Origin of the sequence: Pseudarthrobacter sp. CCNWLW217 (assembly GCF_037203985.1) — a bacterium.
Lineage (GTDB): Bacteria > Actinomycetota > Actinomycetes > Actinomycetales > Micrococcaceae > Arthrobacter.
The window spans coordinates 1-57,671 of record NZ_JBBCBT010000020.1 but is presented as its reverse complement, the minus strand read 5'-3'; the positions used below and the strand labels follow the sequence as shown (position 1 = coordinate 57,671).

49 protein-coding genes and 1 pseudogene are annotated in these 57,671 nt (G+C 63.5%); 32 read left to right on the top strand and 18 right to left on the bottom strand.

From position 1 onward, the window contains the following. The first annotated feature begins 103 nt into the window (after positions 1–103). Both V9L18_RS19290 and V9L18_RS19285 read left to right on the top strand, forming a co-directional pair. Positions 104–460 (top strand): hypothetical protein, encoded by a 357-nt coding sequence (locus V9L18_RS19290; RefSeq protein WP_337348768.1) that lies wholly within the window; start codon positions 104–106, stop codon positions 458–460. A gap of 370 nt (positions 461–830) precedes the next feature. Then, positions 831–1,700, top strand: coding sequence for a hypothetical protein (locus tag V9L18_RS19285; RefSeq protein ID WP_337348767.1), 870 nt, complete (start codon positions 831–833; stop codon positions 1,698–1,700). 369 nt (positions 1,701–2,069) lie between these two features. On the opposite strand, the gene V9L18_RS19280 is transcribed toward V9L18_RS19285, so the two are convergent. From V9L18_RS19280 to dtd, 3 genes are all read right to left on the bottom strand, one after another. Beyond that, positions 2,070–4,112, bottom strand: coding sequence for an ABC transporter ATP-binding protein (locus tag V9L18_RS19280; RefSeq protein ID WP_337348766.1), 2,043 nt, complete (start codon positions 4,110–4,112; stop codon positions 2,070–2,072). Next, positions 4,109–5,842, bottom strand: a complete 1,734-nt coding sequence (locus V9L18_RS19275; protein WP_337348765.1) for an ABC transporter ATP-binding protein — start codon at positions 5,840–5,842, stop codon at positions 4,109–4,111. The genes V9L18_RS19280 and V9L18_RS19275 overlap by 4 nt, the downstream gene beginning before the upstream one ends. Before the next feature lie 168 nt (positions 5,843–6,010). Further along, on the bottom strand, positions 6,011–6,463 hold the full coding sequence (dtd, locus tag V9L18_RS19270) for a D-aminoacyl-tRNA deacylase (RefSeq protein ID WP_337348764.1): 453 nt from the start codon (positions 6,461–6,463) through the stop codon (positions 6,011–6,013). Positions 6,464–6,763: 300 nt separating this feature from the next. Here dtd and V9L18_RS19265 point away from each other — a divergent pair, with 300 nt between their 5' ends. From V9L18_RS19265 to katG, 14 genes are all read left to right on the top strand, one after another. Next, positions 6,764–8,815 (top strand): hydantoinase/oxoprolinase family protein, encoded by a 2,052-nt coding sequence (locus tag V9L18_RS19265; protein ID WP_337348763.1) that lies wholly within the window; start codon positions 6,764–6,766, stop codon positions 8,813–8,815. A 10-nt stretch (positions 8,816–8,825) separates the two neighbouring features. Next, positions 8,826–10,499 carry a hydantoinase B/oxoprolinase family protein gene (locus V9L18_RS19260; protein WP_337348762.1) on the top strand — a complete coding sequence of 558 codons (1,674 nt, stop codon included), beginning with the start codon at positions 8,826–8,828 and terminating at the stop codon, positions 10,497–10,499. A gap of 24 nt (positions 10,500–10,523) precedes the next feature. Beyond that, positions 10,524–11,546, top strand: coding sequence for a sugar ABC transporter substrate-binding protein (locus V9L18_RS19255; RefSeq protein WP_337348761.1), 1,023 nt, complete (start codon positions 10,524–10,526; stop codon positions 11,544–11,546). Positions 11,547–11,642: 96 nt separating this feature from the next. Beyond that, a complete protein-coding gene (locus V9L18_RS19250; RefSeq protein WP_337348760.1) occupies positions 11,643–13,169 on the top strand; it encodes a sugar ABC transporter ATP-binding protein in 1,527 nt (508 codons plus the stop codon). A gap of 10 nt (positions 13,170–13,179) precedes the next feature. Then, the gene (locus V9L18_RS19245; RefSeq protein ID WP_337348759.1) at positions 13,180–14,163 is read left to right on the top strand and encodes an ABC transporter permease; all 984 of its coding nucleotides are present in this window, start codon (positions 13,180–13,182) and stop codon (positions 14,161–14,163) included. An 83-nt stretch (positions 14,164–14,246) separates the two neighbouring features. Beyond that, positions 14,247–15,566: a methylhydantoinase gene (locus V9L18_RS19240; RefSeq protein WP_337348758.1), complete on the top strand. Its 1,320-nt coding sequence runs from the start codon at positions 14,247–14,249 to the stop codon at positions 15,564–15,566. Next, positions 15,563–16,645, top strand: a complete 1,083-nt coding sequence (locus V9L18_RS19235; RefSeq protein ID WP_337348757.1) for a DUF917 domain-containing protein — start codon at positions 15,563–15,565, stop codon at positions 16,643–16,645. Before V9L18_RS19240 ends, V9L18_RS19235 begins: the two co-directional genes overlap by 4 nt. Beyond that, entirely contained in the window at positions 16,638–18,185 is a 1,548-nt protein-coding gene (locus V9L18_RS19230) for a helix-turn-helix domain-containing protein (RefSeq protein ID WP_337348756.1), read from the top strand. Before V9L18_RS19235 ends, V9L18_RS19230 begins: the two co-directional genes overlap by 8 nt. Continuing rightward, positions 18,169–18,624, top strand: a complete 456-nt coding sequence (locus V9L18_RS19225; RefSeq protein WP_337348755.1) for a GAF domain-containing protein — start codon at positions 18,169–18,171, stop codon at positions 18,622–18,624. Before V9L18_RS19230 ends, V9L18_RS19225 begins: the two co-directional genes overlap by 17 nt. Positions 18,625–18,657: 33 nt before the next feature. Further along, on the top strand, positions 18,658–19,944 hold the full coding sequence (locus tag V9L18_RS19220; protein WP_337348754.1) for a metal-dependent hydrolase family protein: 1,287 nt from the start codon (positions 18,658–18,660) through the stop codon (positions 19,942–19,944). Positions 19,945–20,089: 145 nt separating this feature from the next. Continuing rightward, positions 20,090–20,446, top strand: coding sequence for a DMT family transporter (locus tag V9L18_RS19215; protein WP_337348753.1), 357 nt, complete (start codon positions 20,090–20,092; stop codon positions 20,444–20,446). Beyond that, positions 20,443–20,763 carry a DMT family transporter gene (locus V9L18_RS19210; protein ID WP_337348752.1) on the top strand — a complete coding sequence of 107 codons (321 nt, stop codon included), beginning with the start codon at positions 20,443–20,445 and terminating at the stop codon, positions 20,761–20,763. Before V9L18_RS19215 ends, V9L18_RS19210 begins: the two co-directional genes overlap by 4 nt. Positions 20,764–20,957: 194 nt before the next feature. Then, positions 20,958–22,388 carry an MFS transporter gene (locus V9L18_RS19205; RefSeq protein ID WP_337348751.1) on the top strand — a complete coding sequence of 477 codons (1,431 nt, stop codon included), beginning with the start codon at positions 20,958–20,960 and terminating at the stop codon, positions 22,386–22,388. Between the two features lie 191 nt (positions 22,389–22,579). Then, positions 22,580–24,874, top strand: a complete 2,295-nt coding sequence (gene katG, locus V9L18_RS19200; protein ID WP_337348750.1) for a catalase/peroxidase HPI — start codon at positions 22,580–22,582, stop codon at positions 24,872–24,874. A 118-nt stretch (positions 24,875–24,992) separates the two neighbouring features. On the opposite strand, the gene V9L18_RS19195 is transcribed toward katG, so the two are convergent. Continuing rightward, positions 24,993–25,889 (bottom strand): LysR family transcriptional regulator, encoded by an 897-nt coding sequence (locus tag V9L18_RS19195; RefSeq protein WP_337348749.1) that lies wholly within the window; start codon positions 25,887–25,889, stop codon positions 24,993–24,995. 126 nt (positions 25,890–26,015) lie between these two features. Here V9L18_RS19195 and V9L18_RS19190 point away from each other — a divergent pair, with 126 nt between their 5' ends. Next, positions 26,016–26,717, top strand: a complete 702-nt coding sequence (locus V9L18_RS19190) for a type 1 glutamine amidotransferase domain-containing protein (protein WP_337348748.1) — start codon at positions 26,016–26,018, stop codon at positions 26,715–26,717. A 107-nt stretch (positions 26,718–26,824) separates the two neighbouring features. Here V9L18_RS19190 and V9L18_RS19185 read toward each other — a convergent pair whose 3' ends face one another. Continuing rightward, positions 26,825–28,003, bottom strand: coding sequence for an ROK family transcriptional regulator (locus V9L18_RS19185; RefSeq protein WP_337348747.1), 1,179 nt, complete (start codon positions 28,001–28,003; stop codon positions 26,825–26,827). Positions 28,004–28,163: 160 nt separating this feature from the next. Here V9L18_RS19185 and V9L18_RS19180 point away from each other — a divergent pair, with 160 nt between their 5' ends. The 6 genes and pseudogenes from V9L18_RS19180 to ppgK form a co-directional block, all read left to right on the top strand. Next, on the top strand, positions 28,164–29,450 hold the full coding sequence (locus tag V9L18_RS19180) for an ABC transporter substrate-binding protein (RefSeq protein WP_337348746.1): 1,287 nt from the start codon (positions 28,164–28,166) through the stop codon (positions 29,448–29,450). A 71-nt stretch (positions 29,451–29,521) separates the two neighbouring features. Next, complete coding sequence (locus V9L18_RS19175; protein ID WP_337348745.1) at positions 29,522–30,496, top strand: carbohydrate ABC transporter permease; 975 nt, start codon at positions 29,522–29,524, stop codon at positions 30,494–30,496. Beyond that, on the top strand, positions 30,493–31,404 hold the full coding sequence (locus tag V9L18_RS19170; protein ID WP_337348744.1) for a carbohydrate ABC transporter permease: 912 nt from the start codon (positions 30,493–30,495) through the stop codon (positions 31,402–31,404). Before V9L18_RS19175 ends, V9L18_RS19170 begins: the two co-directional genes overlap by 4 nt. After that, positions 31,401–33,143, top strand: coding sequence for a glycoside hydrolase family 13 protein (locus V9L18_RS19165; RefSeq protein WP_443197976.1), 1,743 nt, complete (start codon positions 31,401–31,403; stop codon positions 33,141–33,143). The genes V9L18_RS19170 and V9L18_RS19165 overlap by 4 nt, the downstream gene beginning before the upstream one ends. A 42-nt stretch (positions 33,144–33,185) precedes the next feature. Then, positions 33,186–35,096 (top strand): family 49 glycosyl hydrolase, encoded by a 1,911-nt coding sequence (locus tag V9L18_RS19160; RefSeq protein ID WP_337348743.1) that lies wholly within the window; start codon positions 33,186–33,188, stop codon positions 35,094–35,096. Positions 35,097–35,189: 93 nt separating this feature from the next. After that, positions 35,190–35,960, top strand: a pseudogene (gene ppgK, locus V9L18_RS19155) (polyphosphate--glucose phosphotransferase); the annotation flags it as partial. 57 nt (positions 35,961–36,017) lie between these two features. Here the strand turns inward: ppgK and V9L18_RS19150 are convergent. The 8 genes from V9L18_RS19150 to V9L18_RS19115 all read right to left on the bottom strand — a co-directional run bounded on the left by V9L18_RS19150 (position 36,018) and on the right by V9L18_RS19115 (position 43,216). Beyond that, positions 36,018–37,007, bottom strand: coding sequence for a cyclase family protein (locus tag V9L18_RS19150; protein WP_337348742.1), 990 nt, complete (start codon positions 37,005–37,007; stop codon positions 36,018–36,020). After that, entirely contained in the window at positions 37,004–37,258 is a 255-nt protein-coding gene (locus tag V9L18_RS19145) for a hypothetical protein (RefSeq protein ID WP_337348741.1), read from the bottom strand. Before V9L18_RS19145 ends, V9L18_RS19150 begins: the two co-directional genes overlap by 4 nt. Positions 37,259–37,270: 12 nt before the next feature. Then, positions 37,271–38,608, bottom strand: coding sequence for a TRAP transporter large permease subunit (locus tag V9L18_RS19140; RefSeq protein WP_337348740.1), 1,338 nt, complete (start codon positions 38,606–38,608; stop codon positions 37,271–37,273). Between the two features lie 81 nt (positions 38,609–38,689). Next, on the bottom strand, positions 38,690–39,469 hold the full coding sequence (locus V9L18_RS19135; RefSeq protein ID WP_337348739.1) for a DUF1932 domain-containing protein: 780 nt from the start codon (positions 39,467–39,469) through the stop codon (positions 38,690–38,692). Between the two features lie 22 nt (positions 39,470–39,491). Then, positions 39,492–40,121 carry a methyltransferase gene (locus tag V9L18_RS19130; RefSeq protein WP_337348738.1) on the bottom strand — a complete coding sequence of 210 codons (630 nt, stop codon included), beginning with the start codon at positions 40,119–40,121 and terminating at the stop codon, positions 39,492–39,494. 28 nt (positions 40,122–40,149) lie between these two features. Continuing rightward, positions 40,150–41,154, bottom strand: coding sequence for a tripartite tricarboxylate transporter substrate binding protein (locus tag V9L18_RS19125; protein WP_337348737.1), 1,005 nt, complete (start codon positions 41,152–41,154; stop codon positions 40,150–40,152). Positions 41,155–41,207: 53 nt separating this feature from the next. After that, positions 41,208–42,710, bottom strand: coding sequence for a tripartite tricarboxylate transporter permease (locus tag V9L18_RS19120; protein ID WP_337348736.1), 1,503 nt, complete (start codon positions 42,708–42,710; stop codon positions 41,208–41,210). A gap of 2 nt (positions 42,711–42,712) precedes the next feature. After that, a complete protein-coding gene (locus V9L18_RS19115; RefSeq protein ID WP_337348735.1) occupies positions 42,713–43,216 on the bottom strand; it encodes a tripartite tricarboxylate transporter TctB family protein in 504 nt (167 codons plus the stop codon). Positions 43,217–43,334: 118 nt separating this feature from the next. Between V9L18_RS19115 and V9L18_RS19110 the strand changes: the two genes are divergently transcribed. Then, entirely contained in the window at positions 43,335–44,138 is an 804-nt protein-coding gene (locus V9L18_RS19110; RefSeq protein ID WP_443197975.1) for an IclR family transcriptional regulator, read from the top strand. 32 nt (positions 44,139–44,170) lie between these two features. Here V9L18_RS19110 and V9L18_RS19105 read toward each other — a convergent pair whose 3' ends face one another. The 3 genes from V9L18_RS19105 to V9L18_RS19095 all read right to left on the bottom strand — a co-directional run bounded on the left by V9L18_RS19105 (position 44,171) and on the right by V9L18_RS19095 (position 46,837). After that, positions 44,171–44,782 (bottom strand): TetR/AcrR family transcriptional regulator, encoded by a 612-nt coding sequence (locus tag V9L18_RS19105; protein WP_337348734.1) that lies wholly within the window; start codon positions 44,780–44,782, stop codon positions 44,171–44,173. 121 nt (positions 44,783–44,903) lie between these two features. Beyond that, positions 44,904–45,770, bottom strand: a complete 867-nt coding sequence (locus V9L18_RS19100; RefSeq protein ID WP_337348733.1) for an alpha/beta fold hydrolase — start codon at positions 45,768–45,770, stop codon at positions 44,904–44,906. Between the two features lie 71 nt (positions 45,771–45,841). Next, positions 45,842–46,837, bottom strand: coding sequence for an NADP-dependent oxidoreductase (locus V9L18_RS19095; protein WP_337348732.1), 996 nt, complete (start codon positions 46,835–46,837; stop codon positions 45,842–45,844). Positions 46,838–47,020: 183 nt separating this feature from the next. Here V9L18_RS19095 and V9L18_RS19090 point away from each other — a divergent pair, with 183 nt between their 5' ends. The 6 genes from V9L18_RS19090 (at position 47,021) to V9L18_RS19065 (ending at position 53,154) form a co-directional block, all read left to right on the top strand. Continuing rightward, positions 47,021–48,457 carry a glycoside hydrolase gene (locus tag V9L18_RS19090; protein WP_337348731.1) on the top strand — a complete coding sequence of 479 codons (1,437 nt, stop codon included), beginning with the start codon at positions 47,021–47,023 and terminating at the stop codon, positions 48,455–48,457. A 39-nt stretch (positions 48,458–48,496) separates the two neighbouring features. Continuing rightward, positions 48,497–49,828, top strand: a complete 1,332-nt coding sequence (locus tag V9L18_RS19085; protein ID WP_337348730.1) for an ABC transporter substrate-binding protein — start codon at positions 48,497–48,499, stop codon at positions 49,826–49,828. Between the two features lie 43 nt (positions 49,829–49,871). Next, positions 49,872–50,753, top strand: coding sequence for a carbohydrate ABC transporter permease (locus V9L18_RS19080; protein ID WP_337348729.1), 882 nt, complete (start codon positions 49,872–49,874; stop codon positions 50,751–50,753). Then, on the top strand, positions 50,750–51,655 hold the full coding sequence (locus V9L18_RS19075) for a carbohydrate ABC transporter permease (protein WP_337348728.1): 906 nt from the start codon (positions 50,750–50,752) through the stop codon (positions 51,653–51,655). Before V9L18_RS19080 ends, V9L18_RS19075 begins: the two co-directional genes overlap by 4 nt. Positions 51,656–51,684: 29 nt before the next feature. Then, a complete protein-coding gene (locus V9L18_RS19070; RefSeq protein WP_337348727.1) occupies positions 51,685–52,761 on the top strand; it encodes a LacI family DNA-binding transcriptional regulator in 1,077 nt (358 codons plus the stop codon). An 84-nt stretch (positions 52,762–52,845) separates the two neighbouring features. After that, positions 52,846–53,154 (top strand): hypothetical protein, encoded by a 309-nt coding sequence (locus tag V9L18_RS19065; RefSeq protein WP_337348726.1) that lies wholly within the window; start codon positions 52,846–52,848, stop codon positions 53,152–53,154. Positions 53,155–53,241: 87 nt separating this feature from the next. On the opposite strand, the gene V9L18_RS19060 is transcribed toward V9L18_RS19065, so the two are convergent. After that, positions 53,242–53,625 (bottom strand): MarR family winged helix-turn-helix transcriptional regulator, encoded by a 384-nt coding sequence (locus V9L18_RS19060; protein ID WP_337348725.1) that lies wholly within the window; start codon positions 53,623–53,625, stop codon positions 53,242–53,244. 85 nt (positions 53,626–53,710) lie between these two features. Between V9L18_RS19060 and V9L18_RS19055 the strand changes: the two genes are divergently transcribed. Both V9L18_RS19055 and V9L18_RS19050 read left to right on the top strand, forming a co-directional pair. Then, a complete protein-coding gene (locus tag V9L18_RS19055; protein WP_337348724.1) occupies positions 53,711–55,234 on the top strand; it encodes an MFS transporter in 1,524 nt (507 codons plus the stop codon). A 9-nt stretch (positions 55,235–55,243) separates the two neighbouring features. Further along, complete coding sequence (locus V9L18_RS19050; RefSeq protein WP_337348723.1) at positions 55,244–55,597, top strand: VOC family protein; 354 nt, start codon at positions 55,244–55,246, stop codon at positions 55,595–55,597. Between the two features lie 158 nt (positions 55,598–55,755). On the opposite strand, the gene V9L18_RS19045 is transcribed toward V9L18_RS19050, so the two are convergent. Continuing rightward, entirely contained in the window at positions 55,756–57,510 is a 1,755-nt protein-coding gene (locus V9L18_RS19045; protein ID WP_337348722.1) for a thiamine pyrophosphate-dependent enzyme, read from the bottom strand. Positions 57,511–57,671 lie beyond the last annotated feature (161 nt).

Genomic DNA, 57,671 nt, shown 5'->3' with positions numbered 1-57,671 from the left:
GCGCTGGTGACTAAGCAGCTCTGATGATCTGCTATGAGCGCGTCGGTAGGCGACGACAGCCAATGCCACTGGTGGCACGAGTGGCAATCGGGATAATCATCAGATGACTGATTCGCTGGACCTGCATTCTTCAATCCTTGGTGAGGTCCGGAGGATTTTTGCTGATTCGGAGCTCGCCCAGACCTTGAGGCCGGGTGAGATCTCGGTAGTAGATGGAAACGTTGTGGTTCTCTATGACGGCTTTTCCCATGATTCGAGGGGGCCGTTCGGGGCACAATTTCAGCTGCCGAAGGCCGAGGGCGATGAAATCTGGGATTCCTACTCGGATAAATACGGTGGCGTCCATGATTGGGCAGCGTATGGAGTTGTATTTCGAATTCTGGAAATCTACGAAACGTCCTTTGAGAAGATCCGTCCTGAAGGGCTCGAAGGGACTTGGTGGATCGAAGAGGTCGTATAGCCCGTCGTTCACACGACGACGGCAACGATGATGCCCCTAAACCTCCGCCACCGGCGCCGCGAACTGCGCTTCAGACTGCCGACGTCACAGCTACGCAGACGGGAGGAAAAAAATGTGGGTCAATCCAGAAACATCGAGAGGCGACTTGGTCAACATGTACGCAGTGGAAAGATCACACCACAGCAAGCAGCCGCAGCCACCCGCATTCCAGTCACGGGAGGAAAGACACAGCGCGAAATCGCAGAGCAGCAAGTCATCGATCGTCATGGTGGCATCCAGAATCTCGACAACTTAGTCAATCCGATCGGGCCCAACCGATATGGCTTATGCCTAACCAGCCCTACATTCGATAGTCGAGTACTTTAGGGGAGTGAATTCATTGGAATACGAGTTGGAGCATTCTGACGTAGGTGTAGATCTAGTCGTAAAGGGGCCGTGGACATCCGCGTGCCAAGATGTCATCGCTACCGGCACTGCTGACGGTTTGGTCCTTAACGCGGCCTTTGGGTTCAGCGAACCGAACTTAGGATTCATAGATGCTTGGCCAATAACCCGGTTGAAGGTCCTAGCCAGGAATATCTCGGACCTTTCCCCTGTGTATCGATTGAGCGGAACTCTGAGGGAACTTGACGTACTTACTGCACCCCCGGCTTCTCTTGATCTTTCACGATTACCAAAGATTACGAGTCTCGGCGCAGACTGGGGACAGGTTTCAGACACACTCTCGACGTTGGAGGAGCTCAAAACAGTATTCCTTCGTCACTTCAGTTCTACTGACCTGAAGACGTTCGCGGCCAACTCCGTGATTGAAAGCATTCGACTCAAGGACCGGCCCAAGCTCATCTCCTTGGACGGACAACAGGATCTGACACACCTCACTGAAGTTGGGGTATATCTTGCGACTGCACTCCGCGACATCTCAGCACTAGGATTGGTAACAGCGCCACTGCAGAAGCTCGAGTTGGTTGCCTGCAAAGGAATTAGAGACGTCAGACCCCTTAAGGGGCTCACCACACTCAAATTTCTGAATCTTGGTGATTGCGGCGAGATCGATTCGATACGCCCTCTGTCCGGACTGCAGGAGCTTGAAGAGTTCCACGGCTACGGGTCAACGAAAATCGGGGACGGAGACTTGTCTCCATTGCTACAACTTCCCCGTCTTCGGACCGTCTCCCTCCAGTCTCGGAAAAACTACACCCCGAGCCTTCAGACCGTAATGGAGTCCCTACACCTTCGTTGAAGACAAGGTGCAGAGTCACTTTGCCCCGGCGGGCCACGCTCCTAAAATCGCTGATCGTTATCAGGGCTTGGGCCAAGTCTTGAGTATCTCCAAAGCAATGCCTCAATTGGCACCCGGGTGTCAGCGAAGTTGTAAATTTGTCTACTAGCTATTCGTCTCTCGCAGAGGCGCGCTCCAAGAAGCCAAAGCCGCCGCCTTCTTAGGTGCTATCGCCGATTGCTGCACCGGCGCGGCTGAGTATTCGTGAAATTCGTTAAGCCTAAACGCCGGCAAGGACCTAGAGCGTGTGTAAGGCCAGGTGCCAGAGGGATGGCCTGTGGACAACCTTGCGTTCTTCTGACAGGACGTCACACGCGGCCCGGTGAAAGGTTAAACCTCCGCCACCGGAGCCGCGAACTGCGCCTCGTACAGCCTCGCGTAAGCCCCGCCCGCAGCCAGCAGCGAAGCATGCGTCCCCTGCTCCACGATCTGGCCGGCCTCCATCACCAGGATGAGGTCGGCGTCGCGGATGGTGGACAGGCGGTGCGCGATCACAAAGGAAGTCCGATCGCTCCTCAAAGCCCGCATAGCCTTCTGCACCAGCACCTCGGTCCGGGTATCCACCGAAGAAGTGGCCTCGTCCAGGATCAAAACAGAGGGCCGTGCCAGGAACGCCCGCGCAATCGTCAGCAACTGCTTCTCCCCCGCGGATACGTTGGACCCCTCGTCCTCCAAAACAGTGTCGTAACCATCAGGAAGTGACCGCACGAACCTGTCCACGTACGTCGCCCGCGCGGCCTCCAGGATCTCCGCCTCGGTAGCAGAAGGCCGCCCGTACGCGATGTTGTCCCGAATAGTCCCGCCGAACAGCCACGTATCCTGCAGCACCATCCCCAGCCGCGAGCGCAGCTCCCGGCGCGGCACCGAGGTGACGTCCACGCCGTCGAGCGTTATCCGCCCCGCATCCAGCTCATAGAACCGCATCATCAGGTTCACCAGCGTGGTCTTCCCCGCCCCGGTTGGCCCCACAATCGCCACCGTCTGCCCCGGCTCCGCCACCAAAGAAAGCGAGGAAATCAAAGGCTTATCCGGCGAGTACGAGAAGGACACATCCGAGAACACCAGCCGCCCCCGCCCCGCACCGTCCACAGAAACCCCGGAAGCAGGATCAGCAGACTGCTCGTCCTCGTCCAGCAACGAGAACACCCGCTCGGCGCTCGCCACCCCGGACTGCAGCAGGTTGGCCATGGACCCCAGTTGCGCCAGCGGCATGGTGAACTGCCGCGAGTACTGGATGAACGCCTGCACATCTCCCAGCTGCATCGCCCCGGACGCCACCTGCAGGCCACCCACCACCGCGATCCCCACATACACCAGGTTCCCGATGAACGTCATCGCCGGCATGATCAGCCCGGAAATGAACTGCGCGCCGAAACTCGCGTCGTACAGCTCCACGTTCTTCTGCCGGAACCGTTCCTCCACCTCGCGCTGCCGGCCGAACACCTTCACCAGCGCATGCCCAGTGTACGTCTCCTCGATCTGCCCGTTCAGCTCCCCCGTGTGCTTCCACTGCGCCACAAACAGCTTCTGCGAGCGCTTGGCGATCAGCGCCGTGATCCCCAGCGTCAGCGGCACGGTCACCAGCGCGATCAGCGCCAGCGCGGGCGACAGGATGAACATCATCACCAGCACCCCCACCACGGTCAGCACGGACGTGACCGCTTGGCTGATGGACTGCTGCAGGCTTTGGGAGATGTTGTCGACGTCGTTGGTCACCCGGCTCAGCAGCTCACCTCGCTGGATCGAATCAAAATACCGCAGCGGCAGCCGGTGGATCTTCGCCTCGATCTCCTCGCGCAGCCCGAACACCGTCCGCTGCACTACCCCGTTCAGCACATACGCCTGCACCCACATAAACGCCGACGCCAGCACGTACAGCACCAGCGCCCACAGCAGCACGCTGGACAGCGCCGCGAAGTCGATCCCCTGCCCCGGCGTCAGCGACATGGGCGTGAGCATGTCCGCCCGCTGGTTCTCCCCCGCGGCCCGCAGCTGCGCGATCAGCTCCGCCTTGCTCACCCCGGCCGGCAACTCCCGCGACACCACCCCGGCGAAGATCAGGTTGGTGCCCTCGCCCAGCAGCCGCGGCCCGATCACCGAGAGCGCCACACTCGCGATCCCCATCACCAGCACCAGCAGCAGCCACGCCCGCTCCGGCCGCAGCGTGCCCAGCAGCCGCTTGGCCGACGGCCCGAAGTTCATCGCCTTCTCCGCGGGCACGTTCATGCCCGCGAACGGACCGCCCTGCCCCGGTCCGCGGGCGGGGCGCGGGATGCGTCCGACGCCGGCAGCCCCGGTTGGTGCGGCGGCTGCGGTTCCGCCGGTGGCGCCTGAGGGGGAAGCGCCCGACGGCGGCCGGTGCGGCGAGCTCATACCGTCTCCTCCGCTGCCAGCTGGGAGGAAACGATCTCGCGGTACGTCTCCGAGGTCTCCAGCAGCTCACTGTGCGTTCCGCGCCCCACGATCCTGCCGCCGTCGAGCACTAAAATCTGGTCCGCGTCCACGATGCTGGAGACCCGCTGGGCGATAATCACCAGCGTGGCGCCGGCGGTGCTGCGCTTGAGCGCCTGCCGCAGCCGGGCGTCGGTGCCCGTGTCCAGCGAGGAGAACGAGTCGTCGAAAATGTACAGCTCGGGCCGTTTCACCAGAGCCCGGGCGATGGCCAGCCGCTGCCGCTGCCCGCCGGAGACGTTGGTGCCGCCCTGGGAGATGGGCGCGTCCAGCCCGCCCTCCATCTCCTCCACGAAGTCCCGGGCCTGGGCAATCTCCAGCGCGGTCCAGAGCTCGTCCTCGGTGGCATCCGGCTTGCCGTACTGCAGGTTGCTGCGGACGGTGCCGGTGAACAGGTAGGGCCGCTGCGGCACCAGGCCGATATGCCCCCAGAGCAGGTCCGGGTGCAGCTCGCGCACGTCCACGCCGTCGATCCGCACCGCGCCGGTGGTGGCGTCGAACAGCCGCGGCATAAGGTTCACCAGGGTGGTCTTGCCCGCGCCCGTGCTGCCGATGATCGCCGTCGTCTGCCCTGCTTTGGCGGTGAAGCTGATGCCGGAGAGGACGGGCTGGTCGGCACCCGGGTAGGCGAATCCGGCGTCGACCATTTCCAGCTCGCCGCGGCGCACCGCACTGCTGAGGGGCTTCTTCGGCGGCCGGACACTCGACTCCGTGCCCAACACTTCGCCGATCCGGTCCGCCGAGACCGCCGCGCGCGGGATCATCACCGCCATGAACGTGGCCATCATGACGGACATCAGGATCTGCATCAGGTAGCTCAGGAACGCGATCAGGGTGCCCACCTGCATGGAGCCGTCCTCGATCCGGAACGAGCCGAACCAGATCACCGCCACGGACGAGACATTCAGCACCAGCATGACCACGGGGAACGCGAGTGCCATCAACCGGCCGGCCCGCAGCGCGGTGTCCGTGACGTCGTCGTTCGCCTGCGCGAAGCGGGCGGTTTCGATGTCCTCGCGGACGAACGCGCGCACCACCCGGATGCCGGTGAGCTGCTCGCGGAGCACCCGGTTCACGGTGTCGATCCGCTTCTGCATCTTCCGGAACAGCGGCACCATCCGGACAATGATCAGCCCCACGCCGATCATCAGGGCGGGCACGGCGACGGCGATCAGCCAGGACAGCTGCACGTCCTGACGCACCGCCATAATCACCCCGCCGATGGCGAGCATGGGCGCGGCCACCATCATGGTTGCACCCATCAGCACCAGCTGCTGCACCTGCTGGACGTCGTTGGTGGAGCGGGTGATCAGGCTCGGCGCGCCGAACTTGGTGACTTCCTGCTCGGAGAACTCCCCCACGCGTTTGAAGATGGCGGCGCGCAGGTCCCTGCCTGTGCCCATGGCGGCCTTCGCGCCGAAATAAACGGCAATCACGGCGCAGATGATCTGCAGCAGCGTGATTCCCAGCATGAGGGCGCCCAGGCTGAGGATGACGCCGGTGTCCCCCTTGGCCACGCCTTCGTCGATGATGTCCGCGTTCAGGGTGGGCAGGTACAGGGACGCAATGGACTGCGCCAGCTGGAAAACCACGACGGCGACCAGTAGCTGCCGGTGCGGCCGCAGGTATTCAACAAGCAGTTTCCAGAGCATGGCGGCTCCAAAGGTTCTGTCCTGGCGGAGTCAGATGAGAGGTGGTGCGAACGTCAGTTTACGTCTGGTTGCTGGGGATGATCCGTGCCTGTGGAGGAGAAGTTGGGCCGGTTCTCGGAGAGCGTATTCACCGACCTCAGGGCCGCGGTGCCCAGAACTTCCGGATGCTCAGCCGCGGCGGGGAGCTGAAAAATCGGCGGTGTCGAGGCTGATCGTGAACGGTCCGTCATTGACCAGGGACACTTGCATCATGGCCCCGAACAGCCCGGTGGAAACCTCTGCCCCAAGGCCGCGCAGGGAAGCGACCAGGTGCTCAATCAAGGGCTCGCCGGTGTCCGCCGGCGCCGCGTCCGACCAGGAGGGGCGCCTTCCCCGCCGTGTGTCGGCGTACAGCGTGAACTGGCTGACCACCAGCAGGGGCCCGTTCTGGTCGGCACACGACCTCTCACCCTCAAGGATCCGCAAGGTCCATATCTTGGCGGCGAGGGCCGCCGCATCGTCCAAGGTGTCCGTGTGGGTGGCGCCGGCCAGGACAACGAGTCCCGGGCGGTCAATGGACCCCACCGTTTCGCCGTCGACGGTGACCTCGGCTCGGGTGACCCGCTGAAGGATGGCTCGCACGCATCCACCCTAACGGAGTCCGTCAGCGGGTTACGCGCGGGTCAGTCCTGCCGCCCCCGCAGCGGCAGGACAAGGCTAAGAGCGCCGCTATGAACGCGTCAAGCACCCAAACAAGAAATCCACTCCCCAATTTCTCAGGTGCCAGGATCCCCTGCTGAATGGGCTTTCCAAGGGCCTCTTTAGGCAGGGAGCCCTATCTCCTAGCCCCAGATTGTGCATGATGCACCGCGTTCCGGAAGGCCCCCTGTCTAACGTGATTTTCCACACACCAAGTTCCACCAGAACCATAAGGAGATACACATGCCGAACTACAGGGTGTCGATGGATATCGGCGGAACGTTCACGGACATCGTGGCGTATGACCAGAGCGCAGGGACCTACGAGGCGACGAAAGCATCCACCACGCCGGGCAACCTGAGCGCCGGCGTCATCGCCGGCCTCGAATCGATTGTTACCGACCTTTCCGATATCGAATTCCTGGTGCATGGCACCACCCAAGGCCTTAACGCTTTCCTTGAGCGTCGCGGCGTTCCAGTACTGTTGCTGGCCACTGCAGGCGTGGAGGACTCCTACCACATCGCCCGCGGCCCCCGCCTGGAGCTTTACAACGCCCAGTACCGCAAGCCGGCTCCCCTGATCGAGCGGAAGGACGTCATCGGCGTCGGCGGACGCCTCGACGGTCAGGGCCACGAGATCCGGCCGCTTGACGAAGTGGCCGTCCGCCAAGCAGCCCGCCGGGCACAGGATGAGGGATACGGCGCCGTTGCCGTTGCATTCCTCTTCAGCTACAAGAACCCGGCCCATGAACTTCGTGCCCGTGAAATCCTGCTTGAAGAACTGGGCGAGGATTTCACCGTTTCGCTTTCACATGAAGCAGCCAAGGAGTGGCGCGAATACGAGCGCACCTCCTCCGCGGTGGTTGAGGCCTACACGGGCCCCGTGGTCCGCAATTATCTTTTGGACCTGGAAGAGAAGCTCGCGGACCGCGGCGTGGAGGCCCCGCTGCACATCATGCAGTCCTCCGGCGGCGTGCTCACCGCAGAGTCCGCCCGCAAGCGTCCCCTTCAGACGCTGCTGTCCGGGCCGGTCGGCGGCGCAATGGGCGACGTCGAACTGGCTGGCGTGTCCGGCAACCGCAACCTCATCGGTGTTGACATGGGCGGGACCTCCTTTGACGTCTCCCTCGTTGTCGACGGAAAACCCGACGTGTCCACCGAAGCCCACCTTGAGGGCCTGCCGATGCTCATGAGCGTCGTCAACATCCATACTGTGGGAGCCGGCGGCGGCTCTGTTGCATGGCTCGAAGCCGGGGGTCTCCGGGTCGGACCCCGGTCCGCCGGTGCCACCCCCGGGCCGGCCTGCTACGGCCGCGGCGGCACCGAGCCCACCGTCACCGACGCCAACCTGGTGCTCGGCCGCGTGGACCCCGACTGGTTCGCAGGCGGACAGGTTGCCCTGGACCGGGAAGCGGCCATCACGGCCCTGAAGACAGTGGGAGACGAGCTCGGCCTGGACCCGATCGCCATGGCCGAAGGCATCTGCGACGTAGCCAACTCCCAGATGGCCCAGGCCATCAGGACCATCACCATCTCCCGGGGCATCGAACCTCGCGACTTTGCCCTCGTCGCGTTCGGCGGCGCTGGGCCCATGCACGCGGTCTTCCTCGCCAAGGAACTCGGGATCCCGGAAACCGTGGTTCCCCGTTTCCCCGGCGCGTTTTCGGCGTGGGGCATGCTGCAGACGAACATCCGCAAGGACTTCTCCGAACCGTACTTCTTCCTCGACGAAGACATCGACGTGGCTGACATGGCCGGTGTCCTGCGAAGGATGGAAGTGGAGGGCCTGACGTCCCTGGTTTCCGAAGGCGTCCCTGAGGAAAGCCGCCAAACAACCGCTTCCGTGGACGTGCGCTACCAGTCCCAGGAATTCTCACTGAACGTCCCCCTCACGTCCGCCGACGAACCCGAGTCAGAGGGCTTCGTCGCCGACCTGGCGGTCCGCTTCTCCGCGATGTACCACGAGCGCTACGGGCACTCCAACCTGGGCGCCCCCATCGAGATCGTCGCACTGCGGACCCAGGCGGTAGGCGACCTGGGCCGGCTGGAGGCACCGCTCTTCGCAACCGCGCAGAGCCCCGAGTTCAAGCACGAAATGCGCCGGGTGGTCTTTGACCACGTGGAACACGAGACCACCGTGGTGCGCCGCGACGACCTGGCCGCCGGGCACACCTTTGAAGGTCCCGCCATCATCGTGGAGCAGACCGCCACCACCGTGGTGCCGCCCGGGTTCAACGTCACGGTCGACGAGTTCGGCTCCCTGGTCATCCGCACTGAAGACGCAGAAGGAAATTGAGGTACCACTAATGACAATCACTGCAGTCAAAACCCTGGATCCCGTAACCGTGGAAATCATCCGCAACGCGCTCACCAGCGCCGCGGACGATATGAACGCCACCCTGATCCGCTCCGCCTACTCACCCATCCTCTACGAGGGCGGTGACTGTGTGGTGGCGCTGCTGGACACCGAACACCGCGTACTCGGACAGTCCGCCGGGCTCCCACTGTTCCTCGGCAACCTGGAAACGTGCTCCATTGCTGTGGAGGAGCTGTACGGACGCGAGGTCTGGCAGGAAGGGGACGTGTGGATCCTTAACGACTCCTACCTCGGCGGAACGCACCTGAACGATGTCACCATCTTCGCGCCGATTTTTGACGACGGCTCGGTGGTTGGCTTCGCCGCCACCCGCGCGCACTGGATGGACATGGGGTCCAAGGATGTGGGCGGCTCGATGGATGCCACGGACATCTTCCAGGAAGGCTTCCGTATGGGGCCGGTCAAGCTCATGGAAGCCGGCATTGAAACCTCCGTGGTGGACCTGATCCGCACCAACGTCCGCTTCCCCTACCAGACCATCGGCGACATGCACGCGATGATCGCCGCACTCCGGATGGGAACCACCCGGATGAAGGAGCTGGTGGGCCGGTACGGCATGGAGCAGCTCGATGCCGCACGCGATGAGATCTTCCGCCAGACGGAGGAGATTGAGCGCGAGACCGTCCGCAACATCCCCGACGGCGTGTACGAAGCCGAAGGCGTCCTGGACAACGACGGCATCAACCTGGACACCCCCATCCCGATCAGGCTGAAGATCACCGTCGCCGGCGACACTGTCGACTTCGACGTCACCGGCTCCGCCGACCAGACCATGGGCCCGGTCAACTGCGGCGCAGCCCAAGCCGTCTCGGCCCTGCGCGTGGGGTACAAGCTCCTCGTCAGCCCGGACTCCAACTCCAACGGCGGATCCTTCCGCCCCATGACCACCCAGGTGCGTTCCGGCTCGGTGCTGGGCGCCGTGGCACCGGCACCATGCCAGTGGTACTTCTCGCATCTCGGGCTGCTGATCGATTTGGTCTCCAAGGCAATGGCACCCGCCATGCCTGAACGGGTGGCCAGCGCCAGCCATGGTGACTCAATGATCATTACTGCCGCCGGCTTCGACCCCCGCTTCGGCCGGAACTTCGTCAGCATGGAAGCCACCCTTGGCGGCTGGGGCGCCTGGCAGGGTACCGACGGCGAATCCGCCATGATCAACAACGTCAACGGGTCCCTCAAGGACCTGCCCATCGAAATGATGGAAACCCGTTACCCCCTGCGGATCAACGAGTACTCCATCCGCCCGAACTCCGGTGGCCCCGGGCAGTGGCGGGGCGGCAACGGAGTTGTCCGTGAATACGAGTTCCTCGCCGACTGCGTCGTGGGGCTGTGGTTCGAAAGGTCCAAGACGCCCGCCTGGGGCCTCTTCGGTGGTTCTGACGCCCAGGGCCCGGAAGTGGTGATCAATCCCGGCCGACACGACGAGGTCCGGACGCTGAAGGCCAACGCACGGAAAATCAAGGCCGGCGACGTCGTCCGCCTGGCCGTCGGGGGCGGCGGCGGTTTCGGAGATGTCTCCAAGCGCTCCCGCGAAGACATTGAGTACGACATCGTCAACGGTTTCATCACCGAGGACTTCGCCAAGACCCACTACGGCTACTAAACGCCACGACAGAAAGGATTAACTGTGAAAATCACCAAGCGTCCAGCCGCAGCGATGGCCCTCATGAGCCTCGCCCTGCTGACCTCAGCATGCACCCCGCCCGCCCAAAGCAGCACCACAGAAGCAGTGGCTGCCGGTGCAGACCAGAAACTCAACGTTGGATTCTTCGGTTTTGCCAAATCCAACGGCTTTGCCCAGGGCACGTACCTCGGCGTGGAGCAGGCGGCCAAAGCCAACAACGCCAGCGCCACCTTTGTGGACTCCAATTTCAGTGCCCAGACCCAGGTCCAGCAGATCCAGGACGCCGTCACTTCCAAGCAGTTCGAGGTGATCGTGGTCCAGGCCAATGACAACCAGGCCCTCATCGCACCTTTGACGCAGGCCGTACAGGCGGGCATCACGGTGGTTGTCGAATTCTCGGTCATCGGGCCAAAGTTCGACACCATCGAGGCGCAGGTCCCTGGTGCCATCAGCATCGTGGACCTCCCCACCCGCAACGGCAAGGTGCTCGGCGAGATGGGCAAGCAAGCCTGCGCCACGGTGCCGGGCGACACGTGCAAGGTGGCCTACCTCGAAGGCTTCAAGGCCATGCCCCTGGATAACGCCCGGACCGATGCCGTGAAGACGGAACTGGCCACCGATCCGAAAATCAAGCTCGTGGCCAGCGTCGAAGGCGGGTACACCCAGGACACCGGCCGCCAGGCATTCCAAAACGTCTCACAGGCGAACCCTGATGTTGACGTGGTGATTGGCGCATCCCAGGCCATCACCGGCGCCGCCGCAGCCGCCGGGAACAGTGACATCAAGTTCATCGGCAACGGTGCATCCGTTTCCAATGTGGAAGCGGTCCGGTCCGGTAAATGGTTCTCCATCTACGTCAGCGACGTCGTAGCCAACGGCGCCAAGGCCACCGAACTGGGGCTCGCCAAGGCGCGGGGCAAGCAAGTGGAAACTGCCATCGACGAAGCCAGCCTGGCCCCCAACAACAGCAAGGGCACCAAAGAGGCACTCGATGCCCTGAACTACGTCTCAAAGTACTCGGACTAGTCCAGCCACCTCCCGGGGGCAACCCCGGGGCCGGAGCCTGACCGCTTCGGCCCCGGGGATCCGGCCCTCAACTCCCTTCCATTTCCAGAGGTCAACATGGCGATACAACAGTTGGAAAAACGCGAGCATGCCAGCCGGAGGACCGCACCGGAGATCACCGTCTCCGGAATCGGCAAACGCTACGGTGCAACCACGGTGCTGAATGACGTCACACTGTCGGTAACCCCCGGGGAAATCCACGGCATCATGGGGGAAAACGGCGCAGGAAAGAGCACCCTGCTCAAAATCCTGGGCGGTGCCATCATGGCGGACTCCGGCACCATGGAATTGGACGGAAACCCGGTCAGGATCACAACCCCACGGGACGCCATCTCCCATGGGATTTCCCTCATCTCCCAGGAATTGGCACTGATCCCCAACCTATCGGTGCTGGAGAACGTCTTCCTAGGCCGCTGGGCCCACAGTGGAAGCCTCCTCCTCCCCAACAAGGACGGTGACCATTTCGCCCGGCTGTTGGAAGAGACCGGTTTTGACCTGGACCCCCGGGCAACCGTGGGGAATCTCCCTATCGGCCAGCAGCAGCAGGTGGAAATCCTGAAAGCCCTCGGCCGCGGGGCGAAGGTGCTGTGCATGGACGAACCCACCGCGGTCCTCAACGAGGCCGAGAAGGAAAAACTCCTGCAGGTTATCAAAAGGCTGGCCTCCGCCGGGACCACCGTCCTCATCGTCTCCCATTACCTGGAGGAAGTCCTGGACTTGGTGGACCGGGTGACCATTCTGCGCGACGGACAGCACATCGTCACCGAAGACGCTGCCGGCCATACGCCGGAGTCGCTCGTGCGGCTGATGGTTGGCCGGGAGGTCGATTTCCTCCTCCCCGAAGTGCCGCAGGTTCACTCCCAAGCTGAGACGGTTCTTCGGGTTGCCGGATTGACCAGCACCAAGGTTAGCGACATATCTCTTGAGGTCCGTCGCGGAGAGATCCTGGGCATCGCCGGGCTCGTGGGCAGCGGCCGCAGCGAAACCCTGCTCGCCATTTTCGGTGCAGACCGGACCACCGGCGGCTACGTCGAGATCAACGGCCACCGCCTCCGCGCCTGCTCCATCAGGGACGCCATCAAAGCAGGTATCGCGCTCATTCCGGAGTCGCGGAAAGAACAAGGACTGGTCATGTCCCGCCCAGCCTCAGAGAATATTGCCCTCTCAACCCTGTCCGGCCGGTCATGGGCCGGCTTCGTCAGTGCACGGCGGGAAAGGGCGGCCGTCAAGGACGTCAGCAAGTCAGTTGACCTGCGCGGCGCCCGCCCGGGACAGCCTATTGCCAACCTTTCCGGCGGGAACCAGCAGAAGGCGCTTTTCGCCAAATGGCTGTTGGATCCTCCGGCAGTGCTGTTGGTGGATGAACCCACCCGGGGAGTGGACATCGCAGCCAAGGCCCGGATCCACAGCATCATCGTTGAACTGGCTGCTAAGGGTACAGCAGTCATCGTGGTCAGCTCCGAGCTCGAGGAAGTGCTCGGCCTGTCCCACCGTATCCATGTCATGAGGCACGGGCGCATTGTTGCCGAGTTCGACCGAAACGCCTCCCGCGACGAAGTCATGACTTCCGCTTTCCTGAAATAGGTGAATCCACATGAGCACAACAGCAGTTGCCGTGCCTTCAACGGCAGAAAAAAAGTTCAATCTGAATCTCAAAGATTTCGGAATCGTTTTTGGCCTGGCCGCCATCATGCTGTTCCTGGCCCTGAACACCGGAACATTCCTCACGGGCCGCAATTTCATCAACCTGTTCGACCAGGCCGCCGTCGTGGGACTGCTCGCCGCGGCAGCCACGCTGTGCATCATCAGCGGGGTCTTTGACCTTTCTTCGACCGCAACCCTCGCAGTCTCCGCCATTTCGGGGGTGACTCTCACCCAGCACTTCGGTGTTGCGGCAGGGTTCTTCGGAGCCTTGCTGGTGGGCGCCCTGTTGGGGACCGTCACAGGGCTGATCGTGGTCAGCACGAAGGTCAACTCGTTCATCGGAACATTGGCTGTGAGCATCATTTACCGGGGCCTGGCCATCGTGATCACTGGCGGCGCAATTGTGGCACCGCTGCCTGACCAGCTTGCATCGTTCCAGACTTGGACCTGGCCAAGCATCTTCGGCCTCACCGCAGGCTCGGTACTGATGCTGGCAATGACCGCGGTCCTGGGAATTGTTCTGTGGCGCACCACCTTTGGCCGCAGGATCTACGCCGTGGGCGGCAACCGGGAAGCTGCCCGTCTCAGCGGCATCCGAACGGGCTCAATCCACGTTGCGGTCTTCGCTATCAGCGGCCTCTGCTCGGCAATGGCCGGGATGATTCTGGCCTCCCGCGCCGGATCGGCCCAGCCGGCCATGGCCATCGGCATAGAGCTCACCGCAATCGCCGCTGTGGTCATCGGCGGAACCAGCATCCTCGGCGGACAGGGTGCAATGTGGAGGGCCTTCGTGGGAGTCATGATCCTCACCGTCATCAGCAACGGCTTCAACCTGCTGCATTGGGATACCACTTACCAGCAGGTGGTGACAGGTGTCCTCATCCTGGTGGCCGTTGCAGCCGACGGATTGTTCTTCCGCAAAGCCACCAGATGACTGTCCAGGGTGGACCCTAGAGATATGACATGGATGCACCGCGGGGCAGGGGCCCGGCAGAAAGTTGAACAGGAGGCCCGGCAATGCGGATAGGACTGATGCTCCAGGGCACCAGTTGCCGGGCGCTCGTTCTGGAGGGACGCTCCGTCATCTCCGTGGCCGAACAGCTGCAGGCCGGCAGCCTGGCTGAGGCGCTGGACCGGGTGCTGTCCGCGTTACGCCTGCAGTTCGGGACCCGGATCACAGACGTAACGGCCGACGTCGGACGCGTGCTCGCTGCGGGGCAGCCAGGGGACGTCGTCGCTATCCGCATCTCCCCCCGTCCTCCGGCTGATCGGTTCCACAACACCGTCCTGCCGGCGCTCATTGAGCCTGCGGTCATCAGGACCATGCACGTCCGCGGCGGCCACGACCTGCGGGGACGGCCCCTCGCGCCGCTGGACCTGAAAGCATTCCTGGTGGAATTGCCCTCCATCCTGTCTGGGCCCCTGCGGAACGTAGCCATCACCGCCGTCGGCTCCACCGCCTCCCCGGAGCACGAAACGCGTATCGCGGATGCCATCCTGTCGAACAACAGCGACATGCGGATCAGCATCTCCAGTGATTTCTACTCAAGCGTGTTCCGCGACCGTGACTACACAGCCATCCTTAATAGTGCCCTGATGCAATCGGGCGAAGACCTGGCGGCAATGCTGGAAGAGGCGGGACGCCGCCACTTCCCCGCTGCCACACTTTCCTATGCCAGGAACGACGGCGGCCGGGCACCCCTTTCGCGGCTGGCAGTAGCTCCCGTGCACGGACTCCACCCGGATCCTGCAATGGCAATCCTCGGCGCAGCAACGCTGGGCGGATTGCCTGACGGCGAAGTAGTTGTCTGCACCGATGCGGGCGTGAGCGTGGGCAACACCCGCCGCGGTCTTCCGGTTTCCCACAGCCTCATCCGGCAGGGGTATGCAGCGAGCCTTGCCACCAACGCCGCCATCGTGGAGCCGTACACTGCCAACCATCCGGTGCGGCCCGGCATCCCGTCTGTGGTCGCCGACGTCCGCACCAGCCAGGACACCCCGCCTGACTTCGGCCTGGCGCCAACACTTCCAGCTGCTCCGGACCTGACCCTCATAGGCTGTGCCGCGGCACCGCTGACGGCGTGGATCGACAGGCTCGAGAGGGTCAGCGGACAGGCGGATCTGCAGCGGGTACAGCATCGCGTGGAAGAGGAAGCCCGGTCGGCCGCGGTCCAGTTGGGCGCGAGCCCCACAGACACCCGCATCATCGAATCAAATGTGTTCGCCATGCCCTATGGGAATCCCGGAATCGTCCGGATCCGGGTCCAGGCCGCGGGCGGGACTTCCGGCTCTGAGGAACTGGCGTCGACCGCACAAGCTATGGAGGCCACGGCATGAGCACGGTCCTCACGGCTGAAGACGTCGGGCACCTCCGGACCGGTGCACATTTCCTGGCCTGCGCCATCGATCCCACCGCCATCCATATCTACGCCGGCATGATCCAGGAGGCCATGAAGGACCAGTCCGTGGAGCTCGTCACCGTGGATGAACTCGCTCCAGATGACCTGGTAGTGGCAGTGGGCATGGTGACCCAAGGCCTGTTCATCGCTGACATGCCCCCGGTGGGTGACGAGTTCACTGGCTGTATCGATGCGATCGAAACCAGACTCGGCCGCAAGGTGCGGGCCATCTATTCGCTCGCCGCTGCCAACATCAACGGAATCATTCCGCTCATGGTGGGGCTGCAGTCCTCGCTTCCCGTGATCGACTCCGACCCCATGGGGCGCGTCTTCCCCCTCATCAGCCAGACCACCTTGAATATCGGCGGGGTGGCCATTGGCCCCATAGCGCTCATGGGGGTAACCGGCGAGCGCGCACTGGTGGAGGCCAGTGATCCGCAACGTGCCGAGACACTGGTCCGCGCGCTCGTCACCGAGCTCGGCGGCTGGGCCGCCACTGTCATGTATCCATGCTCCGCGCGTGAGCTGAAGGAGCACGGAGTGCACGGCTCCATCAGCCGGATGATCCGGATAGGACAGATCCTCGACGCCGAAACCTCGGCGGAGAGCAAGTTCCTGTCGCTCGCCGACTTCCTGGGCGTGACGCGGATTTCACGGGCGCGGGTGAGCCACATCGAAGGCCTGTCCCGCCCTACCGACCTTGGACTCCCGGCCCAACCATCCAGTATGACCCTGGAGGATGAAACCACCGGGCAGATCATCCGGCTGGAGGTCCAGAATGAGATTTTGCTGGTGCTTGTGGACGGTGCCGTAGCGGCAGCCGTCCCTGACATGGTGACGCTCCTCAACCCCGAGCACGGCTCTGTGGCCAACCTGGACGACGTCCGGGTAGGCAACGTTGTGGATGTGCTAAAACTCAATGCTGCGCCGCAATGGTATTCGGAGGCGGGACTGGATCTGGCCGAGCCGGCTGCGTTCGGCATTCCACTCAAACATCCAAGGCGGCGCCATGAGTAGGTCGATCAAGGACACGCGGCTCGATGTGGCGGGACTGCTGGCGCACGGGTCGCTTCGCAGCACCACCCCGCTGTACCTCACCCCCACCAGCGCACTTATAGAAAGCGTTGTTCTTGTCTCCCAGCTTGAGGCGATCCAGCGCGTGCGGCCGAACACTGTTGTGGTCCTCTCGACAGAAATGGGCTCGGGTGGTTGGCTTGTGTCCGCCGCACTGCGGCATGCCTGGGAGCGGCGGGCCAGTGCCGTCGTCGTGGCTGGGAGCACCTATTCCAACGCTGTGATCGGCCTGGCTGAACGACTGGGCATCACGCTTTTGGCTGCGGAGGGAAATCCGGCCGAAGTCGCGTTGTCTCTGGCAGCTGAAATCGGTGCCGCCCTGTCCGTGGTGGATGCCGAGCTCGCCCGGTTCGCCCGTGCAGTGGCCAAGGATAGTACACTCGCTGACGTCCTCAAGACCATATCCGGTGAACTGGATGGCGTGGGCGTTTCGCTGGAATACGACGGAGTCATCCTCGCCTCAGCCGGTGCTGCCCCGCGGGATTCGGCCGAGGTCATCACGGTTGACATTGGCGCGGCCAACGCCGCCGTCCCGTCAGCCCTCACCGCCCGTGTACCCGCTTCCGGCGTACACAACCTACGGCTCGTTCGGTCGATCCTCGAAGTAGCGGCTCCTTCGGTTAAGGCCGCATGGTTGGTGGGCAACTCCCGGGATGCGGTCCGCGCTGTTCCCACTGCGGCACTGGCCAGGCTAAACCAAGGCCCAGGTTCTTCCGGCACCGCCTTCGAGGAAGATCACCGGCATCTCCTCTCACAGCTGGGTTGGCGCAGGGACGAACGCTACGCGGCTATCTGGATCTGTCGCAGCGGTGTGCACGCGCCAGGTAACGACCTAACGGCTGTGCTGAGGCTGCTCTGGCGTAAGGTCGCTGCACGCAGTCCTCTGGCGGAGGTCGACGGCGGCTGGCTGGCACTTGTTCCGGCCGCACACCAGGCAGTTGTTTCACAGCTTGAACTCCGGCTCAAGGCACGGCTCCAGCCTGCCTTGGCCGAGCTGGGCCTGGTGGCCGGCCTGTCCCGCTGGGCGGAGGAGGCTCCGCCGCTTCCGTCCATCATTCAGGAGGCCCGGCTGTCTGCTGTGTCAGCCCGGTCCGCGGGCCCGGGTACGGTATTGGGTTTTGCCGGTCTGGGCGTGGCGGCGGCATTTACTTTTGTCGACAAGGACGCCGTGGCACTGGTGGCTGAGCTGACCCTTCCACGGCTGATGACCTCTCCTGACCGGGAGGCGATAGTGGCAGCCGTAGCAGCGTTCCTTGACCACCGCGGCTCGGTAAGCCTCGCAGCGGCTGCACTCGATGTGCACCGTAACACCCTCCAGGCCCGGCTTAGCCGTGCACGGGAACTCGGCGTCCCGTTGGACAATCCGTCCGAGTTGCTGTCCGTCCATTTGATCCTCACCGTGCTGGCGGCGGCAGCACAAGAGAAACCAACACTCCCAGCCCCGTACGAAACCAGAAAGGACTCCCATGAGTTCCCAGTTTGAATCCTTCGACGACGTCTACGCCTCTGCGCGGGACACCGTCGGCGTCCGCCTCTTCACTGCCTCCGTGATCGCCGACGAAGGCAGCAGCATGGCTCGCATTTACACCACCCACCCCGAGGTCTACCCGATAGGCGGGAAAAAAACCCTCGCGGGGGACACCAATCCTGTGTGGCTGGAGCAGGTCCTCATCGGCCAGCAGCCATTCCTGGGCGCTGACAGGGAAGCGGTCAGGGCCTTCTTCTTCGACTCCGGAACCATTGAATCGCTGGGGTGTGGCGCGATTGTCAACGTTCCAGTGGTGAGCGGCGGCCGTACTATCGGCTCCATGAACTTCCTGGCGCCCGAAGGCAGCTATGACCAGTCCTCCGTGGACGCCGCCGTCGAGGTCGCGAGGCGATCGGTCCAGCTCCTCGAAGCCGCCTTGGCCGCCACCAGCTAGCCCACTGACGACATCAGGAAGGAAACACTCCACGTGATCCCCAACCTCCCGGGAAACCTGACCATCCGGAACGCCAGGATCTTCGACGGCGAATCCCCTACTCTCGTTGAAGGTTCCATCGCTGTCCGCGACGGCCGGATCACAGCCGTGCGCGGCACAACAGAGGACAGTGGCGCCTGGCCCGACTCCGAGCCAGTACTCGACGCGGGCGGCCGGGTGGTGATTCCCGGCCTCATTGACGCCCACTTCCACGCCTATGCGCTCAGCCTGACCTCCGCACTGAACGAAACCGGGCCTTTGAGCTACTCCGCGCTGGCCGGTGCCCGTAGACTTGAGGCAGCGCTGCGCCGGGGCTTCACTTCAGTGCGGGACGTGGCTGGGGGTGATGTGGGCCTTGCGGCTGCAATCGAGGAAGGACTGTGCCCCGGTCCCCGCTACTTCTTTACCGGTCCCGCGCTAAGCCAGACCGGCGGTCACGGTGACATCCGCGCCGCGAACGATGGAAGCTGCTTCCATGGCGGTCATATGTGCGAGGTAGTGGATGGCGTTGAGGACTTGCTGCGGGCGGTGCGCCACAGGTTCCGGACCGGTGCCACCGCCATCAAGCTCATGACGTCCGGAGGAGTGATTTCCCCGGTCGACCCGATCCGTGTCCCGCAGTACACCGCCGCGGAAATCCGCACGGTCACCGAAGAGGCCTCCCGGCGGGGCAGTTACGCCACCGCGCACGCCTACTCCCCCGAAGCCATCAGCCATTCGGTGCTCAACGGGGTTCGCTGCATCGAACACGGCAACCTGCTGGATGCTGAAACCGCCCGGCTCATGGCGGAGCACGACGTCTATCTCGTGCCCACGCTGGTGACGTACGATGCGATGGGCCGCCGCGGAGCCGAAATCGGACTTACCGACGTAGGTGCCGCTAAGAACCAGGAAGTACTGGCTGCGGGGAAGAACGCCGTGACACTGGCACGGGATGCCGGGGTCCGGATTGGCTTCGGCACCGATCTCATGGGTGAGCTTGAGGATGAACAGCTGGCCGGGCTGCGCCTTCAGGTCGAAGTGCTGGGCGTCTACGACGCACTCCGCTCTGCCACCTCAACGAACGCGGCACTCCTCCGGCGGGAAGACCTGGGACGCATCGTGGAGGGGGCCTGCGCGGACTTGGTGATACTGGACGGCGATCCCTTCGAGGAGCCCTCAGTGCTTTGGGACGGGAGCCGGAAACGCATCGTCATCAAGGCCGGCCACGTCGTCTCCTCAGACGCCCTTCGAGCCGGTCACGCGGCGAGGGACGAGGCCATCAGCGGCGCTCACGGCTGACGGCTTACCTCAGGCGGTAGGTGGCGCGTGCCCAAGGGCCCGCCACCTACCGGCTGTGCCGGGCCGGAAGCCAGGGAACACAAGCAGCGTCCACGCCGTTGCACACACGGGGACCAAGCCCCGATGATTCTCAAGGACTTATTGAATGAAGTGGATTCTTCTTGCCGGCGCGATTTTGAGTGAGGTGACGGCATCCCTTTCCCTGAAAGCGGCCCTGGAAAATCCTGCCTTCTTTGTGGTGGTTGTCGTCGGCTACACCGCGTCCTTCGGCTTCCTCGCTGCAGTCCTCCGTAAAGGCCTGGGCCTCGGTGTCGCCTACGGCATCTGGGCCGCGCTGGGCGTAACCCTCACGGTGCTACTGGCGGCCCTCATCTTCGGCGAAGCGCTGACCCCGATGATGATGATCGGCGTAGCCATGGTTATCGGCGGAGTCCTCTGCGTTGAACTGGGGTCACACAAAGAGCCGGCGAAAGAACCGGATAAGGAAATGGTTAGCTCATGATGTGGCTGCTGCTGGCAGGGGCAATCCTCACTGAGGTGACCGCCACCCTGTTCCTGCGGGTCGCATCCACGGGTAAGCGACGCTGGTACATACCTGTCGGCGTCGGGTATTTCCTGGCGTTCACCCTGCTCACGTTGACCCTGGACCAGGGAATGAGCCTCGGCGCTGCCTACGGCATCTGGGCAGCTGCCGGTGTCGCACTGACCGCGCTGGGAAGCCGCGTCTTCTTCAAGGAGAGGATCACCCCCGTCATGATGCTGGGGCTCGGCCTCATCATCGGCGGCGTGCTGCTCATCGAGCTTGGCGCCGTCCACTAGGGTCGAAGGCCGCCGTGCTGCTGTGGTCCAGCTTGTCGGTCTCGCGTTGACGTAACGGGCGTCACGCCATATCATTTATGAAACGATTCAAGGGAAAGGCCTTTCCTAGCCCGCGAACCAGTCACGGTCACGCTGACCATCCGGAACAGAACAGCTCCGGTTCCTTGCCGATGACGACGAAGGAATACATCGAAATGAGCACCACCCGCGGGAAGACCCGCCCCATCCTCGAAGCCGACGGGGGACGCCGGGATCCGAAGAAAGCCGCAATGAGCGGCTGGATCGGAAGCGCGCTTGAGTACTACGATTTCGCGCTGTACTCACTGGCCGCAACGCTCGTCTTCCCCGCCATCTTCTTTCCGACAGAGAACCCGACAGTGGCGATCATCGCCTCGCTCGCGACCTATGCGGTGGGGTATGTCTCCCGTCCGGTGGGCGCTGTTGTCCTGGGCGCGTACGGGGACCGCCACGGCCGCAAACAGGTGCTTGTTTTTGCGATGCTGTTGATGGGCTTCGCCACCTTCGCGGTGGGACTCCTGCCCACGTACGGCCAGGCGGGCATCCTGGCGCCGGCCCTGCTCGTGATCCTCCGGCTGATCCAGGGGTTCGCGGTGGCAGGCGAGCTCGGCGGAGCCAGCGCGATGATCGTCGAACACTCCCCCGATGCCAGGCGCGGCTTCTTCGCGAGCTTCAGCCTCCAGGGCACGCAGGTCGGATCGATCCTTGCCACCGCCGTCCTTCTTCCGCTCTCCGCCCTTCTCCCGGCCGACCAGTTCCAGGCCTGGGGCTGGCGGGTCCCGTTCCTGCTCAGTGCCTTCGTGATCCTGGCCGGCTACGTTATTCGCCGTCGTGTGCAAGAGCCGCCTGCTTATCTTGCCCACTCCGAGCAGGGCAAGGCCAAGCCCCGGTTCCCGCTCGTTGACCTCCTGCGCTCCTACCCGTGGGTCCTGGTCCGCTGTGTCCTGATGACCTTCACCAACGTGATCGGCATGGCGACGCTCATCTTTGGTGTGTCCTATGCGACCCAGAAGGGCTACGGCATTGGCTTCTCCAGCAGCGAATTCCTGTGGGTGACCCTCGTAGCCAACATTGCGGCCGTTGCGACCATCCCGTTGTTCGGCGGCCTGTCCGACAAGATCGGCCGGCGGATGCTGATGGTGGCGGGCGGCATCGGCGGCGGTCTCCTGGCGGGCGGATACTTGTGGGCAATCGAGCAAAAGAGCCTCGCGCTGGTCTTCGTGTGCATCGTGATTGTGCAGGGCATCTTCTTCCAGATGTGGAACGCAACCTTCGCCACGTTCTTCCAGGAGCAGTTCCCCATGCGGATTCGGGTGACCGGGTTTGCGGTGTCGCAGAACCTTGGCCTCATGATCGCCTCGTTCTTCCCGAGCATCTTCACGGCGGTGGCTCCCCCCGGGACGGCGAACGTTCCCCTCGTCATCGGGCTGACCACCTTCGGCATCTGCGTCGTCGCAGCCCTCGCTACCCTCCTGTCCCCCGACACCAGGGGCAAATCACTCGAGGACCTCGAAGCCCATCGGGCGGATCCGGAGTCACTGGCCAGCCAGGAGGCGCCCGAGCCAGGGTCTGCCCGCGAAAGCGAAAGGGCAGGCGCGCCGAGGTAACTTCCCGGTGTCCTGACAACGAAAGATAGGGGCAGGACGGCCCGCTGGTGCACACCAGCCGGCCGTCCTGCCTTTTGCCTTGGCGGCCTTAAGATTGCCCCCTCCCCCGGCCCACCCGTCTATGTTCAAATGGGAGCGTTAGACCGGCTGCCCGAGTCCGACCTCGGCCTCGGCCATATGGAAGGAAGCACATGACGGATCACCAGGACCAGCCCCCGGTCCCCACCCCGGAAAGCGCCCCAGGCCTGGACTCCAAGACCGACGGCGGGCTCCCGGTTGCCCCCGACAGCGCCACCTCGCACGGCAGCGAGAGTGAGAACCCGGCGATCGATTCGCCGCAGCCCAAGGCGCACCGGCCGCGGACCATCGCGGACTGGTGGCCAAACCAGTTGGACCTTTCTGTACTCCACACCCACCACCCCGCCGGCAACCCCCTCGGCCCCACATTCAGCTACCGGGAAGAATTCCAAAAGCTCGACGTCGACGCCCTCAAGCAGGACATCATCCAGGTCCTGACCACCTCCCAGGACTGGTGGCCGGCAGACTTCGGCCACTACGGCGGCCTGATGATCCGCATGAGCTGGCACGCCGCCGGCACCTACCGCGTCCACGACGGCCGCGGCGGGGCAGGGGACGGCAGCCAGCGGTTCGCGCCGCTCAACAGCTGGCCGGACAACGCCAACCTCGACAAAGCCCGGCGCCTGCTCTGGCCGGTGAAGCAGAAGTACGGCCAAAAGCTCTCCTGGGCCGACCTGCTGGTCCTCGCAGGCAACGTCGCCCTCGAGTCAATGGGTTTCAAGACCTTTGGCTTCGCCTTCGGCCGCCAGGACGTCTGGGAGCCGGAGGAGATTTTCTGGGGGCCGGAAGACGCCTGGCTAGGCGACGAACGCTACGTCGACGAGAGCCATATGGCGGAGGACGTCGGCGCCACGGAAATGGGCCTGATCTACGTCAACCCCGAGGGGCCGAAGGGCAACCCGGACCCCGCCGCAGCCGCAGCCTTCATCCGCGAGACCTTCAAGCGGATGGCAATGAACGACGAGGAGACCGTGGCGCTGATCGCCGGCGGCCACACCTTCGGCAAGACACACGGCGCGGGCAAAGCCGATCCACACATTGGCCCCGAACCTGAAGGCGCCGACCTCGAGACCCAGGGCCTGGGCTGGCTCAGCAGCTACGGGACCGGCAAGGGACCGGACACCATCACCTCCGGCCTCGAAGTCACCTGGACGGACAAGCCCACCCAATGGAGCAACCGCTTCTTCGAGATCCTGTTCGGGCATGAGTGGGAGCTCACCAAGAGCCCCGCCGGTGCGAACCAGTGGGTGGCCAAAGACGCCGAGCAGATCATCCCGGACGCGCACGACCCGCAGAAGAAGCACCGGCCAACGATGCTCACCACCGACCTCTCGCTGCGCGTCGACCCTACCTACGAGAAGATCTCCCGCCGCTTCCTGGAGAACCCGGACGAGTTCGCACTCGCGTTCGCCAAGGCCTGGTACAAGTTGCTGCACCGCGACATGGGTCCCGTCAGCCCCAACCTGCTTGGGCCGTGGGTCCCGGAAGCGCAGCTCTGGCAGGACCCCCTTCCGGCAGTCGATCACGAGCTGATCGATGAGCAGGACATCGCGTCCCTCAAGGCCGCGCTCCTGGATTCCGGCCTGTCTGTCTCGCAGCTCGCCGGCACGGCATGGTCCGCTGCCGCAACCTTCCGCAAGACGGATAAGCGCGGCGGCGCCAACGGGGCCCGGATCCGGCTGGAGCCCCAGCGCGGCTGGGAGGCCAACGAGCCCGAGAAACTGGCGACGGCGCTGCAGGCCATCGAGTCGGTGCAGCAGCAGTTCAACTCCGGCCAGAACGGGGGCAAGAAGGTTTCGCTCGCGGACCTGATCGTCCTCGGCGGCTGCGCTGCGGTGGAGAAGGCCGCGAAGGACGCCGGGTTTGCCGTCACCGTGCCGTTCCGGCCCGGGCGTACCGACGCCGCCCAGGACCAGACCGACGTCGAGTCTTTCCAGTACCTGCAGCCGCGGGCGGACGGGTTCCGCAACTATGTGCGCCCAGGCGTAAAGATCCAGCCGGAGACTCTCCTGCTGGACAAGGCGTACATGCTGGACCTCTCCGCGCCGGAGATGACAGCGCTCGTCGGGGGCATGCGGGCACTCGGCGTCAACGTCGGCGGGTCAACACACGGCGTCCTTACGGACAGGCCCCAGGTTCTGACGAACGATTTCTTCATCAACCTGCTCTCACCAGGAACCCGGTGGAAGGCGTCTGAGGGTGAGGAGAACGTCTACGAGATCACCGACGTCGCCACTGGCGAGCTGAAGTGGACCGCCACCGCGGTGGACCTGGTCTTCGGCTCCAACTCCCAGCTCCGTGCCCTGGCCGAGGTCTACGCGAGCGACGACGCCAGGGAGAAGTTCGTCAACGACTTCGTGGCCGCCTGGGTGAAGGTTATGGAGCTGGACCGGTTCGACCTGAACTGACCGCCCTCAACGAACGGAGGCATCCGGGCCGGCCGCAGATGCGGCTGGCCCGGGTCAGCCCGCCCAGCAGTACTCAGACCGCGCCGCCGTCGACCGTTTTCATCATCCGCAGCCACAATCAGGAGCCGGCCAGTCGATGGATGGCGGACGCGAGGGAACGCAGCTGGTGGTTGCGGTCGAGGTCCCCCGTGCGCGTAGCCAGGTACACGGTGTTCAGCGGAGCCCACTCAGGGGCGTGCAGGGCAACAAGGGTTCCGGAGGCGAAATCCTCCTCGACCAGGTACCGGGGCAGCACCGACATTCCAGCGCCTGCAAGGATGGCGGCACGCACGCCACGAAGATCCGGGACGATCCAACTGGTCCGTAGATTGTCAGGACGTCGTTCGAACACGGTGCGCCAGTAGCGCCTGACAATAGGCAAGTTCTCGGAATAGGCGACCACAGGGATGGCTGCCAATTCGGCCTCGTCGGGAGCATCTGCCGAAAGGCTTGAACGCCAGGACGGTGCTGCGACCAGGACGAATTCTTCGTCATATAGCGGTGTTCCGGTGACCCCCTGGACCCGCGGCTGGACGGCGCTGACCACCATGTCCAAGTCGCCGGCCCGAAGTTCATCGAGCAGGCCCTCAGCCAGCCCAAAACGGATCCGCAGCCTGGCGCCGACTGCCTCGGTGAGTTTTTGGGCGTGGGGCAGGAGCATGGCAGTCAGGAACTCTGCGGGTCCGCCCAAGTGGACGGACTCGTTGGCTCCGGACAGCGCGGAGATGTACGCGAGGTCGTCCAAGGCATCGATGTGCTGGCCCACGTCCTTCGCCAGTCCTTCTGCCTTGGGCGTCGGGGTCACGCCGGAAGGGCTGCGCTCAAAGAGCCTAAACCCAAGATTCTGTTCGAGGGAATGCACGTGCGTTGAAGCGGTGGGCTGGGACATGCCCAGCATCTTGGCCGCCTCGGTCAGCGATCCCACGCGGTAGACGGTGAGGAAGGTCCGCAGGTGCTCCAAGTTGTGAGTGGCCATCGGTGTAATCGTCGCACGGACAGGTCCAAGGAATTCGAATAGGGGCCAGAACTTTTTCGATACCACCGGGCGGGCGGGTGGGGGCATCATCGAACAGCACGCAGCAACCACTCCCGAAGGAACCACATGTCCCGCATTCTTATGGTCGTTTCAGCAGCCGATTCCCTTGAACTTGCCGATGGCACTCAGCACCCCACCGGCTTCTGGGCCGAGGAGCTGGTGGTGGCCCACCGTTCCCTCAAGGCCTCCGGTGCTGACATCACCATTGCCACCCCGGGCGGAAAGAAGCCCACCGTCGATCCCGGTTCTTTGAACCCGGAGATCGTGGGAGACGAGGGAAAGGTTCATGAATTTGAGCGATACCTCCTGGACATCGCGGAAGAGCTTGAAACGCCGGCCGCTTTGACCTCGGTCAGCGTTGCCGACTTCGACGCGATTGTCCTGCCCGGTGGCCACGGCCCCATGGCGGACCTCGCCACTGACCCGGATCTAGGCGCCTTGCTGATCGAGGCGAACGACGCCGGCACGATCATCGCACCCTTCTGCCATGGTCCGGCCGGACTCCTGAGCGCCACCTCGAAGGATGGCAGCTTTGCTTTTGCGGGCCGCCAGTTGACGGTGTTCACCGACGAAGAAGAGCTCACGGGAGGGACCGGTGAGTACACGCCATGGCTTGTTGCTACGACGCTCGCCGAGCGTGGCGCAATCGTAAAGTCCGGCCCGGCCTGGAGCAGCTACGTTGTCCGCGACGGCAACCTCATCAGCGGCCAGAACCCGCAGTCGAGCGAGGCCGTTGCCGCCCAGGTGATCGCCGCACTCGCCGAGTAGGCGGCAAGCAAACAGCGAGACCAAGCACTACCCTAAATGGGTGTCATCATGACCTGAGCGGCCGGGGAGTCAGCCCACCAACGGCTCCCCGGCTGCATGCCAGCCCTTCAGGCGAGCGAGCGTCCATCACTCAGTCCTATGCCCGGCAGGGTGCCGTGCACGAAGGCCTGGATGGCCAGGACGGCGGCACCCCGGCACCAGTCCACGTTGTCCTTGTTTCCCAGCACAATGGGCGGAGTCGAGGCGCGCGGATCACGGTCCATGGCGATACCCTCGCGCATGGCGTCCGCCGCTACGGAGGCCAGCCGGACGCCTTCTCCGGCGATAATTATCCGTTGCGGAAGTGTGAGGTTGCAGATGGCGGCGATCAGGCGCCCAAGTCCCCTACCGGCGTCGTCCGCTACCCGCCTTGCGGCCGGATCCCCCGCCTCCGCAAGGTCCAGGGCCGCCTCGTAATCCACGGAGTGCCCCAGCGCGTCCGAAACATGCCGGGCGATTGCATCTGAGTTCAAGACGCTCGTGGCGCAGCCGCGGTGGCCGGCAAAGCACAGCGGCCCGGTCGGGTCCAGCGGCCAGTGCCCCACCAGTCCAATACCGTAGTCATCGCCGGCGACGATAGTGCCGTTGGCTACCAGCCCGAACCCGGTGCCGGAGCCAAGGGTGACGACGGCGAAGCGGTCGTCCTCACGCCCCTCGCCAAACCAATGCTCATACTCGGTGAAAGCGATGAGATCGTTGTCCACCAGGGTGGGAATACCTGTGGCCTCACCCACCAACCTGGCCAATGGCAGCTCAGTCCAGCCCAGGAATCTCGCGTCCACCACGTATTCCCGGTCCCGGATCAGACCGCCGATGCCGATCCCAATTCCGCTTGTCTCCACACCTTCGCCCAGCTCCTCTGTCATCCGGGCAATCTGTTGGATTACAGACTCTGGATCTTGGTCCTCTATTTCGACTGTCCGGTGGGCCTGGATCTCGCCCCGAAGATTTGTCAGCGCCGCAATAATTTCGTTCTCGCGCAGCTTCATGCCTACAAAGTGCTTCGAGTCGATGTCGACGTCCAGGAGCCGGGTGGGCCGGCCAACCCGGCCGTCGTTGTGCTCCCCCACCTCGCGCAGCAGCCCGCCTTCCAGCAGGGGTGCGCTCAGACGGCTCAGCGAACCCGGGGATAGCTGAAGCCGCCGGGCTACGTCCGCGCGGGAGATCGGCCCTCTCCGGAGAACCTCGATGGCTACCGGAAGGGATGCATCTGTCGGCGGAACGGACCACGTTGAGGGACTCTTCACGCCTCTATCTTGGCATGACATTTTAGTTCTGTCACGAAAGATATCAGGCCTTCATCTAGTTGAAAAGTGACTATTGACACTCCTAATAGTTCTGATCCAGAATAATTCCCAGCCCGAAGGCGGGAACTTATTCGACCAATGGAGGTCAGCAGTGATCGGCATGAAGAAACCTTGGAGGGCGGCGTCGGCGATCCTCGCGGCGACCGCAATCGCCACGATGGGGCTCACGGGATGCGCAGCTCCGGAGAGCGAACCGGACGCAAAGACCCTCAAAGTCTGGTGGTGGGAAAACGAAGACAGCGCACTGGCCACGGGCTGGAACAGGGCGATTGAGATCTTCGAGGAAAAGCACCCCGATGTAACCGTGGAGTTCGAGCTCAAGACGTACGAACAGATGCAGCAATCAGGCCAGCTCCTGCTGGACTCCAACGATGCACCCGACGTGCTGGAGTACCTCAAGGGCAACGCCACTGCCGGCGTGGTCTCCCAGGCCGGACTCCTGACCGACCTGACGGATGTGGCTAAAGAACGCGGCTGGGACCTGGACAGCACCGCCCAGGACGTGGGCCTCTACGAGGACGGCGTGATGGGCTCCGGCCAGCGGTACGGACTCACCAACTACGGCGAGTATGTTTCGGTCTGGTACAACAAGGACCTCTTCGCCGAGCAGAACCTGCAGGTCCCCTCTTCGCTTGAGGAACTGGAACAGGCAATGAACAAGTTCGCCGGCGCAGGCGTCACCCCGCTGGCCCTTGGTTCCCAGGACTACCCCGGCACCCACCTGCTCTATGAACTCGCGCTGGCCAACATGGACAAGGACGCCTGGTCCGCCTACCAGCAGTTCGAAGGGGACGTGGACTGGAGCGCCTGGGAAAAGGCTGCCGAAACCGTTCAGGACTGGACTGAGCGCGCCTACATTAGCAAGGACTCCACCGGTGTCAGTGCACAGGATGCCGGCAACGCCTTTGTGGCGGGCCAGTACCCCATCTTCGTTTCCGGCACCTGGTGGGCCGGCAGCTTCGCGGACGAGATCAAGGACTTCGAGTTCGACCAGTTCCTCTTCCCCGCCACGGACCTGCACCCCGGCTCCGGCGGCAACCTTTGGGTTGTCCCCGAGAAGGCACGCAACAAGGAACTCGCCTACGAGTTCATGGAGATCACCATGAGCCCGGAAGTCCAGAACCTGCTGGGCAACGAAGGGGCCGTCCCCGTCGCAGCCGACGAGGACGCCATCACTAGCCCGATCGGCAAGCTCACCACCCCGCGGTTCAACGAGCTGCTCAACAGCGACGACGGCGGCCTCGGCTGGTACCCCGACTGGCCTGTTGCAGGACTCAACGACGTCCTGGTCGCCCAGACCAGCGACCTGGTCCAGGGCAACATCACTCCGGCGAAGGCCGTGGAAAACATCAAGGCAGCGTACGAGCAGGGCAAACCCAGCAAGTAGGGCGCCCCAACAGATGAGGTGGCGGGCCGCGGTATTTCCGGCGCGCCACCACATCGCCCAAAGGACACATCATGACCGCAGTCACCCCGGCCCCACCGGCCACCCCATCCCGAAAGCTCCCGCGCGGAACCAGAACACCGTGCCGAACCGCACGGGAAACCCCCCGCGGCTACTGGATCTACCTCCTGCCCGGCGCCATCGGCTTCATTGCCATCGTGGCAATCCCGTTCGGAATGAACCTCTACTACAGCCTTACCAGCTGGCGCGGCGTGGGCACCCCAAAATTCGTCGGCCTGGACAACTACACGCGGCTGGTGGCCGACCCTGCGTTCTGGGCGTCCTTCCTGCACAGCGGCGCCTTCATCGTGGCCATGGCCGTCATTCCCACCGCGATGGGCGTCTTCCTGGCCGCCGTGCTCTTCGACTACATTGCGCCAAAGTTCGGGACCCGCGCCGCCAGCATCCTCCGCGCCACCTTCTACCTGCCCCAGATCCTCCCCATTGTTGTGGCAGGCGTACTGTGGAAATGGCTCTACCAGCCCCAGTACGGGATCATCAACACGGTCCTGGACGGAATGGGCCTCGGCTGGCTGCAGCAGAACTGGCTGGGCGATTCCGATACCGCCATGCTCGCCGTCATGAACGTCCTGATCTGGCTGCAGATCGGCTACACCGTGGTGGTCTTCATGGCAGGGCTTTCCCGTGTTGACCCGGCCCTCTACGAGGCTGCGGAGATCGACGGCGCCGGCTGGTTCCAGCGCTTCTGGAGCATCACCATCCCCCAGCTTCGCCCGGAAATCGCCGTCGTACTGATCACTACGTCCGTGGCCGCGCTGAAGGTGTTCGCCCCGATCTATGTGCTCACCAAGGGCGGCCCCGGAACCAGCACTATCGTCCCCGCCTACTTCTCGTACTCAAACTTCTTCACCACCACACAGGTGGGCTACGGCGCCGCCGTCGCCTCACTCCTGGCGCTGCTCGTCACCATCATCGCGATCGTCCTGCTGCGCTACCAGACCCGCAACGCCGAGGGATTCGAAAAGTGACCACCACAGCCCCCGCCCCAGACACCGACCGATCCCTACGTGAACCACGGCAGAAGTCACCCCGCGTCAACAGGAGCGCCAGGTCCCGGCGCGGCATCACCGGTTGGACCATCCTGATCCTCCTGGCCGGGGCGGCTGCCCTGATGATCTTCCCGTTCTGGCTTGCACTGATCAACGCGTTCAAACCGTCTGCGGACTACATTGCAGATGGACCGATCGGAATCCCCACGGAACTCGACTTCACCGCGATCATCGACTTCTGGATCGGCGTGAACTTCAACCAGAAATTACTCAATAGCGTGATCCTCTCCGGCAGCGTGGCCCTGATCGCCGCCACGCTTAGCCTGCTCAGCGCCTACGCCATCGGAATCGGCCGGATCAAGGGCAGGGTGTGGATCCTCGCCGTCTTTATGCTCGCCTTCACCATCCCGCAGGAAGCCCTGGTCTACCCGCTCTTTGTCCTCTCCCGGGAACTGAACCTCTACGACAACCTGCTCGGTGTGACCATCATCCTGGCCGTCCTGCAGAGTGCCTTCGGAACGTACATGCTCGCCTCGGTACTCGGGTCCTTTCCCATGGAAGTACTGGAGGCCGCCCGGCTGGACGGGGCCAGCCGCTTCCAGATCCTCCGGCTTATCGTCCTGCCCCTCACCCGCTCCACGCTGGCCGTGCTGGTGACCTTCTTCTTCATCTGGACCTGGAACGATTTCTTCCTCCCCCTGGTCCTGTTGCCGAGCGCTTCCAACCAGACCGTGTCCGTGTCCCTGGGCGCCCTTAGCGGCCAGTACACGAGTGACCCCACCGCCCTGGCAGCGGCATCCATGGCCGGCATCCTTCCGGCTCTGATCTTCTTCCTTCTCTTCCAGCGCACCCTGATGCGCGGGGTAAACATCGGAGCCATCAAGTGACCATCCTCCAGCCCGCACTGCGGCACCCCAGCCTCCGGCCCACCAACGAATGGTGGCAGGCCGCCGTCGTCTACCAGGTGTATCCGCGCAGCTTTTCCGACTCCAACGGTGACGGCGTGGGCGACATCCGCGGCATCATCAACCGTCTTGACCACCTGGAAGACCTGGGCATCGACGTCGTCTGGCTCTCCCCCGTGTACGCCTCGCCCCAGGACGACAACGGCTATGACATCAGCGACTACTACGCAGTGGATCCCACCTTCGGGACCCTGCAGGACCTCGACGAGCTCATCGCCGCACTTCACGCCCGCGGCATGAAGCTGCTCATGGACCTTGTGGTCAACCACACCTCCGACGAACACGACTGGTTCCAGGAATCCCGTTCCAGCCGCAGCAGCCCTAAACGCGACTGGTACATCTGGCGCGACCCCCGGGACGGAGCAGAGCCCAACAACTGGGGTTCCTTCTTCTCAGGATCCGCCTGGGAACTGGACCCGGCCACCGGACAGTATTTCCTGCACCTGTTCTCACGGAAGCAGCCGGACCTCAACTGGGACAACCCGGAGGTCCGCACCGCCGTCTACCAGATGATGAACTGGTGGCTGGACCGCGGCATCGACGGTTTCCGGATGGATGTCATCAGTTTCATTTCCAAGCACCCGTCCCTGCCGGACGGGCAGATGGACGACGGCGGCAGCTGGGGCAACGGTATGCCGTTCTACGGGTCAGGGCCTCGGGTCCACGAATACCTCCACGAAATGCACGGCGAAGTCTTCGCCCACCGCCACGCTGACCTGATGACTGTTGGCGAGATGGTGGACGCAACCCCGGAGCTCGCCCGGTTGTACACGGACCAGGCGCGCCAGGAGCTGGATATGGTGTTCCACTTCGAGCACGTGGGCCTGGACCATGGTTCCGGTGGCAAGTTCACGCGCAAGGCCCTGGACCTGGTAGCGGTGAAGCATTCCTTCGCCCAGTGGCAGGAAGCGCTGGCCGGCGTCGGCTGGAACAGCCTTTACTGGAACAACCACGACCAGCCCCGTGCTGTCTCCCGCTTCGGCAACGACACCGACTACTGGTACGAATCCGCAACCACACTCGCCACGGTGCTGCACCTGATGCGCGGCACGCCCTACATCTACCAGGGCGAGGAACTGGGCATGACAAACATGTCCTTTGCCAGCATCGACGACTTCCGTGACTTGGAGAGCCTGAACTACTACCGCGAAGCACTGTCCGAAAGTGATGGCAGCAGGGCCGCAGAACTCCTGGCCGGCATCGCCGTGGGCGGACGCGACAACGCGCGAACCCCAGTCCAGTGGGATGCGACACCGAATGCCGGCTTCACCACCGGCGAACCCTGGATACCGGTGAACCCGAACCACACTTGGCTTAATGCCGCGGCCCAGACCTCTGACCCCGGCTCTGTTTTCGCCTGGTATCGCCGTCTGGTCCGGCTCCGGCACGAAGAGCACGTCCTCATCGACGGCGCCTTCAGCCTGCTGTTTCCCGAGGACCCGCAGGTGTTCGCCTACACCCGCACCAACGACGAGACCCGCCTGCTGGTCCTGGCCAACTGCTCCGCACAGCCGGTAACGCTTGCGCCGGAGCTCGCCAAGGAGTGGGCAGCGGATGAGGTTCTCCTCCACAATCAGCCGGGCCAGCGCTTGGCCGCCCATCACGGGCCCGGGCAGGAACTACAGCCCTGGGAGGTGATGGTCCTTCGCCGCCTCGTGTGAGGCCCTTCGAATTAGCGTCAGCTTCCAACGAGAGGAAACACTATGCCCGGAACAGGGCTAGGCCGACTGGCCAAACGCATTGCCGCGGCAGCCGCCGTCGTCATCATCAGCAGTGGTGCTGCGCTGCCGGCGCAGGCAGCACCACAAGCAAAAGCAGCAGTACCGGCTGCCCCGAAAGACACTTCCATCAGCACCGCTGACAACAGCAACCTGCACACGTGGTGGCACAACAACGGAGTCTTCAACACCACGAGCCCCACCGGAGACAACGAGGTGCGCCGGTCCTCCTTCTACAACGTACAGGTGGCGCAGGACAACCAGCCGGAAAAGGCCTATGACGCCTTCACCTACATGAGCATCCCCCGCAGCGGGAAGGGCAAGATCGGCTACACCAAGGAAGACGGCGCCGAGTTCTCCTCCCAGGCCGGCCTCACCATGAGCTGGTCAAGCTTCGAATACGCCAAGGACGTCTGGGTGGACGTGAGCCTCCGGACCGGCCAGAGCATCACCTCAGCGGACCAGGTGCAGATCCGCCCCAGCAGCTACAACTTCGAAAAGCAGCTCGTTGACGCAGACACCGTGAGGATCAAGGTGCCGTACTCCGACGCCGGATACCGGTTCTCGGTGGAATTCGAGCCGCAGCTGTACACGTCCTACAACGACATGTCCGGGGACAGCGGCAAGCTGACCACGGAAGCCGAGGGCAACCGCGCTATCCACACGGAGCCCCTCAACTCCATGATGATCTTCGCGGAGCCGAAACTCCGGGGCGAGCAGAAGGAGCGGTTGATTCCCACGGAGGAGTCGGGCAGCATCCACTACCCGGCGGAAGGCGACGTGACGGACCTGAACTCCGTTAGCGAGGACATCATCTATTTCAAGCCCGGCACCTACAGCATGGGGTCGGACTACCACGCGGTGCTGCCGCCCAACGTCAAGTGGGTTTACCTGGCACCAGGAGCCTACGTCAAGGGAGCTTTCCGCTTCCTCCACGACAACCAGAACCAGTACAAGGTCACCGGCTACGGCGTCCTCTCCGGCGAGCAGTACGTCTACGAGGCGGACACCAACAACGGCTACAACCACCTCAGCGGCGCATCCAACTGCCACTCTTCCTGCGTGAAGATGCTGCAGTTCGCCTCGGCCGACGCAGAACAGCAGCTGGATCTGCAGGGGATCACAGTCAACGAGCCGCCGTACCACTCCTTCGTGGTCTACGGGAACGAGCAGACCTTCCACATGAACGTGGAGAGCTACAAGCAGGTGGGCAGTTGGTACTGGCAGACGGACGGCATCGAGCTGTACAAAGGCAGCACCATGAAGAACACGTTCTTCAACGCCAACGACGACGTGCTGAAGATGTACCACAGCGACGTCACGATCGATAACACGGTGATCTGGAAGAACGAGAACGGTCCCGTGATCCAGTGGGGCTGGACGCCGCGGAACATAGACAACGTGAATGTCTCCAACACCACTGTCATCCACAACCGGATGTACTGGAAGGACGTCAAATACAACACATGCATCCTCAATTCCTCCTCGCACTGGGAGGACATGGGTTCCACCACCAAGGCGGATCCCAACACAACGGTGAAGAACATGCGGTTCGAAAACATCACGGTGGAGGGAATGACCAACTGTGCCATCCGGGTCTACGCACTCTCGGACACGGAAAACATCCACGTTAAGAACCTCAACATCGGAGGCTGGAACGGGCTCGACTGGACCTCACAGGTCAGCCAACTCAAGCGCTACACCAACCCGGCCGGCGAGAAGGTCAGCATCGGGAATGAGGTTCCTGACGGCAACGGGCTTGCCTTCGAGGACTACTCGGTTGGCGGCGAGGTGATCGAAAAGGCCGGCAGCAACTGGGCCGACCATCAGCTGGGCCGGCTCGGATTCGACGGCGAGAACTGGAACAGCTGGAACGCCTTCGCGTCTACGCCCTGACTCGGAGCATCTAAGCAGCAGTCCTGCCGCGAAGCGGGCAGCAGCATCAACACGCTGCTGCCCGCATATTCGCTCATCACAGAACGGACCAGCATGGCCATCACCAACGACAAACCCCGAAGGTATATCGGCATCGACATCGGCGGCACCGGCGTCAAGGGAGGCATCGTCGACGTTGACGAAGGCAGGCTCCACGGAAGTTGCATTCGATTCGCAACACCACAGCCGGCCACCCCCTCTTCCGTCAGGGAAGTTGTCTCCCAGATCGTCGATGAGCTCACCGCAGGGAACGAAGGCCTGGACCCTGCCTCCACGGTGGGAGTGACCTATCCAGGGATCGTCCAGTACGGGATTTCGAGGTCGGCGGCGAACATGGATCCTGCCTTCCTCAACTTAGACATCAATGCCTACTTCACAGAGCGCCTCCGACGGCCCGTGGCTGTGATCAACGATGCAGATGCCGCCGGTCTGGCCGAAGTGCGATGCGGCGCCGGCAGGGGGATTAACGGGACCGTCCTTGTGATCACCTTAGGGACAGGCATCGGATCGGCTTTAATCTTCAACGGGAACCTGGTGCCCAACGCCGAACTGGGCCACCTGTCGATCGACGGCTTCGAGGCCGAGATCAAAGCGTCCGCCGTTGCACGTGAACGGGACGGGCTGACGTGGGAGGAGTACAGCGTTCGGCTGCAGCGCTACTTCTCGGAATTGGAGTTCATCTTCTCCCCCGAACTAATCATCGTGGGCGGCGGCATCTCTCAAAGAACCGACGAATACCTGCCGCTCCTCCGGCTGCGGACCTCGATAACGCCGGCAAGCCTCCAGAATGAGGCGGGCATTGTTGGGGCAGCCATGGAAGCTGCCCATGCGGCCGGCCTGGAGCAGCCCGCCGGCAATTTCCAGCCCGGAGAATCCCCGAGATCAGGTCAGTGCGGTGGCGTTGGCAGGCGACCCGGTTCCGCCGGAGATGTTGAGCGGCTTGATGGTGATCAACGCGTCCCAGTTGCCGGTGGATTTCATGTGCCGCGCGAGTGGGCCAAGGCGCCATAGTTCGCCAAGGGGCATGCCTAGTTTGGCCAGCAGTTGCTGGTGCATCATGCCGTGATCATTCGGGGCTGAGTCTGCGAAGGGGCTTCCGGGCACCACGGGCAGGCATTCGACGGCGAAAGTATCGGCTGCGATGACGGCGAGCCGGTTGTCCCAAGCCCAGGCAATGAACTCCTTCGACTGGGCAACGCCTGTGGCCCGGCGGTTATCGCGGGTCTCCTGTTTTTTCGCCGTGGTGAGGGCCAGGAACCATTCGCACCAGCCGGTGTGGAGCATAAGGATGTCGCCCTGCCGGAGACTGACAGCCTGGGCCTCGATCGCCGTCGTGATCAGCTCGAGGCCGAGGGGTTCTCCTGCTGCGTGGTCGATCGGGCTGCCCAGGCCAGCACGGTATCCGTCGAGGTCAACAAGAACTCCCCGGCCGGCAATGGGGTTCTCTGCCCATTCCTGGATGCCCAGGTCCGGCGTGCCTTCCCTAACCCGGTCATCGGGAGTGCCGTTGTAGAAGCCGACGTCATCAGCCCGGCGGTGCCGCAGCCCGTCAATCTGCGTGGATCCCTGGAGGTAGTAACCGTCCAGATAGTCATCGCGGTGGGCAGGGTGCGAGGAGTAGATGGTGTGCCGCGGTGCGCTGCGTTGGAGCGACATGCCGGGGTCGAACGCGTCGGCCGGGTAGTCCAGGCCAAAGGCTTCGCCGGTTCTGATGCAGTTCCTTGCGTCCAGGACAGTGCCAGCGGTGATGAACGACGGCGTGCCGCGCCAAGGCTCGGAGAAGAGTCCCCACGAGGTGCCCGCGAGTTTGCCCTCCCTGCCCAGGAGCGCGGCAAAGTCCGGGTACGCTCCGGTCCCCCGCTGGGATGTCATTGGGCCTTCGCTTCCTGCGGCTGTTCCTGGTTTTGGCTGCTCCTGTAGCTGAGGAGGAAACCGGCGATCGCGCAGACTGAGGCGGCCATGCACATGGGGAGCTTGATGGTGTCATTGAAGAACGCCAGCCAGCTCCCCTGCCCAAGAATCAGGGCCACGGCCTGCCCCACCACGAAGACGATGCCGCCTACGAGCAGGGCTGCCAGGGTCAGGACGAAGAGGACTTCGATGGCTCTTCGGATTTTGTGCATGTTTTGGGTTCCTTAGATCGGCAGGACGCCGAGGATGATCAGGACGCCGATGCCGAGCAGCGGGAGGGCGTAGTGGGTGAGCAGGCGGGCGAAGGTCTTGATGGGGTCGACGTCGGCGATGCCGCAGGCGACATACAGTGGCGCACCTCCCGGCGGGACGGCGGCTTCGCACGAGGAGAACACCAGGACGGCCACGGCCGCGGTGGTTGCCGGCACGCCGGCGGCGACGAGGGTAGCCACGCCGACGGTTCCGACGGCGGCCATGGTCGCCGTCGCGGACAGGGGTGCAGCGACGGCGATGATGATCAAGCCAATCAGGATCGCCAGAAGCCACAGCGGAAGGTTCATGCCGTTCAAGAGTGCGGTCATCTGTTGTGGAAGACCGGTTGCGGCGAGGGCGTTGGCTCCGGCGAAGGCGAAGACGACGGTGACGCCCACAATGCCGAAGCGCGGCGCTGAATACTGCAGCAGCGCCCACCAGGCCCGGCCACTGGTGGGTAGCTTCTTCCTTCCCAGGAGCGTGCCCGTGATGATCAGGACCACGGGGATCCAGACAATGACGCTGACGGATTTGGTGATGTCTTCCCCTGTCCAGTCCGACAGGGCTGTGGCGAGGCTGCCCGAGGTGATGACCAGCGGGATGGCCACCATGACGAACAGCATCATAGTGGTCCACCCACGGCCGAACGCAGCCCGGACGGGCAGCCGGTGCGCAGCATCCAGCGGGGTCATGCCGCTTTTGCGCACCAGCAGCCAAGTGATGACCAGCCGGTGCAGGAAGCACCAGAGACCGCCGAACAGCAGCGGCAGGACCAGCGCGTTGATATCCAACAGGGGCCCGACGGTGGCTGACCCCACCAGGACGAACATCGATGCGCTGAACGGGAAGGTGATGCCCATTCCCGCGTTGCCGGCGACCAGAGTGGCGGCCGAGGGCTTGTCCAGCCGCGACTTTTCCATCCAGGGGATGGTGACGGACCCGACTGTCGCGGCAATGGCAGCCTGGTTGTGGACCACCCCGCCCAGGCCCGCCGATGCAACGGTGGAGACCCAGGCCGGCCCTCCTTTGACGCCGCCGATCAGGGAGTTCAGCAGGTCAATGAGCCTGTCGAGCACACCGATTTTGTCCAGCAAGTACCCCATGAAGACGAACGCCATGGTTGCGTAGACGATCTCGTCCGTAATGGCCGCGTAGAGTGCGGTCCAACCGATCTGGGCCGCTGCAGCACCGGTGAACGGAAGCACCACCAGGAATCCGAGGATCATGGCCTCCCCGACGCTGCGCTTGATCACGGTGGTCCAGAGCAGGATGACGGCCAGGTAGGCCCCTAGTGCCCAGATGCCGATCATGCTGCTGCTCCTGACGGCGGGTTGCCGGTGGATAGTGAGTTGGTTAACTGATCCCGTTCATGATTCTGCCTCACGAGCGGGTCAGCGCAAGGCCGGTGCCGTCTCCTGAGCCATGCGGCTGAGGGCGGCGGCAGAAGCAGTGGTCATCTCTGCAGGCACGCCGAGGTCCGTAAGGTAGCTGGCGGTGTCCTGCATTTCCTTGGAGCGACGCAGGGCATGCTTTGCCGTGCCGGTGAGGAACCTGTCGATGATCGCCTGGCCGTCGCCGGCCAACTGGCCCGCAATCTGGGCGCGGATCCAGTCTTCGAGGCCTGCCGCCCGGCCCGCGGTGACGGCTTCGACGACCACGGAGATCATGCCTTTCATGAGGACGCTGCGAAGGAGCTTGTGGGCCATGGCTGCACCAGGCTCCCCTTCGGCAACTTCAATTTCCACGCCGAGCGGGGTGAGAAGTTCGGCGACGGCACGGGAGCCGGGTCCGCTGACCATCAGGGGTGTCTTTTCTCCCAGCGCAGACACCGGTCCGAGGATGGCGACGTCGGCGAAGTCGGCTTTGCTGGGAAGCTGCCCGAGTTCGCGCATGACGCTCGGGGACGACGAGGTGAAGTCCGCGTAGCAGCTTCCCGCTCCCAGGACCGGCAGGCACTCCTGGGCTACGCTCCGCGCCGCGGCAGCTCCCGTCATGACGATTACGATGTCCGCTCCGGCGCAGGCTTCGGCGGCGGTGGCTGCCCGGGTGACGCCGGCTGGTGTGGACGGGGCCACCGGATCAAACCCGGTGACCTGATGGCCCGCGGCGGTGAGGGCCGCCGCGTAGGTGGCTCCGGCTTCGCCGAGGCCGATGACGGTGCACGCTGTCATGAGCTTCTCAGTCTTTCTGTAGTTATTTGCGGGCCGCGACGATGGCGGCCCGCCGGTTGGTTTCGTCGGCGAAGACTGCTTCCCCGGCGTCGGCCACCGCTGCTGCCTGTTCGCGGGGAATGACGACGACGCCGTCGGAGTCGCCGATAATGACGTCGCCTGGCAGGACGGGTACACCGCCGAAGGAGATGGGCGAGCCAAGCCGGAAGGGCCCGTTCTTGTAGGGGCCGGCAGGGGTTGTGGCCCGGGCAAAGACCGGCATCCCGATTTCGCCAAGCGCTTCGGCGTCGCGGGCTGCCCCATCGAGCGCGAAGCCGGCGATGCCGAGGTTGATCGCCCGCTCACCGATGAGCTCCCCGAGGAGGGCACGGGACTCGTCACCGCCACCCGCAACCACAATCACGTCTCCGGGGCGGGCGTGCTCCAGCGCCTGGTGGATGCCCTGGTTGTCGCCGGGACGTGTCCAGACCGTGAACGCTGGTCCGGCAAGCTGGGCACCTGGCCAGATGGCCTGGATCGCTGAGTGTGCCACGCCGAGGCGGTCTACCGCATCGCCGATGTTGGCTGCCGGGAGCTTGGCGAGGCGTTCCACGACATCCCTGTCGGGGCGGGGAAAGTCAGCGGCGATGGCGTCAATTGCTGGAGTTGTCATTATGGGCCTTTGCGTCTGTGTGTTGGAGTTAGTCGGTTTTCTGGACCAGCGGGAGAACCTTCTTGAAGTCGTCCTCCTGCCCGGCCCAGAACTGCTTGTAGTCAGCGCCGGAAAGGTAGCTGGTCTGCAGGCCGAGGTCGTTCATCTTCTGCACCACGGACGGGTCTTCAATGGCCTTCTGGATGGCGGCTTCCAGCTTCTTGGCCACGTCTTCGGGAAGGCCGGCCGGGGCGGAGTAGCCGCGGGCAGTTCCGGCCTCGACTTCGTAGCCTGATTCCTTGAAGGTCGGAACGTCGGGCAGCGACGGGGAGCGCTCCGAGGTCATAACACCGAGGACGCGTGCTTTGCCCTGTTTGGTCAGGTCGGTGACGTCGCTGACGTTGGCCACAAGGATGTCCACGTGCTTGCCGAGGAACGCGGTGGTGGCCTGCGATGCGCCTTCGGAGAAGTGGACCGGCGCGAACTCGGCGCCGGTGGTTTCCTGGATCTGCGCCAGGGCGAAGTGTTCGCCGGTCTGCAACCCTGTGGTGCTGGCGGTCATGGACTTCGGGTCCGCCTTGGCGGCGTCGAGGAGGTCCTTCAGCGTCTTGTAGGGGCTGTCAGGCTGAACGGCGATGACGGCGGGGTCGATGACCTGCCGGCCGAGCGGCTGGAAACTGTCGCGGGTGTACTTGGCACCCCGGGCGGGATCCAGCGGCGAGACCACGACAGACGGGGAACCGGTGGCGCCGATGGTGTATCCGTCAGGCTTGGCGCTGGTCAGCTGCGTGTAGCCGATCTGTCCGCCGGCACCTGGCTTGTTGATGACCTCGACGTTGGTGCCGAGCTCCTTTTCCAGGATGGGCTGGATGAGCCGTGCAGCGGTGTCCACCGCCCCGCCGGAGGAAAAAGCGACGACGAGATCGATTGACTTGCCCTTCTTCGGGAAGTCGTTGCCTGCGGCGTTGGTGGCCCCGGCGTTGGCGCCGCAGCCGGTAAGGGCGATGAGGGTTGCTGCTGCGAGCGCAGCGGCGATACGTGAACGGTTATTCATGGTTCTTCTCCTTTGAAGGGGTGCTTGAGGCAGTGTGTGTAGCTGGGTGGGGTTTAGGTTTCGGGGTCTTCGTTCAGTGCCTTTGGCTTGCGGAGCTTGAGCAGTGGGCTGAAGACGATCAGGATGCCGAGGCCGATCAGGACCGCGGAGATGGGGCGGCTGGTGAAGATGCCGAAGTCGCCTTGGGAGATTTCGAGGGATTCCCGCAGTGAGCGCTCCATGAGGGGACCCAGGACCAGGGTCAGCACCATGGGTGCCAGCGGGATTTCCAGGTGGCGGAGGGCCAGGCCGAGGAGACCGAAGCCGATCATCACGAAGACGTCGAAGACGCTGAAGTTGATGGTGTAGGCGCCAATGACCATGAACAGCAGGATGAGGGCGGTCAGGATCGTCGACGGTACGCGGAGGATGGAGACCCACAGTCCCACGAGCGGGACGTTCAGCAGCAACAGGATCAGGTTTCCGATGAACAGGCTGGCGATGATTGCCCAGGCGATTTCGGAGTTCTCAGTGAACAGGGTCGGGCCGGGAGTAAGTCCCTGCTGGAGGAACGCTCCCATCAGGACGGCGATGGTGGGGGACGCCGGGATGCCGAGCGTAAACAGCGGGATCAGTGCGGCGTTGGCGTGGGAGTTGTTGGCTGTTTCGGGGCCTGCAACGCCTTCGATGGCGCCCTTGCCCAGCTCGTTGCGGTGGCGGGAGAACTTCTTTTCCGCACCGTAGGCCAGCAGGGAGGACACGGAGCCGGTCATGCCGGGGATGAGTCCAAGGCCGAAACCGATGCCGGTTCCACGGGCCATGGCCGGTGCGCTCCGGCGCCATTCCTTGCCGGTGGGGAGCAGTGAGCGAAGGTTCGGGGCGTGCACCCTGGCAGCCGCCGTGTCCTTGCGGTGGGAAAGAAGTTCCGAGAGTCCGAAGACGCCGACGATCACGGCGACGAAGCTGACGCCGTCCAGGAGCCGGTCCATGCCGAACGTGAACCGCGGGGCGCCGGCCACCGGGTCGATGCCGACCATGGCGATCAGCAGGCCCAGCGCGCCGGAGATGACTGCCTTGACCATGGACTTTCCGGCGAGGGCGACGAGCAGGGATATGCCAACGACCATCAGGGCGAAGAATTCCGGCGGTCCGACGAGCAGGCCCAGTTCCCCGAGGGGTTTGGCGGCTGCAACCAGGCCGATGGTCGCTATCGTCCCTCCGACAAAGGATCCGACGGCGGCGATAGTCAGGGCTGCCCCGGCTTTGCCGATTTTCGTCATGGCGTAGCCGTCGATCGTGGTGATGGCTGACGCGGCTTCCCCGGGAGTGTTCAGCAGGACGCTGGTGATGGTTCCCCCGTATGCGGTGCCGTAGAAAATGGCACACAGCATGATGATCGCGCCGGTCGCGTCCAGGTTCAGGGTCAGGGGGATCAGCAGGGCGACGCCGGCGACGGGGCCGATGCCGGGCAGGACGCCGATGATGGTGCCCAGGAGGCAGCCCAGGAAGGCGAAGAGCAGGTTCTGCCAGGTCATGGCGGCGGCAAAGCCGCCCATAAGTTCGTTGAGTGTATCCACGTCTAGAGTCCGATCGTGTTCAGCAGGGGAAAGGCCGAGACCGGCAGTGCCACGTTCAGGCCGTAGTTGAAGGCGTAGTAAGCACCGGCGCTTCCGGCGAGTGCCGTGATCAGTGATGAGATCCAGGTCCGGCGGCCGCGCAGCTTCAGGTGGTACATGAGGAACAGGAACATGCTCAGCTGGAAGCCGATCAGGTCCATCACGGCCGCGAGGACGGTGAGGCTTAGGACGACTGCGATCACGAGTCCACGGTCAACGCCTTCCACAGCGTCGCTGGGGCGCCGCAGCTCCTGAACGAGCCAGACCACCGCCATCGCCGCGAGGACCGCCCCCATTGCGAAGGGGAAAAGGCCAGGTCCTGGCCCAAGCGAGGTCCAGAGGCCGAGATCGATGGAACTGACCAGCACGTAGACGCCGACGGCGGCAAAAGCGGCGATACCCACCAGCACTGAGCGAGCCACCCGGGCGGCGCTCTTGGGTTTCGTCATGAGTGACTCCGTTGTCATCGGTTCCTTCTAACTGTCCGGCGTTCATTTCATACAATGAAACTATATTGCGTACAGAGAAATAGTGACAGGAGACACAGATGCTGTCAAGCGCAAGGGAGTTACATACAATGAAAGGATGACGACGGTGACTTCCACGCATTCGGGCAACTCCGCTGAGGACGGCCCGAAGGCATCGAACATGCGGTCCCTCTCCCGGGCCCTGGAAGTCTTCGCTGAACTTCAGCGGGCGGAGCGCCCGCAGCGGCTCAGTGACCTGGCCAGGACGTGTGGCATGAGCCTGCCCACCACCTTGCGGATCCTGCGGGTGCTTCAGGACTTCGGCATGGTCAGCCAGACGGACAAGTCCTACCGGATCGGGCCCGCCGTCCTGCCTGCAGCCCGGAGCTTCCTGGAAAACGACCCCCTCGTCGTCTCGGCCCGCCCCGTCCTACAGCAGGTGGCCTCACAAACAGGGCTGACAGCATCCCTGTACACACGGTTGGGGTTCGAGCGAATACTGGTTGCACGGGTCGACGGCGAAGCCCCCCTCCGCTACGATCTCCCCTTGGGCAAGCGGCTGCCGCTCACGCTGGGGGCAGCAGGCAAGATCCTGCTCGCCTCAGCAACCGAAGAGGAACTTCAGCAGGTAGTGGCCGCGGCAATCGCGTCCGGCAATGAGGATGCGGCCTTAACAGTCGAGGCGCTAAGGTCCCGGCTGCCCGGCCCCACCGCGGAATACGCGTACTCGGCCGATGAGCGGGCCACGGGGGTCCTGTCGGTGGCCGTGGCTATCCCGAACAGGGTGGGCCGCCCCACTGAATCCATTTCGCTGACGAGTCCTGTGGAGGCCGCCAGCGAAGCGACCCTGAAAGCGGGCGTGCCGGAACTCCGGCGCGCGGCGGGCAGGCTCTCCGAGCTGCTCGAGGGCTCGGTCTACTAACGAGGCTGCGTTTTGTCCGCCAGCGTAGCTGCTTAGGCCCCTCCTGGACTCAGGAGGACCTCGGCCTGGTTCCTGATGTCCTGCACAAGGTCATCGACGGTGCGGTCGATGTTGGCGGCGACTGCCATGCTGACAAACATAATGGCGGAGACGATGTGCGCCCGCGCCGTCGCCTGGGTTTCGGTGACCCTCTCATCGCGCAGCAGGATCGCGACGATAGCTTGCTCAGTTTGCACCGAGAGGGCAAGTGCGTCCCGGTGGTGAGGTTCTTCGGGGTCTCCGAACACCATTTCCCGAAGGTAGGTCCGCCCGTTATCGACCTGTGCGCGGTTGCATTCCACGACCGGCCGCACAATGGCCATCACCGCATCAAGCACATCCGGTAGCTTCTCCGCCGCCGCCCGGCCGCGAGCAAGTGCATCAGCATAACCGGAATTCTGGACGAGGAGGAGCAACTCGCCCTTGGTCTTGGCATAGAGGAACAGCGTGCCGGTACCGATGTCAGCTTTGTCGGCGATCTGCTGGGTGGTGACTTCGTCGACGCCATGAACTGAGAAGAGCTCTCTCGCGGCAGCGGTGATGCGGTCAAGCTTCTCCTGCTTATTGCGTTCGCGCCGACCGACGGACTTGGATGCGAGCGACATGGCTACCTTCCGGGAACAAATCTGACTGGACTCAGTTGCGAACACCGTCACTAGTGCTGCTGCTCAGATACTGCTCTCATCTTCGCATGGCATCTGAAGACGGCTCCGTCGCAACGATAGATCAGCGGGCGAGGAACTCTGCCGCTACCGGTGCGAACTTGTCGTGGAACTGGAAGATACCTCCGTGGCCTGAACCGGGGTAGATGATCAATTCGGAGCCGTTGATGCGTCGGTGCAGGTCCTCGGAGAGGACCGATGGCACCATCCGGTCATTGTCCCCGTTGGCGATCAGGGTGGGATGGGTGATCTTCGAAAGGTCTGCCGGCGCCCCCCGCCCCCACTTCTTGATGGCCTCCAGCTGAGTCTGGAATGCCCTGACTTTGATCGGGAGATCGCGGTCGGCGGTGCGCTCCTCCAGTCGCGCCAGGAATTCCTTCGCGGCCCGCTTGCCCGCTGCGTCGCGGTTGAAGAACAGGAACTCCTTGGGGTCGGACCGGGTAAGGGCGGCGCGGATGATGTCGTAGTAGGTGGTCCCGACTACCTTGTCCATGTCCTTGCCGCCCTTAGGACCGGTGCCGGTGAGGACAAGCTTGCGCACGAGGTCCGCGTGCTTGAGCACCAGGGCCTGGGCAATCATGCCGCCGAGTGAGAAGGAGAAGATGTCGATTTTCCCAAATCCGAGCGCCTCGATGAAGTTGTAGGCATCATCCGCCATCGCCTCGATACTGTCGGGCACCTGGCCCGAGGAGGCGCCCACACCCTGGTTATCGAAGGTGACCACATGGTGGTTCTTCGCAATGGCGTCCACGATGCGTGGATCCCAGTTATCCAGGGTTGCCGCTAGGTGGACGAAGAAGACGACGGGGATGCCGCCCTTGGGCCCAAGCTCCCGGTAGGCGTAATTGACGCCGCCGGCTCTGATGATGCGGGACGGCGCTTTGGCGTAGGACGTGATGACGGGTTCGTTCAAGGTGTCGTGCCTGATCATGATGCTTCTCCTATGTTGTGTTGTTGCTCATCTGGCGAAGCAGAGGATGGTTCCGCTGCCCGGTTTTCTGCTCAGGGGATGCTGATGACGGCCTTGCCGCGAATGCCGCCCTTTTCCAGGCCGTGGACAGCCTGGACGGTCTGGTCGAAGGGGAAAACCCGTCCAACAATGGGGCGCAGCGCTCCAGTGTCGATGAGGGCTGTGATCTGGCGCAACTGGTCGCCGCTGGCGCGCATGAACAGGAATTCGTAGCTGACGCCCAGATTCCGGGCTTGGCGTCGGATGCCTGCACTCAGGCCCCTGACGGCCAGGCGCATAACTGGATTCAGGCCGGCTTCGCGGGCAAAAGCCGGGTCTGGAGGTCCAACAATCCCGATGGCTTTGCCGCCGGGCTTGAGCACGCGCAGGGACTTTTCGAGGTTTTTGCCGCCGAGACTGTCCAGCACCAAGTCGTAGCCGCTCAGGAGCTGTTCGAAGTCTTGGCTGCGGTAGTCAACGACGGTGTCGGCGCCGAGCTCGCGCACGAAATCGATATTCGAGGCACTTGCTGTGGTTGCCACGGTTGCGCCGAGGTGCTTGGCGAGTTGGATGGCAATCGATCCGACGCCCCCGGCGCCGGCGTGGATGAGGACCTTCTGGCCGGGCCTCACGTTGCCTCGCTCGACGAGCGCCTGCCACGCGGTCAGTGCGACCAGTGGAAGCGAGCCCGCCTCCTCCATGCTGACCGATGCCGGCTTAAGAGCCAGATCGGCCTCCGCAACGGCGATTCGCTCCGCGAACGTGCCGATGCGGTCCTGGGCCGGACGTCCGTAAACCTCGTCGCCAACCTTGAAAGAGCGAACTTTCGAACCGACACGGATGACGGTTCCGGCAACATCGTTTCCGGCGATCAAAGGAAGCCGGTACGGCAGGATCAGCTTGAACTCGCCCGCCCGGATCTTCTCATCAAGGACATTGAGACCCGCGGCCTGCACCTTCAACAGCACATCCTGCTCCCCCACGGTGGGCTCCGGGACATCCGCCTCCTGCAGCGGAGCCTTGTACTTCTTGACGACGAACGCTCTCATGCTTCCTGCTCCTTGCTGGCTTAGATAACTGAATACACTCAATTATGAGTGCGCTCAGCTTTCCTGTCAAGAGCCACCATTTATAGGCCGCCGGATAAAGTTTGCTAAAACGCTTGATCATGTGAGCCAGCACACTTATGCTGATGGTGATTAAACGCTTTAGCAGATTGGACATCAGAGCCGATGAATCGCTCAGTTTTTTTCAAACCCGCCGACGGCTGGGTGGGAGACCTCATCCCCTTCGAGAAGGACGGGGAGTTCTGGCTCTTCTACCTGCACGAGGTCCGCGCAGACCCGAAGCCGGGAACCTCCTGGAACCTGGTCACCACCAAAGACCTCACCCAGTTTGAGGACCAGGGCGTCTCACTCCAACACGGAAGCGAAACGGACCCGGACTTCAACGCCTACACGGGCAGTGTCGTCGTCGACGCGGACGGCATCCACCGTTTGTTCTACACGGGTCAGAATCCGCGCAACCTTGGACCGGACGGCGCGCCTCTTCAGCTCGTGATGCAAGCCACGAGCACCGATGGCATGCAGACGTGGGTGAAGCACCCGGAACTGACCTTCGGTGCCCCGGACGGCTACGAGTCCGGCGACTGGCGGGACCCCTTCGTCTTCCGGGACGAGGCCGCAGGCCAGTGGCGGATGCTTTTGGCTGCCCGGCACTCCGCGGGCCCCGAACGCCGTCGGGGTGTCATTGCCCAGTGCGTCTCCGACGACCTGCTGACGTGGCAGCACACTGAACCGTTCTGGGACCCCCGGCGCTACATCACCCATGAATGCCCGGACGTCTTCGCGTGGGGCGACTGGTGGTACATGGTCTACTCGGAGTTCTCCGAATCATTCACCACCCGCTACCGCATGGCCAAAAGCCCCGACGGCCCATGGACAGTACCAAACCTGGACTCGGTGGACGGCCGTGCGTTCTATGCATCCAAGACCGCGGAGCGCGATGGACGCCGTTTCTTCTTCGGCTGGATCGCCAGCAAGGAAGGCAATTCCGACGACGGGCCCTGGCAGTGGGCCGGCACCATGTCGGTCCTGGAAGCCCGGCAAAACACCGACGGAACGCTGGGATTCGGCTTCACCGACGAACTCGTGGACAGCTTCTGGGATGACGTGCCGGTATCGCTAAACAAGGAACTGCCCGCACGGCTGGAGGCGCCGGACGGATATGCCGCCACCATCACCGACGAAGTACTGCCCGCTCAGTTCTACGCCACGGCGGTACTGGACATCGAACCCGGCACCACCGAATGCGGGCTATTGCTGCGCTCAAGCCAGGACGGGGACCAATCCTACGTTCTCCGCCTTGAACCGAAGCGCGGCCGCATGGTGTTCGACCGGTGGCCCCGGAAAGTCACCGGCGACGCGCAATGGCATGTCTCCGGGGACGTTCCGTTCGAGATCGAACTCGAACGTGCCTGCGACCTGGCTCCCGGTGAACACACCCTCGAACTCATCGTGGAGGGGGACCTGTGCGTAGCCGTCCTGGACCGTCAGGTGGCCCTCAGCACCAGGATCTACGACCTCCCGGCGGGACGGATCGGCGTCTTCACCGGCGAAGGGTCCGCCACCCTTACCGACCTTCACATACGCAAGCGCACAGACAACTAAACACCCGCACTGCTTTCACCCGAATCAAAGGAGATTTTTATGAAAAAGCTATTCACGGCCGCCGTGGCTGCTGCCGCTGCCATCGCCCTCGCAGGATGCGGCGGCGGAGGAACCACTGACCCTTCCAACGTCAGTCCCACCGGAGAGGTCAAGCCACGGGAAATCTCGTGGTTGCTCTCCCGGCCAGCCGACGGCGCCGTCATCAACATCATGAAGAAGCTCGCCGAGGACTACGCCCAGGACCACCCGGGCTTCGCGCTCAACCTGATCACTACCCCGGACCGGCCCTCCTACATCCAGAAACTCGAGACCCTCGCCGCCGCGAACAAGCTTCCCGAACTCTTCGACACCGACGCCACTCCCTTCGCCCAGCAGTTGGCGAAGCAAGGCAAAATGGTCGACGCCGAAAAGCTGCTCAAGTCCCTGGACGTCTATGACGACTACCGGCCCAGCGCACTGGATTACCAGCGTTTCGACGACGGGTCCCTGCACATGATCCCGTTCCAGTTCGAGCTGGAATTCATTTGGTACAACAAGGCACTCCTGCAGAAGGCCGGCGTGTCTGCTCCGAAGTCACTCGATGACATCCCCGCCATGTGCACGGCCCTGCGCGAAGCCGGCATCACCCCCATCGCCATCGACGGCCAGGACCAGTGGCCGCTGGAAAGGTATGTTGCCTACCAGCCGTTCCGTGAAGCCGGGCCGGAGTTCATCCAGAAGCTCAAGAAGGGCGAAGCCAAATTTACCGACCCGGCAGGCCAAAAGACCGTCGAATGGCTGGCTGCGCTTGGCAAGGCCAAGTGCTTCCAGGACGGCTTCTCCTCCCAGGGGTACTCCGATGCACAGAACCAGTTCACTTCAGGCCAGGCCGCGATGTACAACATCGGTACCTGGGAGCTGCCAAGCCTGGCAACTGACAAGCTGAATCCTGCCGTCCGCGATGACATCGATTTCTTCACCCTGCCAACCACCGACGGATCCGTCACCGCGGCAAACGAGTTCGTCTCGCCGTCGGGCATTGGAATGGCGGTCAACGCCAAGACGTACGACCCGCTCGTGAGCGACTTCCTGAAGTTTGCCCTGGCGAAGTACCCGTCCGAGTACGCAGCCACCGGTGCGCTTTCTCCGACCACCAACGTTGAGACCGCCGTTCCGGCGAACGCAACCCCGCTGTACAAGAAGGCCCTGGAGATGGCCAACGACCTCGGGGACAAGCAGGCCATGCCATGGGACACCCAGCTCGACCCGACCACCAACGGCAGGCTGCAGCAGGAGCTCGTCCTCCTCGTCCAGGGCAACATCACCCCCGAACAGTTCACCAGCACGATGGACAGCACCATCGCGCAGAACGCCCCGAAGTTCTTCAAGTAATCACAGCGGTGGGGGCTTCGGCCCCCACCCGAAAGGCCCAGCCATGCTTCCCAACAGGTCACGACTCTCAGTCCTGGTCTTCCTGCTCCCACCCCTGCTGCTGTACGGCGTCGCCGTACTGTTCCCCATCCTGCAGTCGCTTTTCCTGAGCTTCTTTTCCTGGAACGGCATCAGCGATATGGAGTTCGTGGGGCTCGAAAACTACGTCCGGATGCTCACCGCAGACGACATCTTCTGGCGCTCCTTCTTCAACGCCCTCGGTTATCTCGCCATCTGCCTCGTCCTGCAGCTCGGTGGCGCGCTGCTTGTCGCTAGCCTCCTCACGTCGATGCGACGCGGCCGCGAGCTGATCAAAACGCTCTATCTCCTGCCGGCGGTGATCTCCACGGTGGCCATCGCGTTCCTCTTCGTGCGGATCTACTCGATCGAACCGGTGGGCCTCCTCAACCAGCTCCTGAACTGGATCGGCCTCGGCGCCCTTGAACGCCCCTGGCTCTCGGACATCAACACCGTGCTCGCTGCCGTGTCAGCCCCTGAGGGCTGGCGGTTCACCGGACTCTACATGCTCATCATCTATGCGGCCCTGCTGTCCGTCCCGCAGGAACTTGAGGAAGCCGCCCGCCTGGACGGCGCCTCCCGGTGGCAGCTCTTCACCAAGATCCGCTTCCCCCACATCATGCCCGTCTGGATCACCACCACGATCATGGCGACGACCTACGGCCTGCGCGGATTCGATATCCCGTACCTCATGACCAACGGCGGCCCCGGACAGTCCTCGGAGCTGCTGACCACATACATGTACAAGACGGCATTCACCAGTACCGACTTCGGCTACGCAAGTACCATCGCCGTCTTCATCGTCATCGAGTGCCTGGTGGCCGTCGGACTCATCCTCTTCATGCTCAAACGAAAGGCGGACGCATGACCGCGCCAGCAGCTCCAGTTACCCGGCCCGTGGCAGCGCCATCAGAGAGCGGGCCGCCGCTTCGCAGACGGCGGCCGCCCAGCCTCCACGGCACCCTCTCGAGGGTGATCATCGCCCTCATCGTCATCGTGCAGGTCTATCCCCTGGCCTGGCTGTTCATCACCAGCCTGCGCACCGAACACGACTTCGCGACCGGCGACCCCTTCGCGCTTCCCAAGGCAATCACGTTCGAGAACTACGCCCGCGCCTTCGAGACCGGCAACCTCGGAATGAATATCCTGAACAGTTTCATCGTCACGATGGGCGCCAACCTGCTGATCGTGCTGCTTGGCATGATGGCCGCGTACGCCCTGCAGGTCCTCGGCTTCCGGTTCAGCAAGATCGTCCGCAGCCTGTTCCTGATCGGCATCATCGTGCCGGTGCAGATCGCACTCGTGCCGCTCTTCATCGACTACTCCAGCATCAACCTGCTCGACACCTACCCCTCGATGATCATTCCCCTGGCCGGCTTCGCCCTGCCGATGTCGATCTATCTGTTTTCTTCATTCTTTGAGTACATCCCCCGGGAAACGTATGAGGCTGCGTCATTGGACGGTGCCGGGCCGTACCGCATCTTCGGGCTGATCACTCTGCCCCTTTCGCTCAACACTGTGGTGACCGTGGTGCTGGTCAACAGCATCTTCATCTGGAACGACTTCATCTTCGCCAACACGTTCGTCCTCTCCGAGGAGCTGAAGACCATCCCGCTGGGCCTGCAGAACTATATCGGCGCGATGGGCAAAACGGACTGGACGGCCACTTTCGCCGCCGTCTGCGTCACCATCACACCCCTGCTCCTGGTCTTCCTCGTCCTCAACAAGGCAATGATCCAGGGCCTGGAAAGCGGGGCGAGCAAGGGATGACAGGCCGATATACTCCTGACGGAGGGCAGATGATTTCGCAGGAGAACACTTCGGGTACGCCGTCGGCGGCTGCCCCCTTACAGCAGGCCCGCCGTGCCCAGCCCGTCACCCTGCGCCAGGTAGCCGAAGCCGCAGGCGTCTCCACAGCCACTGTTTCCCTTGTTGTGAACAAGAAAAAGGCCGCCAGGATTTCCGACGAAACCCGCAAACGGGTACGCGAGGCGATCCGTGACCTGGGCTACCGGCCCAACGCCATGGCCCAAAACCTGGTCAGCGGCAGTTCCAGGTTCATTGGACTGGTCGCCGACGCGATCGCCACCACCCCGTTCGCAGGCCAGATCATCCACGGCGCCCAGGACGAAGCCTGGAAACATGGCTACGCCCTCCTCATCGCCAACACCGAAGGCAACCGCGAGCTTGAGACCGACGCGATCGCCATGATGCTCGAGTACAAGGTCCGCGGCATCCTCTACTCCACATGGTTCCACCGGCCCACAGACGTTCCGGACTCACTCCGTGAATCGGACTTCGTGCTGGTCAACTGCTTTGCCGAAGAACCGGGCGCCCGGGCTGTGGTCCCGGACGAAGTGCAGGGCGGCCGCTCAGCCACAGAGGTCCTGCTGAAGCACGGCCACCGCCGGATCGCGTTCATCAACGCCACCATCCCCGCCCCGGCGAAGGACGGCAGGCTCCAGGGCTACAGGGAAGCGCTGGAAGCTGAAGGCATCACATTCGACGAGGACCTGGTCATGGAGGCCTACCCAGACCAGGAAGGCGGGTACGGAGCAACCGAGGCACTCCTCAAACGCGACGTCACGGCCGTGTACTGCTACAACGACCGAATGGCGATGGGGCTGTACGACGGGCTGCGCGAGCAAGGCCTCTCCATCCCCGACGACATAGCAGTGGTGGGATTCGACAACCAGGAAGTGATCGCTGCCCACCTGCGGCCTCCCCTCTCCACCGTGTCCCTCCCCCACTACGAACTGGGCGCCGCCGGAGTCAGGATGCTGCTGGGCCTGGACGAACCACAGTCCAGCGGGCCGGAGAAGATCTACTGCCCCACCGTGGAGCGAAACTCGGTGCGGGCGCTGGCGCCGGCGTAGCCAGCCGCTGGGATATGACGACGGCGAAGCGAAAGTCGGGCAGGGAATAGAGTGTGTGAGGACTGCTAAGAATTCGGGGGAATCATGCGTCTTACATCGATCATCCTGGCCACTGTGCCTTTTGTCGTACTCATCCCGTTTCTGGGATTTCTCTTCAGCCAGACTGGCCCAGAAGGTTTTGGGGCTTTCTTCCTGGTGCTCTACGCGTGCGCTTTCCTGATCGTCCTGAGCGTGATCGCAGTGGTCCTGGCCTTCCTGAAGCGCCCGGCCTCAAAACTGGACAGCCCTGCGCGGATCCTCAGCATCATTTCGGTCGCGATCCTGGCATTTCCCGGCGCGTTCGGCATCATATTCTTCATCATGTCGCTGAACCCGCCGCCACTGTCCTACTAGCCCGCCTGATTGCGGCGTATTTGCGGCTTGCGCACCGGCGGTAATTCGTCTCTTTTCGACCGGCGACTTTCGACCGGCGACGGACGCCTAGTCCTTGGCCAGGTTTTCCCTCAGCAGGGCGCGGTGTTCGACGGCGGCCTCCCGGTGGAGCGCCCGGCCGGCGTCGGTGAGTTCCAGGAACAGTGAGCGCCGATCATCTTCGCAGGAGTGGCGGGAAATGAGCCCGGCTTTATCGAGCCGGTCCACCACCTTGGACATGGCGCTCTGGGTCATGGGCGTGCGCTCACCAAGTTGCTTCATCCGGCAGGCCTCGTCGGTGTTTTCGGCCACGAGATCCAGGATTTCAAACTCTGTCAGGCCAATGCTGAACTTCGCCTCCAACGCACGCTCCAGCGCCCCGGCGGTGTGGAAGTACGTGGTCTGGATGCTGCGCCATTGCTCAACCAGCTGTTGGTCCTGCGGTTTTGCCATGCAGCGATTCTAGTTCACAGCCAATCAAAAAGTCCACGTCATAATATTCCTTGTCATTCAATGACGCGTCATATAAGTTGTAGCCATGACTTCAACCTCCACCCTTGAAAGATCAGCCGGAGACCGGCTTACAGCTGTGCGCTGGACCCGCGCACAATGGATGCTCCTCCTGGTCCTGTGCACCGTCCTGGCACTCGACGCACTGGACGTCTCCATGGTCGGCGTGGCCCTGCCCTCGATCGGCACCGAACTTCATCTCGGAACCGAATCCCTCCAGTGGATCGTCTCCGCCTATGTGCTCGGCTACGGGAGCCTGCTGCTGCTGGGCGGACGGATGGCGGACCTGCTCGGCCGCCGGCGCATCTTCCTGATTGCCCTCAGCGTCTTCGCCGCAGCATCCCTGCTCGGCGGGCTGGTGGATGACCCTGCCCTGCTGATCGCCACCCGCTTCATCAAGGGCCTGGCAGCAGCATTCACTGCCCCCGCTGCCTTCTCGATCATCACCACCAACTTCGCCGAGGGGCGCGAACGCAACCGCGCCCTGTCCATCTTCACCACGTTCGGCGCCAGCGGATTCTCCCTCGGCCTTGTTGTGGGAGGCCTCATGACCTCCCTGAGCTGGCGCTGGACCTTCCTGGTCTCCGTTCCGGTGGCAGTCGCCGTCGTGATCCTTGGCCTGAAGTACATACCGCGGGACAGAACCGCAGGCCAGGCGGTAGACGGAGAGCAACAGAGCGGGCATGACGTCTGGGGCGCCATCACGCTCGCGGCCGGCATGCTGGGCCTGGTCTACACGCTGGTAGCGGCACCGGAAAACGGCTGGGGATCTGTGGCAACTATCGCCGGATTCGCAGTCTCAGCGGCGGTGCTGGCAGCGTTCGCCGTGATCGAAAACCGCGTCAGGCACCCCCTGATCCGGTTCAGCATCCTTAAGGAAGGCTGGGTTGCCCGGGCCAACCTCAGTGCCGTGGGGCTATTCGGTTCCTACCTGAGTTTCCAGTTCATCCTGACGCTGTACCTGCAGTCCGTACTGGGATGGAGCCCTCTTGGCATGGCCCTGGCGCTGCTCCCGGCGGGCCTGCTGGTTGCCTCGAGCGCACCCTTCGCGGACCGGCTCATCGAGAGATTCGGCGCCCCGCGGCTGATCCTGACCGGACTGGCAGCGTTGACGCTCGGATACGTGCTGTTCCTTCGCGTGGGCACCTCGCCGAATTACGTGACCGATATCCTGCCGTCCGTCGTGCTGCTGGGCGTCGGCTTCGCCCTCGCCTTCCCGTCCATCAACGTCCAGGCCACCACAGGCATCCGGGATGCCGAGCAAGGCCTGGCCGCGGGCCTGATCCAGACCAGCACCCAGGTTGGTGCCGCACTGGTGCTGGCCGTTACGACGGCAATGGTGAGCGGGCACGGTAATGCGCCCGACGCCGGTGCCGCCGTTGATGCGGCCGCGATGCTGGAACAGTACCGGCCGGGCCTGATCCTGAGCGCCGCCGTGGCTGTGGCTGCCCTCCTGATTGCCGCAACGCCCAGGTTATCGCGCGGACCGAGGCGGCCGGGAGTGGAACCCGAAGGCGTCGTGCGCAATGATGTCGACGTTGTCCAGCGGTAGGCTCGGGGAATGATTGGACGCATTGATGAGGTCGTCGTGGATTGCCGGGAGCCCGCCGCACTCGCGGAGTTCTGGTCCTCGGTCCTAGGTGGCGAGCCAGTACATCGAAACGATGCGTGGTCCTTCATCGATCCCCCGGGGTGGACCCGCCTGGCCTTCCAGCGAGTGCCCGAGACCAAGCAGGGGAAGAACCGCCTCCATATTGATGTGCATGTTGACGACGTGCCGGCAGCCTCCGTCGCCGCCGAGGCTCTCGGAGCTGTCAGAGTGGGCACTATCCACGTAACTGCTGCGGGTACCTTCCAAGTGCTGCAGGATCCGGAAGGCAACGAATGGTGCGTTGTACGGTCAGCCACTGCCTGATGGGCGCACAACGAGTTGCCTCCGGGTGATCGTAGATAACTGGACGGGGAACACTGGCAGGCGCCGCAGCTGGCCGCCTGGACACTAGACCCGGGGCCAAAGAACAGCGGACGACGGCGGGATGTCCCGCCGTCGTCCGCTGTTGGCTCAGGCTGCGCTCAGTAAGCCTTGACGCGCTGTTCAACAATGAGGTGGATGAGGGCAAAGACGCCGTCCTCATCAATGGCCGCGAGGGCAGCGTCCAGTGCGGCCGGAATGTCACAGTCTTCGGTGACAGTGACCCCGAAACCGCCGAAGGCGCGGGCCATCAGGCCAAAGTCCGGGTTCTTCAGCTGGGTTCCGGACACGCGTGCGGGATAGTGCCGCTCCTGATGGGTGCGGATGGTGCCGTATTCCTGGTTGTCCATGACGATCACCAGCGGCGTGGCACCGTACTGTGCCGCGGTGGCCAGCTCCTGGCCGTTCATGAGGAACTCCCCGTCCCCGGCGATCGTGACAACACGCCGTTGGGGCTCGGCCAACGACGCCGCGATGGCTGAGGGGACCGAGTAGCCCATGGATCCGTTACGGGCGCTGATCATGGAGGCGTAGCGGCGCGTGGGGAAGTAGCGGTGGGCCCAGTTGGTGTGCTCCCCCGCACCGAAGGTCACCATCGAGTCTTCCGGCAGCCTCGGCACGAGGTTCGCCATCAGGGTGTCCATCCTCGCCTGCCCCGCCGTCGGCGTCGCCGCAGGAAGCGCGGCAAACCGCTCCTGCTCGCCGCGCATCCGCTCCGCCCACGCCTTCCACTCTTCGTTCTCCGGCAGGTCTATGCCCACAAGGTCGCGGACAAAGGCCTCGGGCTTGGCCAGGATTTGCCGCGAAACGGGCCCTGACCGGCCACGGAGCGACGGGTCCACAGTGACCAGGAAGTTCTTCTTGTTCCAGTCCTGCCGGCAGAGGAACCCGTCCGTAATCACATCGCCCGGTACCGTCCCCACAAAGACGAGCAAGTCCGTTTCCTCAAGCAGGTCGTAAGTGGGGCGGGGCCGGCCGTAGCCGATCGGGCCCACATAGGAGGGGGAATCGAAGGAGACTGTTCCCTGCGTCCGCCATTCGGCTGCAGCCGGAATGTGGTGCCGCTCCAGCCATCCGGTCAGCTGGTCCGCCGCCTCTTGCGTCCAGTCGTTGCCGCCGGTGACAAACAGCGGCTTGCGTGACTCTGCCAGCGCAGCCTTGAGGGCAGCGGCGTCGGTGCTGCTCATGCCGCCGGCCGCCACGGGGATGGCGGGGTGCAACGCCGGCTCAATCTGCTGCCGAATGATGTCCTCCGGCAAGCCCACCACTACCGGGCCGGGCCGTCCGCTCATCGCCGCAAACATCGCCTCGGCCACGATCTCGGATGCCCGCTCCGCATGGTCAAGGACCATCACGCGCTTCGCGCCGGTATCGAACCAGGCTTTGATGTCGAACTCCTGGAACGCTTCGCGGTCCCGGTGCGCGAAGGGGATCAGGCCGACGAACAACAGCATGGGAGTGGAATCCTGCCATGCGGTGTGCAGCCCCACATGTGCGTTGGCCGCGCCGGGCCCCCGGGTCACCATAGCTATGCCCGGGCGCTGGTGCATTTTCCCGTCCGCTTCGGCCATGTAGGCGGCACCGCCCTCGTGCCGGCACACGATGGTCTCAATCTCCGAGTTGTGCAGGCCGTCCAAAACATCCAGGAAGCTCTCACCGGGAACCACGTAGGTGCGTTCCACACCGTGGGCCACCAGCGAATCAACAATCACGTGCCCGGCAGATTTCAGCGCGGGGTTGGCCTCGCCTCGGGGCTCGGCCGAATGGCCCGCCTGCCGGGGGCCGTCGCTGGAAATTACGACGGCGGCAGGCTGGGTGTGGGATGCGGTCAGGGTTGCTTCGGTTTCCGTTGTCATGGGGCTTTCTTTGGCTGTTCGGACTGGTTGTTTGTTAAGGGAGGCGTTCGTCGTAGGTAAAACGGGGCTTATCTGATGGGTGTCGGGTTGGCGATGACGGGGGCGGTGCCGGTGAAGCCGTCGCGGGTTTCGGCGATTTCGCGGATGCGGTTGCGGCAGGC

Bases quoted from the DNA above. Each gene is read 5' to 3' on its own strand.
- V9L18_RS19290 (WP_337348768.1), top strand. From the start codon at position 104: ATGACTGATTCGCTGGACCTGCATTCTTCAATCCTTGGTGAGGTCCGG.
- V9L18_RS19280 (WP_337348766.1), bottom strand. From the start codon at position 4,112: ATGAGCTCGCCGCACCGGCCGCCGTCGGGCGCTTCCCCCTCAGGCGCC.
- V9L18_RS19275 (WP_337348765.1), bottom strand. From the start codon at position 5,842: ATGCTCTGGAAACTGCTTGTTGAATACCTGCGGCCGCACCGGCAGCTA.
- V9L18_RS19265 (WP_337348763.1), top strand. From the start codon at position 6,764: ATGCCGAACTACAGGGTGTCGATGGATATCGGCGGAACGTTCACGGAC.
- V9L18_RS19260 (WP_337348762.1), top strand. From the start codon at position 8,826: ATGACAATCACTGCAGTCAAAACCCTGGATCCCGTAACCGTGGAAATC.
- V9L18_RS19250 (WP_337348760.1), top strand. From the start codon at position 11,643: ATGGCGATACAACAGTTGGAAAAACGCGAGCATGCCAGCCGGAGGACC.
- V9L18_RS19245 (WP_337348759.1), top strand. From the start codon at position 13,180: ATGAGCACAACAGCAGTTGCCGTGCCTTCAACGGCAGAAAAAAAGTTC.
- V9L18_RS19240 (WP_337348758.1), top strand. From the start codon at position 14,247: ATGCGGATAGGACTGATGCTCCAGGGCACCAGTTGCCGGGCGCTCGTT.
- V9L18_RS19235 (WP_337348757.1), top strand. From the start codon at position 15,563: ATGAGCACGGTCCTCACGGCTGAAGACGTCGGGCACCTCCGGACCGGT.
- V9L18_RS19230 (WP_337348756.1), top strand. From the start codon at position 16,638: ATGAGTAGGTCGATCAAGGACACGCGGCTCGATGTGGCGGGACTGCTG.
- V9L18_RS19225 (WP_337348755.1), top strand. From the start codon at position 18,169: ATGAGTTCCCAGTTTGAATCCTTCGACGACGTCTACGCCTCTGCGCGG.
- V9L18_RS19215 (WP_337348753.1), top strand. From the start codon at position 20,090: ATGAAGTGGATTCTTCTTGCCGGCGCGATTTTGAGTGAGGTGACGGCA.
- V9L18_RS19210 (WP_337348752.1), top strand. From the start codon at position 20,443: ATGATGTGGCTGCTGCTGGCAGGGGCAATCCTCACTGAGGTGACCGCC.
- V9L18_RS19205 (WP_337348751.1), top strand. From the start codon at position 20,958: ATGAGCACCACCCGCGGGAAGACCCGCCCCATCCTCGAAGCCGACGGG.
- katG (WP_337348750.1), top strand. From the start codon at position 22,580: ATGACGGATCACCAGGACCAGCCCCCGGTCCCCACCCCGGAAAGCGCC.
- V9L18_RS19195 (WP_337348749.1), bottom strand. From the start codon at position 25,889: ATGGCCACTCACAACTTGGAGCACCTGCGGACCTTCCTCACCGTCTAC.
- V9L18_RS19190 (WP_337348748.1), top strand. From the start codon at position 26,016: ATGTCCCGCATTCTTATGGTCGTTTCAGCAGCCGATTCCCTTGAACTT.
- V9L18_RS19180 (WP_337348746.1), top strand. From the start codon at position 28,164: ATGAAGAAACCTTGGAGGGCGGCGTCGGCGATCCTCGCGGCGACCGCA.
- V9L18_RS19175 (WP_337348745.1), top strand. From the start codon at position 29,522: ATGACCGCAGTCACCCCGGCCCCACCGGCCACCCCATCCCGAAAGCTC.
- V9L18_RS19160 (WP_337348743.1), top strand. From the start codon at position 33,186: ATGCCCGGAACAGGGCTAGGCCGACTGGCCAAACGCATTGCCGCGGCA.
- V9L18_RS19150 (WP_337348742.1), bottom strand. From the start codon at position 37,007: ATGACATCCCAGCGGGGGACCGGAGCGTACCCGGACTTTGCCGCGCTC.
- V9L18_RS19145 (WP_337348741.1), bottom strand. From the start codon at position 37,258: ATGCACAAAATCCGAAGAGCCATCGAAGTCCTCTTCGTCCTGACCCTG.
- V9L18_RS19140 (WP_337348740.1), bottom strand. From the start codon at position 38,608: ATGATCGGCATCTGGGCACTAGGGGCCTACCTGGCCGTCATCCTGCTC.
- V9L18_RS19135 (WP_337348739.1), bottom strand. From the start codon at position 39,469: ATGACAGCGTGCACCGTCATCGGCCTCGGCGAAGCCGGAGCCACCTAC.
- V9L18_RS19130 (WP_337348738.1), bottom strand. From the start codon at position 40,121: ATGACAACTCCAGCAATTGACGCCATCGCCGCTGACTTTCCCCGCCCC.
- V9L18_RS19125 (WP_337348737.1), bottom strand. From the start codon at position 41,154: ATGAATAACCGTTCACGTATCGCCGCTGCGCTCGCAGCAGCAACCCTC.
- V9L18_RS19115 (WP_337348735.1), bottom strand. From the start codon at position 43,216: ATGACAACGGAGTCACTCATGACGAAACCCAAGAGCGCCGCCCGGGTG.
- V9L18_RS19110 (WP_443197975.1), top strand. From the start codon at position 43,335: ATGACGACGGTGACTTCCACGCATTCGGGCAACTCCGCTGAGGACGGC.
- V9L18_RS19105 (WP_337348734.1), bottom strand. From the start codon at position 44,782: ATGTCGCTCGCATCCAAGTCCGTCGGTCGGCGCGAACGCAATAAGCAG.
- V9L18_RS19100 (WP_337348733.1), bottom strand. From the start codon at position 45,770: ATGATCAGGCACGACACCTTGAACGAACCCGTCATCACGTCCTACGCC.
- V9L18_RS19095 (WP_337348732.1), bottom strand. From the start codon at position 46,837: ATGAGAGCGTTCGTCGTCAAGAAGTACAAGGCTCCGCTGCAGGAGGCG.
- V9L18_RS19090 (WP_337348731.1), top strand. From the start codon at position 47,021: ATGAATCGCTCAGTTTTTTTCAAACCCGCCGACGGCTGGGTGGGAGAC.
- V9L18_RS19085 (WP_337348730.1), top strand. From the start codon at position 48,497: ATGAAAAAGCTATTCACGGCCGCCGTGGCTGCTGCCGCTGCCATCGCC.
- V9L18_RS19080 (WP_337348729.1), top strand. From the start codon at position 49,872: ATGCTTCCCAACAGGTCACGACTCTCAGTCCTGGTCTTCCTGCTCCCA.
- V9L18_RS19075 (WP_337348728.1), top strand. From the start codon at position 50,750: ATGACCGCGCCAGCAGCTCCAGTTACCCGGCCCGTGGCAGCGCCATCA.
- V9L18_RS19070 (WP_337348727.1), top strand. From the start codon at position 51,685: ATGATTTCGCAGGAGAACACTTCGGGTACGCCGTCGGCGGCTGCCCCC.
- V9L18_RS19065 (WP_337348726.1), top strand. From the start codon at position 52,846: ATGCGTCTTACATCGATCATCCTGGCCACTGTGCCTTTTGTCGTACTC.
- V9L18_RS19060 (WP_337348725.1), bottom strand. From the start codon at position 53,625: ATGGCAAAACCGCAGGACCAACAGCTGGTTGAGCAATGGCGCAGCATC.
- V9L18_RS19055 (WP_337348724.1), top strand. From the start codon at position 53,711: ATGACTTCAACCTCCACCCTTGAAAGATCAGCCGGAGACCGGCTTACA.
- V9L18_RS19050 (WP_337348723.1), top strand. From the start codon at position 55,244: ATGATTGGACGCATTGATGAGGTCGTCGTGGATTGCCGGGAGCCCGCC.
- V9L18_RS19045 (WP_337348722.1), bottom strand. From the start codon at position 57,510: ATGACAACGGAAACCGAAGCAACCCTGACCGCATCCCACACCCAGCCT.